The organism is Prosthecobacter sp. (assembly GCF_044222345.1).
Taxonomy (GTDB): Bacteria; Verrucomicrobiota; Verrucomicrobiia; order Verrucomicrobiales; family Verrucomicrobiaceae; genus Prosthecobacter.
The window spans coordinates 114,506-172,176 of sequence record NZ_JBGANL010000002.1 but is presented as its reverse complement, the minus strand read 5'-3'; the positions used below and the strand labels follow the sequence as shown (position 1 = coordinate 172,176).

Here is a 57,671-nt window from a genome sequence, read left to right as displayed (position 1 = left end):
TGATCATGATGTTCATCTTCTGGGAGCTCGTCGGTCTGAGTTCCTACTTGCTCATCGGCCACTGGTATCAAAAGGCCAGCGCCGCCGAAGCCTGCAAGAAAGCTTTCCTTACCAACCGCATCGGCGACTTCGGCTTCATGATCGGCATTTTGCTGCTTTTTGGGGCCAACCACGGCAGCGTGAACCTCGATGATCTCGCCACGGCCTTCAAATCAGGCCCGCTGGCCCCCGGGGCACCCGGTTACAGCGCAGGTTTCACCACGGCAGCCGCTCTGTGCATCTTCCTCGGCGCGGTAGGCAAATCCGCCCAGTTCCCGCTCCATGTCTGGCTGCCGGACGCCATGGAAGGCCCCACCCCCGTCTCCGCCCTCATCCACGCCGCCACCATGGTCGCCGCAGGTGTTTACATGCTCGTGCGTGTGAGCTTCCTCATTGAGGCTTCACCCCTGGCAGCAGAAATCATCGCCGGCATCGGCTGTTTCACCGCATTGCTGGCAGCCTTGATGGCCACGCAGCAAAACGACATCAAGCGTGTGCTGGCCTATTCGACTCTCTCCCAGCTTGGTTACATGGTCATGGCCGTCGGTGCCGTGGCGATGGCTGCCCAGCACGGCCACGAGGCTCATGGCCCGAATCCTGGCCATCCGGCCATGTTCCACCTTTACACGCATGCCTTCTTCAAGGCCATGCTCTTCCTCGGCTCCGGTGCCGTCATCTATGCCTGCCACCATGAGCAGGACATCTGGAAGATGGGCGGTCTTCGCAAGCACATGCCCGTCACCTTCTGGACCTTCCTCATCGGCACTCTGGCCTTGATGGGCCTTCCATGGGTCACCAGCGGATTCTACAGCAAGGAAGCCATCCTTGGCGCGGCCTATGATAGCGGCTGCAGCATCCTCTTCCACTCCGCCTCCCTCACGGCCCTTCTTACTTCGTTCTACATGATGCGTTTGGTCATCATTGCCTTCTTCGGCAAGCCTCGCACTGAATCCGCGCATCATGCCACCGAGGTTCCAGTGATCATGTGTCTGCCTTTGGTGGCTCTCGCGGTCTTCTCGATCTTCTCTGCTTGGGACCCCTTTGCCACGACCCTGCAATCCCTGAAACCAGCGCATGAACCACCTCATGCCACCGTGCTGTTTGCCTCCATCGCAGCATTCATCATCGGCACCGGCGGCGCCATCTACCTCTATCGCGGCAAGGACAAGGACCCGATCAGCATCAAGCTCTTCGCCAACAAGTTCTACTTCGACGAAATCTACGCCGTCATCGTTCGCATCTGCCAGGATCGTCTCGCCTGGATCGTCACCGCCTTGGAGCGTGTGTTTGTCGATGGCCTCATCGCCCGCCTGCCCACGGCGATCGTCGCCCGTCTCGGTGCCGCCACCCGCTTGCTGCAGAGTGGCCATTTGCAAGGCTACACCTTCCTGCTGGGTGGTGGCGTCATTGCCGTGATTTATCTTGTCGTGTTTGTGCTGCCCCGCCTGGGCCATTGATGGAGAAACTGAATGAGCGTTCTTGAACTAATCATCGCACTCCCGCTGCTCGCCGCTCTGGCGGTCTGGCTCGGTGCGCCTGCCCGCGCTGCATCCCTCGGTGCCACCTTCGTCAATCTGATCCTCGTGTTGTACACAGCGGTGCAATACTGGGGCAAAACGGGCCTCGCCTTCACCCATTCGCGTCCGATCCTCGAAAATCCATCGCTCAGCTTCGCCGTCGGTGCGGATGGGATTTCCATCATCCTCGCCCTGCTCAGCGCGCTGGTGATGCTCGCTGCCATCTGGCAGATTGAGGATCGTCCCCCGATCTTCTACGTTTCCTCCCTGCTCATCGGCGGTGGTGCGCTCGGGGCCTTCCTCACCACGGATGTTTTCTTCATCTACGCCTTCCACGAACTCGCGTTGATCCCCACCTTCCTCATGATCGCGCTGCATGGCCGCGCAGAGCCTGCCCAGCGCAAGGCCGTCGCATGGAAAGCCACCATTTATCTCGGTGTCGGCAGTCTCGTCCTCCTCGCTGGCTTGGTGTGGCTGGTGCTCGAATTCAGCGGCGGCTCCAAGCTCACCTTCGATCTCGAAGCCCTGCGCAGCCAGGCCCGGCTTACACCCTTGCCCGATGCGAAGCAGGCGCAGATCTTCTTTGTGCTCCTGCTTGGGTTTGGCTCCCTCGTCAGCCTCTTCCCCTTCCATAGCTGGGCCGCACCGGCTTACGCCACAGCACCCACACCCGTGGCCATGCTTCACTCCGGCGTGCTGAAAAAATTCGGTCTTTACGGTCTCATCCGCATCGCTCTGCCTCTGCTGCCGCACGGTGCACATGTGGAATGGGTGCAGAACGCGCTGCTCTTGATGTTGCTGGGCAACATCCTCGTCATGGGCCTCGTCACCATCCATGCGAGCCGCCTCGACAACACCCTGGCCAACTCCAGCGTCATGCACATGGGCTACATCTTCCTCGGCATTGCCGCAGGCACCGAGATCGCTCTCAAAGGCGCGGTCATCCTCATGTTCGCACACGGCATCTCCATCGCGCTGTTGTTCGGCCTGTGCGGCCGCATGCGCAATCAGCTGGGCACTCTGGAGTACAACAAACTCGGCGGCCTCGCCACCCATGCTCCAGCGTTCACCGTGTTGTTCGCCTTTGGCACCTTTGCCTCCATCGGCCTCCCGGGCCTCACCAACTTCGCCGGCGAAGTGCTGATCTTCCTCGGCAATTTCACCGAGTTCAAAGCAGGCGTCCTGACCAGTTTGCAATGGACCGTCATCCTGGCGCTCTGGGGCGTGGTGATGTCCGCAGTTTACATGCTGCGTGCCTACCGCAGCATCTTCCACGGCAGTCCTGCCACCGGCCTTTTCATGATCGATCCCGCGTTCTCTCAGCGTGTGCCCTTCATCATGCTCGCCACCACGCTGCTTGTCACCGGCTGCTGCCCTTGGCTGCTGCTCAACCTCATGAAATCCGCGCTGTAGTCCTGCCATGAGCGTTTTCACCATCGAAGCTGGCCTCGCCATTCTCGGACTCGTCCTCCTCTTGCTCGAGGCCTTCAAGCCCGACATCTCCCGCCGCACTCTCGGCCTCACCGCCATCGCTGGTGCCACACTCGCGCTCTTGCTGTTGACCATCGTGCCGCACGACACTGCCAGCCTGCCCGCATTCATCCGGCCTTGGCATCAGCTCGACAGCCTCGCCCTTTTCTACAAGGGCTTTGCGCTCGTCATCACCATCCTCGTGCTCTGGCTCACGCTCGAATGCGCCCCTTATCTCACCCGCTTCACCGTCGATGGCAAACTGGCCGAAATGTTCAGCCTGCCGCTCATCGTCTGCACCGGCATGATGTGGATGGCCTCCGCCCGTGACCTCGTCACCGTCTTCGTTGCGCTCGAACTCGTCACCGTCTCATTCTACGTCCTCGTCGCCTTTGCCCGCAAAAGCGCCTTCAGCCTCGAAGCCGGCGTCAAATACCTCATCCTCGGCGCTCTTTCTACCGGCGTTCTCGTCTACGGCATCGCCTGGATCTATGGTGCCACCGGCACGATGAGCTTCGACGGCATCGCCAAGGCGCTCGCCAATCCTGCCACCAGCAAAACCACCGCGCTCTTCGGCGCTGCTGTGCTGCTCTGCGGGCTGGGCTTCAAAGTCGCCGCCGCTCCCTTCCACATGTGGGTTCCGGATGTCTATCAGGGTGCTCCCACTCCCGTGACCGCCTTCCTGTCCGTCGGCTCCAAAGCCGCTGGCTTCGTCGTCCTCACCCGTGCGCTGGACGCCTTCATGGCCGAAGGCTCCATCATTGGCAGCGAGATCCAGGGCTTCCTGCTCGTCATCGGTTCGCTCACCGCCTTGCTCGGCAGCCTGCCTGCGATGTTCCAGACCAGCGTCAAGCGTCTGCTCGCCTACTCCAGCATCTCGCACGCAGGCTACCTTCTCCTCGCCCTCGCCTGCCGCGAAAGCGCCCGCTTCGATCTCTCCTCCGGTGGCGTCGTCGCCTTCTACCTCGCCACCTACCTGCCCATGACCGTCCTCGGCTTCCTCGGTCTCGGCCTCATGCGCGCCAACGGCCTTGGCGAAGACATCAAGGACTTCGCCGGACTCGCCAAACGCAACCCGCTGCTCGCGTTGCTGATGACCATCTCCTTCGCCTCGCTCGCCGGTCTGCCGCTTACCGCAGGCTTCCTCGGCAAGCTCTTCGTCTTCCTCGGCCTCGCCGACCACGGCTGCTGGGGTGCCATGAGCTGCGCCGTCATCGCCGCCGCCGCCGGTTTCTACTACTACTTCAAGACCATCCTCGCGATGTACACCACTGAAGGCACCGACGTCCCCGCCCTGACCTTCTCAGGTCCCGCCAAAGCCGTCGCCGGTGCCCTGGCCCTCGTCATCCTGATCCTCGGCGTTTATCCCAAGCCGCTTCAGAACCTTCTGACATCAGATCGTCCTGCTGTTGTGGCGAAGTGATTGACTTGGATGGGGCACAGCGGTTAAAACCGTTGCATGAATCGTGGCGTTTGTCTCGCAATCCTCGCGTGTCTTCTTTCCATGCCGGCACATGCGCAGGAGCGCAAGCTTCCCGAGCTCTCCGCCAATCTCGATGCATTGCTGAATTTCGCAGATCTCTGGAAATGGAGTGCGTCAGACATGGAAAAGAACTACGTGCTGAAACTCCAAGACCAGGAGCGGCAGTCGAAGCCCCCACAATTTGAATGGGTCAGCAGCACCAAGGACCGCGCGCGCTTCTCCCGCCACATGTTCAGCAACGCGGAGACCACCCTGACCATGTTTGGCGGTTCCATCAAAGTGGAGGAGGCCATTCTGGAGTTCGTGAACGGCAAGGCCGCACGCGCCACGATCTCCTTCTACAATCGCGGGGACTCGGGCGATATCACCACGACGGAATTCGACCGCATTTTCAAGCTGATCGGTCAAAACCTTGGCCAGGTGATGAAGGTTGCTCCCAAGCGTCAGATACTGTCCTCCAATGCCGCACTGCCCGTCACCGGCTGGAACTGGACTTCGCCCAGCGGCATCGCCCTGCTCGAGTACAACGAATACAACACCCCCGGCAAAGTGACGAAGCCCGAGTTCCTGCGCCTGAAACTCGCCGCACCCAATCAGGCCGACTGGAGCATGGGCAAGATGGCCACCGGCGTCCAGCGTATGGAGCTGCTCCAGCGCGTCAAAAAGACCGCTGCAGGTGATGTCTATATCTCGGGCGTACCCATGGTGGATCAGGGGCAGAAAGGCTACTGCGTCGCCGCCAGCTGCCAGCGCCTGTTTGAATACATGCGCATCCCCTGTGATCAGCATGAGATGGCCAAGCTCGTCAGCATCGATGCGGGAAGCGGCGCCGACATCACCACCATGCAGCGGAGCCTCGCCAAAATCGATGGCGCCTTCAATGTGACTTTCAAACCGCTGGTGAATCCCGAACAGTATTACTACCGGGGCAAGCGCCGTGTATCCGAGAAAGAATTCATCTCGATCGTCAAGGAATACACCGACAAAGGTGTGCCTCTGCTCTGGGGTTTGTTCCTGGGTCAGAAGCCCGAAGATCCACCCCTGCCAAACGGTGGGCAGGTCAGCGGCGGCCACATGCGCATGGTCATTGGCTACAATCTGGCCAAAAACCAACTGCTCTTCTCCGACTCCTGGGGTGCAGGCCATGAGCTGAAGCGCATGACCCTGCTGGACGCTTATGACGTCACCCTCGGCCTCTACTCCATGGCTCCACGCGGGTTCTGATCAGGGCGCACGGCCTTCTTCGACATCCATCACGTCAAAGAACGTTACCAGGTCTTCGCGATGAGCCAGACCGGCCTCGGCCCGTTGCTTGATAAGTCCTTCACTGGCGGCATCGCGCCAGCCGCGCTTGTGCATGAAGCCGTTCCAGATTTCGATCTGTTCCGCCGTCGGCCGGTTGCCGTTCTGGCAGCACCATTCCAGGATTTCTTCGTCCGTTCCACCCGCCAGCGTGCGCTCTGAAAGCTCACTGAAGTCCACTCCGAGAAACTTGCACACACGCTCATCGAAGGTGCGGCTCCCACTCAGGTAGCCCAGGTGATAGCCGTCGGGCAGTTTGCCTTCCTTGGCGTTGAGCCGGATTTTATCGAGGATGCGCCCAAAGACGGCAATGCCGCCGACCAGATCACGAGGAGAACGAATGGGAAATGCCATGCGCCATTTTTAACGAGGACGCATGGCAAAGTCAATTCACCGCCTCACTCCGCCTTCTTCTTCCCTTTGCCTTTGCCTGCCGGTTTGGCGGCAGCCGCCACCTTTTCTCCGGGCTTCGGCAGGGTGCCTTTCACCTCTTCCCACGCCGGATTCAGCGTGGCCTCTTTCAGTGAGAAGTTGCGGAAATCCACCGACTGGCCGCTCACCGTGAATCCGGGGCTGGCTTTCTCAGTCAGGAAAAGATCATTGGCACCCCAGGCCACGAGGTCATCCACCTTGCCCAGCATCTTGTCCCCCACCATTTCCAAGCGGACCTTGTGCCAGCCCTCACCGAGCTCCGTGGGGAATCGGGCGAAAACCACGGCCTTGTCCGGTCCTGCATGGTCGTTGTCATCGCGTTGCACCGTCACCGTCTTCGGCGTGATCATGATGCGTGCCATGTGATCCTTGACGGCATTGATCGAAAGGCTCGTGGCCTTCGCTCCCGCAAACTTGAACTCATACTCAATGACGAAGTCCTTCATCTTGTTCGGCAGGCGCGTCACCGCACCATGTTTGTCAGCCTCCAGTTCGGAGCCGCGCAGTACACCATCCACCGGTTCCCACTTGCCCTTGGCCGCCTTCCACGGAGCCCCAGCACCCGAGCTGAGATTGTTTTCATAGATGACCTTGCCAGGAATGGCCAGCAGTGGCTTGTCCTCGGCACGTGCAGCGAATGCGGCCAGTGCGAGAGTCAGAGTGAGAAGAGAGGTGTGTTTCATGGGGCGTTGTGAACGAAGGCACTGCATCCATGTTGCGCAAAAATTCCCGGCCTGATAGAACCGGCGCATGCGCACCACCGCTGTCTGTCTCACTTTCCTGCTCACCTCCATGCAAGCTGCCGAACCCAATGCCACTGCCGATGCCTGGCTCGCAAAGACAAAAATCGCCCCGCCTCTGCAGGTGTCAGCCTCCCTCGACGCATGGCAGCGCCAGCGCATCGAGATCCGCACCAAGCTGAACGAACTCCTCGGCGACCTCCCTCCACGCCCACCCATCTCCGCCTTCCAAATCATCACCCGCGAAGACAAAGGCACCTACACCCTGGAGACCCTCCAGTTCGACAATGGCGCAGGCGAAATCGTCAAAGGCTACGTCTTCCTGCCAAAGACCGCCACCCCCCAAAGCAAAGCCCCCGCCATCCTCTACTGCCACTGGCACGGCGGCCAGTATGACATTGGCAAACAGGAACTGCTGCAAACCAACGCCACCCCCGTCGCCGCAGGCCCAGCCTTGGCTGCCGCCGGTTACGTCGTCCTCGGCATCGACGCCCCATGCTTTGGCGAACGCAACGGCCAGAGCCCCGACGGCCCCCAGCAGAAAGGTTCCAGCGGCGAAATGACCGCCGCCAAATTCAACCTCTGGGTCGGCCGCACGCTCTGGGGCATGATGCTGCGCGATGACCTCACCGCGCTCGATTATCTCTGCTCGCGCCCCGAGGTGGATGCTCAGCGCATCGGCGTCACCGGCATCAGCATGGGGTCCACGCGCAGCTGGTGGATCATGGCGCTCGATGACCGCCCCCGCGCCGCCGTCTGTGTCGGTTGCATGACACGCTATGAAGAACTCATCCGCGCCGGCATGCTCAAAGCCCACGGCATTTACTACTTCGTCCCCGGCATGCTCAAACACTTCGACACCGAAGCCGTCATCGCCCTCTCCGCCCCTCGCCCCATGCTCTTCATGACCGGAGACCAGGACAGCGGCTCACCCACCGACGGCGTTCGCCACATCGGCTCCATCGTCAGCCGCGTGTATGCGCTGCATGGTCAGGATTCCGCCACCCATTTTGAAAACACGATCTACCCCGGCGTCGGTCACGTCTACCTCCCCGAGATGTGGGAGAAGACGGTGGCATGGATGGACCGCTGGGTGAAAAATGGAAATCCTGCCAAGTAGGTCCAAGCTACGCTCAGGCCCATCTTGACCTTCCTGCGGCTACCATGAACTCAGATCATCATGCAGCCGCTCCATCTCACGGGAGAAGGCCGCACGTTCCGGCATGTCAGGCTCGCCGTAAGGCACGATCTCGACGACGTTTTTGCGCAGTACGGTGATGCCGCTGCCCCCGCCAGCCTGCTGAATGCTGGTCCATGCGCAATCCGCAAAGCGTGCGGCAAGGATGCAATCCTGCGGCGTGGTGTGACCACCGCGCTGCAAGTGGCCGAGCACGGAAGGACGCACCTCCAGGTCGGGGAAGGGGGCTCCGGCACGCTGGAAATACTGCTGAAAGGCATCCATCAGCACATAGGCGCGGTTGCGCTTCTGCGGCGGATCAAACTCCACGCCTTCCGCCACCAGCACGATGGCGTGGCCGCGTCCGCGTGTCATGGCACCTTCGATCTTGGCCGCGAGTTTCTTCATCGCCTCCTCGTTCAGCGCTCCCGACTCCGGGGTGACGATCATCTCCGCACCGGAAGCCAGGCCGGCCATCCGCGCCAGATCGCCGCTCGCACGGCCCATTGTCTCCAGCACCATCACCCGGCGGTGGCTGCGTGCCGTGTCAATGAAGTGATCCACCGCCCAGACGAGCGTGTTGACCGCCGTATCAACTCCCAGCGCCATGTCAGTAAATTGAAGATCGTTGTCAATCGTCGCCGGAATGCCGATCACGCGCAGGTCGCTTTCCTGCGCCAGCAGACGGGCACCCGTGAGCGAGCCATCTCCGCCCACGACGACCAGCGCACGCACATTGAGGTCCTTGAGGAGCTTGATGACACTGTCACGCACCTTCTTCTCGTGGAATTCCAGGCAGCGTGCGGAGCCCAGAATCGTGCCGCCTTTGCCCATGATGCCGCTCACGCTCGCATGGTCCATCTGGATGACGTGCAATTGTTCGGAGATCAGGCCCGCCCGGCCCGTATGGGTGGCGATGTCTTTTTTCAGGCGTACCAAAGCTTCAGCATCGTCATTCACAGCACGTGCGGTGCGGACGAGGCCTCGGTAGCCGTCTCGGATGCCGAGCACCGCGATCTTTTCACGGTTCAGGCCCAGTCGCACTATGGCACGCAGAAATGCATTCATGCCGGGCGCGTCACCACCACTGAAAAGGACGGCGACGGATTGTTCAGGAAAAGTGGCGCTCATGGGGGAAAAGGAAAATGGGGGATTCTCTGCTTAGCGAGCACTCTGCGCGTGGCAAGTGGCTGCTTAAGAGGATGAAATTCCTCGCGCTTGCTACCCTGCCTGCGCGTGTTAATGGCGCGGGTGTCCCCAGACTTCGCCACCACGCTTTTCCCGCTCATCGCCGCCCTCCTGTATGCCTTTGGGGCGCTCGTGCTGAAACGCTCCAGCGACCTCGGCGTCGGCCTCTGGCGTACCACCTTTGTCGCAAATTTGATTGTCGCCGGCCTCTTTTCCTTTCTCTGGCTCCTCGGCGGTCCTCCGGTGGAAATAGTCGACCTGTGGCAGCCCGGCGTCATCGCCATGTGCCTCTTCATCGGCCAGCTCGCCCAGTTTCTGGCGCTGGAAAAGGGGGATGTGTCCGTCGCCGTGCCCGTTTTTGGGCTGAAAGTCATCCTCGTCGCCTTCTTCACCCCGCTGCTCATTGGCGAGGCCGTGGGGGTGAAGCTCTGGATCGCCGCCTTTCTCAGCGTCCTGGGCATCACCTTCCTCAACCGCAAGGATGCCGGCCAGCCGCCGCGTCATCTGCTCATCACCTTCGTCGCGGGGGGCATCGGTGCGGTGGCCTTCGCCATCTTTGATGTGCTTGTGCAAAAATGGGGCCCCTATTGGGGCGTCGGTCGCCTGCTGCCCTGCATTTTTTGGATCAATGCCCTGCTCTCCTTCGGCCTCATCTTCCGGTTTTCCGCTCCCCTGAGCGCCATTCGCATCCAGGCTTGGCCATGGCTCGTTGGCGGGGCGGCCCTGCTCGGCACCCAGAGCATCATTTTCGTCAGCACCCTCGCCGTCTTTGGCAAGGCCACCTCGGCCAACATCGTCTACGCCTCCCGCGGCCTCCTCAGCGTGGCCCTCGTCTGGATGATCGGTCACTGGTTCATGAACGCCGAACAGCACCTCGGCCCCACCGTCATGCGCTGGCGTCTGGCCGGCGCCCTCCTCATGATGAGCGCCATCGTGCTGGTCGTGGTGTAAAAAGTTGCGCCAGCGCCCCCGAAGTGAGGCGCTTCAGCGCCGCTTTCGAACGGCCCAAGAAAAACATTCCTCCATCCCCTCCGTGCAGCCCCCCGGGCTCGCCTTTGGAAGCCCGCATCGTTTGCGAACGTTTCATCTCCCATGAAAACATCGCTGTTATTTCTCGCGGCCTGTTGTTGCGCCTCCGCCGCCGAAGTCCCGCCCCAGCCCTTCTTTGCGGCTGCTCAGCGCCTCATCGACGCCACCACCTACCTCGGCTCCCCCTTCACCCCCGCGGAACTCGTCACCCTCCATGCCTGCATTCAGGCCCACGATCCCGCTTCCGTCACCAAAGCCCAAACCATCCTCGACACCCACACCCTCTTCCACGTCACCATCACTCCCGAGCAACGCGTCAAAGTCGAGCGTGGCTCCGTCAAACCCATCCTCGATGAATCCGGCTGGCGCCAGTACCTCGTCCGCGTCGACAACGAAGCCGGTGCCACCGCTCGCCTCGCCGCCTCCAGCCCGCAGGCCAAAGAAGTCTATGTCAAAGGCTCCCCTCCCGTGGCGCCCAATGCTCAGCCCCGCGATCCCGGACCGCCGCCACTCGCCGCACGCTGGCTCGATTTGCAGATGTATGAGGCCCCACCCTTGCAGCCCACGCTCAGCGGGCTCGGTGTCGAATACCGCATCATCCAGCTCTACGCCAGCGAGGCGGGCAAACGCGAAGCCACCTTCAGTTTCGACACCGGCCAGGGCACGCAGGACCTCGGCTTTCGCGCGGAAACCAGCGTCCTCTTTGACTGCCAGCCCGCACGCGAAGTGGCGCTGAACATTCTGGATGAAAACGGCAGGCCCTGCATCGCCGAACTCCTCATCAAGGACCACGCCGGACGCATCTATCCCAGCCAGATCAAGCGCATCGCCCCGGATTTCTTCTTCCACCCGCAGATCTATCGCGGCGATGGCGAAGTCCTGAAACTCCCCGATGGCGACTACGACATCACCTTCCGTCGCGGGCCCGAGTCCGTGCCGGAGCGGCGCAAGGCAAAGATCGCGGGCAAGAGCATGACTCTGAAGTTTCAGGTCAAACGCTGGATTGATCCCAGCAAGCTCGGCTGGTGGAGTGGCGATCACCACATCCACGCCGCCGGCTGCGCCCATTACTCCGTGCCGTCCATGGGCGTCCATGCGTCCGATATGGCGCGGCACTGCATGGGCGAGGATTTGAAAATCGGCGCGAACCTCACCTGGGGACCCTGCTTCGATTACCAAAAACAGTTCTTCACTGGCAAGGAGGACAAGGAATCCCGCTTCCCCTTTCTCCTGCGCTACGATGTCGAGGTCAGCGGCTTCGGTTCTCACAAAAGCGGCCACCTATGCCTGCTCAAGCTCAAGGAGCAGATGTACCCCGGCGGCGACAGCACCGCCCACTGGCCCACCCTTTGCCTCAATACTTTGAAGTGGGCCAAAAAGCAGGGCGCCCTCTGCGGCCCCGCCCACAGCGGCTGGGGCCTGCAACCCCTCGCCGAAAACGACCCCGCCAGAAAACAAAATTACAAGCTCGGCATCCCCAGCGCCACCGACGAACTCCCCAACTTCATCATCCCTCCCTTCAACGGCATCGGTGCCAACGAATACATCGTCGATGTCACGCATCTGGTGGATGGTCCCGACGGCAAACTCGTCCCTGCCGTCGATTTCCTCTCCACCGTGGACACCCCGCATACCTGGGAGCTCAACATCTGGTACCACACCCTCAACGCCGGCTTCCGCACCCGCATCAGCGGCGAGACCGATTTTCCCTGCATCTACGGCGAGCGCGTCGGCCTCGGCCGCGCTTACGTGAAGCTCGACGGCCGCCTCAGCTACGATGCTTGGTGCGAAGGCATCCGCGCCGGACGTGCCTACGTCAGCGATGGCAAGAGCCACCTCATGGACTTCAAGGCCAGCGATCAGGAGCTCGGCCTGAACGGCAGTGAATTGAAACTCGCCAGGCCCGCCACCATCAGGCTAAGCGCCAAAGTCGCCGCACGTCTGGATGACGATCTGCATCCCGAGATTCAATCCGCGCCCGTCGATCAAAAACCCTTCTGGGATCTCGAGCGTGCCCGCGAGGGTGCTTCACATGAAGTCCCCGTCGAAGTCATCGTCAATGGCGTCTCCGTTGCGCGCAAAAACATCCTCGCCGACGGCACCACCCGCGAGATGACCTTCGACGTGCCCGTTGCAAAAAGCTGCTGGGTCGCCCTCCGCATCCGCGCCAGCTCCCACACCAATCCCATCTTCGTCATCGTCGCCGACAAACCCATCCGCGAAAAACGCAGCCTCGAATGGTGCCTCAAATGCGTCGATCAATGCTGGTCCCAGAAAGAAGCACTCATTGATCCCAGGGAGCATGCCGATGCCGTCGCAGCCTACGACCACGCCCGAAAAGTATATCGCGAGCGGTTGGCAGAATAGCGCTCCCGGAGGGAGCAAAGAAATTAGCCGGTGGTGAAGCGAGGCTTGGCGAGCGAGAACCACCGGACCACGCGCACGTCGTATTCAAGACCAAGGTCGCATGCCGGAGGTATGCGAGAAGCGTTCATTCACCCATCGGCCCCTGGATCTCACATGCTCACATGCCTCTCTCTCGCATCTTCCCCGGTGCTGCCTCACTCCTCCCTCACAATCACAAACGTCCTCGCCCTCAGCCCACCCGCTTCCTCCCTCGCCTCGATCTCATGCCTCCCCGGCTTCAGAATCGCAAACGTATGCGCTCCCTCGCTGCGCAGTTCCAGCGTCTCACAGCTCCACTTCACCTTCTCACCACCTGCCGCCTGCAGCAGCAGCCGGTTTCCATGGTTCCGAATATCCGGGTCCAAAATCACCACTGTCCCCGGAATCGGATTTGTGATCCTCAGCACCGGCCTCGCCTCCGTCTCCGCCGTCGTCACCAGATCCCCCAGCCAGTTCCCGCTGCTGCCGATCCACTCCGCATACTCGCGCGGCAGAATCGCCCGTCCCTTCGCATCATAATCCCCCGCCTGCGCCGCTGCGGGAAGTTTGCCCCCGATGAAAAACTCTTCCCGGCTCACCCGCGCCGGCGGCGTCTGCGGCGACAGGCGTTTGCCCGTGCGCGGGTCGATTCGTGCACGCACAATGCCCTTCGGCGTCGCAAACCACGTCGCCGGATGTTTCTCATGCAGGTGCAGCATCACATCCTTGAAGATCGGCCCCGCACCCGTCACACCGCTCACATCCTGCATCGGCGTGTTGTCGAAATTCCCCACCCACACCCCCACCGTAAACTCTGGCGTATAACCGAGCGTCCAGTTGTCTCGAAAGGTCGAGCTCGTCCCCGTCTTCACAGCACACCTGAACGGCAGCCTCAGCACCGACCATCCGCCAAACGCCATCTCCCGTGCCTGATTGTCACTCAAAATATCAGCGATCAGCCAGCTCTCGTTCTTCCCCAATACCCTCCGCTCCTCCGCAGCACCCTCATCCTCCTGCCTCAGCGTCCATCGCTGATACCTCCCCAGCCGTGCCAGACATGCATACGCGTTGGCCAGCTCCACCAGCCGCACCGAGGCATTCCCAATCGTCAGCCCCAGCCCGTAGTGCGCCGCGTCTTCGTTCAGCGTGCTCATGCCAAGCTCCCGCAGCTTCGGCAGCAACGTCTCCGCACCGCCGATCGAATCCAGCACCCGCACCGCCGAAATGTTCAGCGAGTTCCCCAGCGCATACCTGTACGTCATCGGCCCATAGCTCCGCAGCGAAAAATTCTCCGGCCTGTACGTCCCCGAAGCCGTGGCAAACTCCACCGGTAGATCCTCCACAATGCTCGCCGGCGTCGCCCCACGTTCGAAAGCGAGCGCATAGGTAAACGGCTTCATCGCCGATCCCGGCGAATGCGCGGCCCAGGCCCCGTTGAGCTGCCCACCATCCTGCGCAAAAAAATCCCGCGATCCTGCCAGCGCCAGCACTTCACCCGTCGCATTCTCGATCACCACCACCGCCGCATGCGTCACATGTCGCCCCTTCAGCGACTCCAGCCTCTGCGCCATGATCGTCTCCACCTGCTGCTGCAGCGTCGCATCCAGCGTCGTGCGGACCGTCGCGTCCGCTACCTCACCCCGCAGCATCTCAATCGCATGCGGTGCCTCAAATCCACCGCTGAACCGCTGCAGCACAATCTTCTGGTCCAAGGCCACCCGATGCTCCTCATCGCTCAGCCAGTGCAGCTTATGCATCTTGTCCAGAATCCGCCGCTGCCTCGGCAGCACGCCTTCCAGATTCCGAAACGGATTCAGCCTTGCCGGAGACTGCGGCAGCGCCGCCAGCAGCGCGCACTCCGCTGGCGTCAGATCCCCCAGCGGCTTGTGAAAATAACCCGAGGCCGCCGTCGCAGCCCCCGTCATGAGATTGCCAAACGAAACCCGGTTCGCATACGCCGCCAGCACCTCCTCACGGCTCCAGCACATCGCCAGCCGCCGCGCACGCAGCGCCTCCACCACCTTCACCCACAGCGTCCGTTTCCCAGACTGCGGGGTCGTGTTCTTGATCAGCTGCTGATGAATCGTCGAAGCCCCCGAAACAATCCTCCCGCTGCTCACATTGTCCCACGCCGCCCGCATCACCGCCAGCAGATCGATGCCCCCATGCGAAAAGAAGCGCTTGTCCTCCGCCGCCAGCAGCGCATGTGCCAGCGCCTGCGGCATCTCCGCATACCTCACTGGCGGTGCCGACCTCGTTCCCTTCTCATCCAGCAAATGCCGCAGCGGCGTCCCGTCCCGCGCCAGATACAGGGTCGATGAAGCCGGCGCCTTCGTCAGCCCCTCCGGCAGCCCCACCAGCCACGGCACCCCCCACCACCCGCCTGCCACCGAGACAAGCAAAGAGATGACAAGGATTTTCCAGCGACGTCGCATGCCCCCAATCAACGCGCTCTGGCACTGAAATAAAGTAGCCATCTCGCTCCGCAAGCTGAGCCCAGCACCCACGCCTCACTGTTCACGCTCCCACAGTCCTCAAACTTCAGCGTCCCTTCAGTCCCTTCCGTCCTTTTTGTCCTTTTTGTCCTTTCAATCAGATGCCGCTCCATCTCCCCCCCTCTCCTCCAACGACTCAGCTTGACCATCGCTCCCCACCACCGCAGCATGCACCGTCCCGCATGACGCCTCCCCCGCCCACCATCGCCTGCCTCGGCCCCGAAGGCAGCTTCTCGCACCTCATCACCCAGATGCGCTTCCCCGGCGTCGCCGTCAGCCTGCGCGACAACGTGGGCGATGTGTTCGAGTTTCTCGCCACGAATCCGGACGCACTGGGCATCGTACCCATCGAAAACTCCTCCGGCGGTTTCATCATCGACACCGTGGACCGCCTGGTGGACACCCGCAGCACCTTGTCCATCCTCGAAGAACTCACGCTGGATGTGAAGCTCGCGTTGCTCGGCAGGGCAGGGGAGCCCATCACCTCCATCCACTCCCACGCCATGCCCTTTTATCATGGCGATGACTGGCTCAAGGCCAACTACCCCGAGGTGAAGCGCGTGGTGGAGCCCAGTACCGCGAAAGCCGCCGAAAAAGCCGTCACCACTCCGGGAGCCGCCGCCATCGGCCCACGCCAAAACGCAGAGCGCCATGGCCTGCAAATCCTGCACTTCCCCATCGCTGGCGAGGTGCCAAACATCACGCAGTTCTACCTCATCGGCCACACCGCCAACACTCCCTCGCTCGACCACAACCGCACCGCCCTCATCGTCGAGCTTCCCGACCGCCCCGGCAGCCTCTGCCGCTTCCTCACCCCGCTCAGCGAAAACAGCATCAACATGAAGCGCCTCGAATCCCGCCCCATCCGCGGCCAGCCAAATAAATACCGCTTCTACATCGAGATCGAAGGCTCCACCGCCGACCCCCGCGTCCAGAAAGCCCTCAATCAAACCCGCGCCGACGGCGCCACCCTCCGCAGCGTCGGCTCCTACTCCGCCGATCTCCGCTTTGAATCGTAACAGGGCCAGGGAATTTCAAAAACTCGCTCAAACCACTTTCATTTTTTGATGTCGCTTGCCACCGAGCTTTCAGGACCTCCCTGTCGTTTAGCTGACATCCGGTTGTTTGAGGAGTTTGCAAACCTCTCCCTGCCTCTGGATTACGCTGGTTTCTTGTTGGAGCACAACGGATGTGTCCCGGCAGCGACTTCTGACACATTCTCCAGCAGAGTCGAACTCCCAGGCGGGAATCAAATCACCATTCACCAGTTGTTTTCTTTGTCCAAAAACCTCCCGCAGCTACGCTGTTTGTTTGAGGAGCTTGAGGTAAGTGTTGGTTTTCTGCCGATCTCTTCTATAGCCATCGGAATTGACAGTTTTGGCAATGTGATTGCCCTAGACTGTGAAACCGGCTTGTTAAGCTGGATTGTTTGCGAGAGCCGTTTTCCCTTGGATTATCATCGCGATTTTGAGCTGGGAATTACCTTCTCAGAGTTGATCAGATCATTGAGGCCTGGGCCCTATGCAAAATGAACTGAAAATTTTGAGTATTGCCAAATAATGCTGCTTTCACCGTTTGTTGAAATTAACTCCATGAAGTACCTCCTCACCTACCTCCTCACCTGCCTCCTCGCCCTCTCCGCCAGCCTCACTTACGCCGCCGAAACCATCTCCAAACGCGCCAGCGAAATCGACCCCCGCGCCAAAGAACACCCCGAAATCGACTTCGTCTTCACCGACAAAAAAGGCAAGCCGCAGGACCTGCAAAACGCCAGCGTCGATACCAGCGTCAAGCTCCAGGGCAAGCTCGTCATCTGGCTCATGGGCCACAACGCCCAGCTCTTCGAGCGCCTCAACAGCTACGGCCTTCACGCCATCCAGCCGCATTACGCCAACAAGTGGTTCGGCATCATCCCTGCGGACAAACGCGACAGCGGCAAAGTCCTCGGAGACGTCCGCCTCGAAGCCACCACCGGCGAAGACAGCAGCGACCTCGTCAGCATCCCGCAGCCCGATGGCATGATGGAGCGCTCCTTCCAGTTCGTGAAATGGCTCGCCAAAGAAAAGCCCGCAGGAAAATGGGAGCAGTTCATCACCGAAGACGGCAAAGGTCTCCGCTGGGACAAAGTTATCGTCTCCGGCTCCTCCCACGGCGCCACCTCATCCGCACGTTTCGCCAAGCATCAAAAAGTCGATCGCGTCGTCTGCTTCTGCGGCCCGCGTGATAACTACGACTCCTGGCAGTCCCTCCCCTCCGCCACACCCGCCAACCGCATCTTCGGCTTCAGCCACGTCCTCGATGGCGGCTGGTCCGCTGATCACTACTGCCGCTCCTGGGAGCTGATGGGCCTCAATCAGTTCGGTCCCATCGTGGATGTGGACATCAGCGCCCCACCCTTCCAAAACACCCGCCGTCTCATCACGAATGCCGATGTGAAGGGCGATGATAAACGCGCCCACAGCTCCGTCGTCCCCGGAGGTGCGGCGGTGAAGGACAAGGACGGCAAGTTCATCCACGAAGCCGTCTGGCAGTATCTGTTCAATCACCCGGTCGATCAAACCGGCACCCCAACACCCGCCGATCCCGACTGTGTGAAGGATCAGCGCAAATAATCCCGTTAATTCACGCCCAACTCAATCCTCCAACCCGCTCTCTTATGCGTCTCTCGCTCCGTCCCCTCTCCATCGCCGCCGTGTTCAGTCTCGGCTCCCTCCTCAACGCCGCTGACAATCCTTTCATCGGCCGCTGGGCGCTCACCATTCCTGGAGGCGGCGCAGGCTGGCTCGGCGTGGAGTCCAAAGATGGTGCTCTTAGCTCCAGCGTGCTCTGGGGCGGCGGCAGCGTTCTGCCTACTGCCAGCACCAAGGTCGAGGGCGACACCCTCATCGTGACCCGCGAGCAGAAGAACAAGGAAGGCAAGCTCGCTGCCATCGAAACGATCACGGCAAAGGCTGAGGGCAAAGTTTTGAAACTGACTAGCTCCAAGAAAAATGCGGAGGGCAAGGAGATCGGCAAAGCCGCCGACTTCACCGGCAAACGCATCCCCGACGTGCCTGCAGCACCTGATCTCTCCAAGGTGAAATATGGCGCCCCCATCCAACTCCTGAACGGCAAAGACCTCACCGGCTGGCGCCTGCTCAAGGAAGGCGTCGACAACGGCTGGAGCGTCGTCGATGGCATCCTGCAAAACCGCGTCGTGAAGGCCAAGGACAAGCACTTCGGCAATCTGCGCACTGACGCAGAATTCGAAGACTTCAATCTGAAGACTGAAGTGCGCACGCAGGAAGGCAGCAACAGCGGCATCTACCTTCGCGGCATCTATGAAGTGCAGGTCATGGAAAGCTTTGGCCAGCCGCTCGACTCCCACCACATGGGCGCTCTCTACAGCCGCATCACCCCAAGCGTCGCCGCTGAAAAGCCCATCGGCGAATGGCAGACTCTCGACATCACCCTGGTTGACCGCCACCTCACCGTCATCCTCAACGGCAAAACCATCATCGACAACGCCCCCGTGCTCGGTTGCACCGGCGGTGCCATGACCAGCGATGAATTCAAGCCCGGCCCCATCTACCTCCAGGGCGATCACACCAACGTGGACTACCGCAACATGGTCCTGACTCCGGTGGTGAAGTAACTCGTTTGCCCGCTTCCGTGGGTGTGGGACGAATCACAAAAATTCGTTTCACACCCCCAGGCGTTCTTTCACGGTCTTGATGGCCTTGTGCCGGTTGTCCACGGCCAGCTTTCTGAAAATGTGCTCGTTGTGCCGGTTCACCGTGTGCAGTGTCACATCGAGAATCTGCGCGATTTCAGGGTTGTTCTTGCCCTCGCACACCCAGTGCATCACTTCCGCCTCACGCTCCGTCAGGCCCAGGCTCTGCAGCCGTTCGATGGAAACCTGCAGTGATTCCACCCGTCCCAGCAGATAGAAACGATTGTCCCTGCACCGCGCCAGCGAGAGCACGATGCGGTGCCCCTCCTGCTCCATTTCCAGCGGTGGAAAAATGTTCTCATTTTCGTCCGCAAGCTGCTGCAGCCATTGGCGCACCGTTGGAGGCAGAAAATAATGCGGGGCGCCGGGCGCGCGCTCCAAAGATTTGCCAAAGAACCAGTGGGCGGCCTTGTCTCCTTCAAGGATTTCTCCCTGTTCCGTGACAATCAGGAGTTCGCATGCAGCCGAAGAAAGCGGCGCATCGCTCATCGTCTGCGGCGCAAGCTCCGTGGTCTTGCCCATGATGGAGCTGTGGTGTGGTGCAGACTGCGCCGAGTTGCTGAAAAAGAGCCGTTGATTGGCGATGCGGATTTCATCTCCGTTCTTGAGCCGGCGTGCGCAGCTGATGCGCAGGCCATTGACAATGACTCCATTGCGGCTGCCCAGGTCATTGATCCACCAGTCGTCATTCAAATTCATCAGCACCGCGTGGCGTCGTGAAGCCTGCACATTGCTGATGGGAATGTCGTTGTCCGAACGACGGCCGATGAAGCAGGGGCCCTGGAGGGTGTACACGCCTCCGCTCCACTTCAACAAGGCTGGTTGTTCCTTCATCCCGGCATTCACTGGCATGCAGGATTTTGCGCAGGAGCATGCGATGTGCAATGCGGGTGAAAAAAAGTTACGTATTGGCAGGTCTGCCAATAGCGCGTTTTTCGGTTCCATTCGATCCGTGTGCCTGCTTCCCCCTGCACTCATGAAAACTGATGTTTTGGAACCCATCCGGACACGCTCGTCGAGAGCGTGTTCTGCATCTGACAGTGCTGCCAAAAGAATTCCCTGCGCTTCCAGCGTGACCAGCACGCAGCGTCCGTTTTGCATGCTCTGCGTCCATTGCCCCAAGTGCCTGGAGAATCCGCACACGGTCAGTTGCGACCTCTGCGCCGGATGCCGCGCATGCTCCATGCATGGCAGGGGCTGCTGAGTCCTGAAGAGTTTGTGTCAAGATTGTGGGCGGGTCATCCGTTATAGATCATAGGAAACCATCCCACCCATATGAACACGATCCCTGCACCTCAACGAGGACAGGCGGCCTCGTTTCAGCAAGCCGCCACCGCGCACAACGCCGAAGCGCGTTTCGTCACCCGCAATCTCCACCGCGTCTGGCAGTTCCGACGCATGAAGGCCACCTTCCTCCGGCCCTTCCGCCAGGCCCTGCGTCCTCTGCTCGTCTGGCTCCGTCAGGAGCACATTTTTGTGGGGAGCGGCCAGCATGGCACTCCTCCCGTCGGGCTTCACCTGAAGCAGTTCGGCTGGGAAACCATCTCACTGAGCCTCGTGCTCGGCCCGCTCGCCTTTATCATGCTGCTGCCAATGCTCATCGTCATCTTCCCCGTCGCTGTGCTCATCGGCTGCGGTGCTGTCGCGGCATCGGCGCTGCAGGCCGACGCTGAGGATGCTCAACATCACACCCTGACCTGGCACGCCATGCATTGAGCCTGCCTCAGCCGTTCGTCTTCTGCTTCTTCATCACTCGATACACCAGCCACGCGGCAATGTTGATCACCGCCATGGCTGCGAGGAGTTGTGTGAGCGTTGTCGCCAGGCTGCCTTTGCCCAGTCCGCTGCCCACCAGACTGAATGCCACATTCAGCGGCAGATAGCCCAGCAGCGTGCCCAGCAGAAAACGCGTGTGCTTCACCGGCGTCATGCCCAGCAGCACGTTCAAAACCAGGCCGGGCACCATGAGCTGCCGCACCCAGAACACCCGCAAGACAGACGGCTTTTTCAGCAAGTTCTTGAGCCACGGCCATTTTTCCGCCCGCGATTCCACTGCTCGTCGGAACCCATGACGTGATAGGACAAAGGCTCCATAAGACCCCAGGGTCGATCCGACCAGCGAGAGCACCAGCCCCTCACCAAAGCCAAACACCAGCCCGGCGGCGGCACACAGCGGCAGGCGCGGCACGCCCAGCATCACCGTCCCCGCGCAGGCCGCCAGGAAGATCGCATGCGCCCCCCAGCCAAATTGGCGCACCATTTCCTTCCAGGTCTGCACATTGGTGATCCATCCCTTCAGGCCGGTGAAATGCGCCAGTGCCATGAAGGCAGCCACCAGCAGCACCGCCATCAGCACCTGGCGCGTTTCCTTTCCCAGCGCACGCGTGGTCTCCTGCTCCACCTCGCTCGTGATGGCGGCATCCAGCTCTTCAGGCTCTGCTGCAGGCTCCTCCGTGGTCGCCATTATTGCAGCTTCCAAAGTTTCGCGTCACTGCGCACGTAGATCGCCCCACCAGAAACCGCAGGCGTCGTCAGCACGGTTTCCTTCAGTTCAATCTCCTTCAGCACCTTCCCTTCAGGCGCTTCCGGATCAATCACCTGGAAAATGCCCCGCTCATTCACGATGTAGATCCGTTTGCCCGCCGCCACCGGCGATCCGCTGAAAGGCCCCTTCATGCGCAGCTTCCACGCTTCATCGCCATTCTTGATGCTCGCCTTGATCAGCACGCCCGCCCCATTCACCACATAGATCGAGTCCCCCAGCACCAGCGGGCTCGCCGTTCCCGGATTCAGCTTCTCATTGCGCCACAGCTGTGTCACCGCGCCTTTCTCCGGCGCCAGCGCCGTGATCCCGTGCGAAACCGCATACAGCGTCTCACCCGCGCCCACGCTCGAAGGGATCGTGCTCGCCCCGTCGCTGTAATCCCACACCGTCTTTCCCGTCGCCGGTTCCACCGCCAGGATGCCCTTGCTCGACTGCAGCGCCACCGCGTTCTTCCACAGCGTCGCGCTCGTCCAGTTCGCCGCCTTCGGGCGTTCCAGCTTCCACTTGTTGCGCCCTGTGGCCACATCCAGCCCCGCCACAAAGGACTCGCTGTCATTCTCGCTCTGCACCACCAGCGTCCCGTCCATCACCACCGGACTCTGCGACATCCCCAGGCTGTTGCTCGCATTCGGGTAGTCAAACGTCAGCCCGCGCAGCCACAGCAGGTTTCCATCGAGATCAAAGGCAAACAGGTCGTTCGACGAAAACAGCGCAAACACCCGCTCCCCGTCGCTGCACGGCGTGTTCGCCGCCACGCAGGTCTTGTTGTGCGTCATCGTGCGCCCCGTCGTGCGCATCGCACGCTCCCAGCGCTTCGTGCCATCCGCCGCATTGAAGCAAAACACATGCAGCGTCTCCTGCCCCGGCCCGCTTGAGCACGTCACAAACACACGGTCTCCCACCACGATCGGTGCTGAAAGCCCACGTCCCGGCAGATCCGCCGACCATGAAATTTTCAAATCATCCCCCGGCACCTTCGCCTCCGTGGAAACCGCCGTCGCATTCGGCCCGCGAAACTGCAGCCAGTCCGCACGCACCACGCCCGTTGCCAGGCACATCATCAAACACATCGAAATCGTTTTCATGGTCGTCATCAGGTTAAAAATCACTTCGCCGCCAGGATCGCCGTCCCTGTCGCATCACACACACGCAGCTGGAATTCCCACTCCACCGTCCACTGCTCCGTCTGCTCATTCTGGCAGCACTTCACCAGGATCGTGTTCTTCCCTTTCTTGAGCTGGCACGGCAGCTTGTACTGGTCCAGCTTGGCACCGCGGTGGTACTCATCACGGGCAAAGAGCAGCTCACCGTTCAGCCACACCTTCCAGCCGTTCTTGCAGCCAATGCGGATCTCCGCCGGGCGGTCTTCCGTGCTGAAGAAATCCGTCGCCGCATACCCCACCACGCTCTTCTCCATCCCGAAAGGCTTGTTGAAGTCGATCTTGCCGTACTCATCGGCGCTGGTGAAGTCCACCCACTTCGCCTCCTTGGTTTTCCCTTCGTAGCCCGCATCAAATTTCAGCTCCTTCTCCGGCGGATACACCGTGTCGAACCCTGCGCGATCCGCATTGCTGAATGGCGCGATCATCTTCCAGCTCATCAAAAATCCAAAATGCTTCGGCAGGTCCACCTTCTGGTCCAGGGCGCGCAGCTTCTTGGCCAGCGCCTTGATCTGGTCCTCATCTCGTGCTCCGCCCAATCCCTTGCCATAGGCCACGATCGCCGCGTCCTTGTCCTTCTTTTCCAGCGCCGCGTCGCCCGCAGCGATCAGCTTTGCCACCGGATGCCGCCGCAGGTCCGAGCTCGGATCCTCCAGCAGCGTCGGCGTCAGCTCCTCCGCCAGTTTCTCATCCGCCCGGTGGATCAGATCAAACGCCACCACCCGCGCTCCGGGGCTGTTTTTCGTGTCCTTCAAAAAAGTCACCAGCGCTTCCACCGGCAGCTTCTTCGCCTTCAGCGCCTCATCCGCGATCACCCCCACCGCCGCACGCAGCCAGTTTTCTGCCAGCGGATTCGCCCCGTTCATCCCCTTCAGCACCTCCGGTAGAGTGGAAGCATCCGCCTTCACAATTTCCTGCCACGCCTTCCCCGCCGCCTCATTTCCCTGGCCCTCTTTCCCCACGGCGCGCAGCGCTTCGATGGGTTTCGACAAATCCTCCGCCGCCTGCAAAGACACAGCGGCAAGGGCCAACAAACAGACGAGACTCGATTTCATAGGGTGGAGCAGTCAAACTTTCACAAAGAACGCTCCACGCCAAGCTGGAGTTTCGTCACATATCAAAGTAGCCCGTGGAATGCACGACAACTGCCTGATTGCACACGTCGCCTCAACGACTAACCTGTCTTCTTGATGCCAGCAGGAGCCAGAGCCACGAAAAAATCGCAGAAGCAGGAGGGGGCGCATTATACCCCGTCCGGCCTTGCCGAATTTGTGGCCCGCCAGCTTGTGCCTTTATGCTCTGTCCAGCACCCCGAGGTGCTTGATCCGGCCGTTGGCGATGGTGAGTTGCTGCTGGCCATCGGCAAGGCGTTGGATCGTGCATGCTCTCTGCACGGCTTTGACTTGGATGCGACTGCTGTTGGCCATGCTCTAGCTCGAGTGGAGGCGGAGTTGCCTCGTATCGAAAGTGACATTCGACCGCAGGATTTTCTGGAAATTGCCTTGGAGCATCGTGCGGACTCGTTGTTTTCGAAACCAGGCATCTACGATGTCGTGATCGCCAATCCGCCTTACGTGCGTACCCAGGTGATGGGGGCGGAGCGTTCACAGCAACTCGCACAGCAATTTGATTTGAGCGGACGGGTGGACCTGAGTTTTGCTTTCATCGAAGGCATTGCAAATGTGCTCAAGGATGGCGGCATTGCGGGCATCATTGTCTCGAACCGCTTCATGACCACCCGTGCGGGTGCCAAGGTGCGCGAACGTATCCTCTCCCAGTTTGAAGTGCTGCACGTTTGGGACTTTGGCGACACCAAACTCTTTGAAGCAGCAGTGCTGCCAGTCGTTCTCCTGCTGCGCAAAAAGCACTCAGCGCAGACTGCGAACTCGCGGTTTACTTCGATCTATACGACCCCCGCCGCGCCTGTTCATCAGGCCAGGGATGTGTTTGAAGCGCTGGCAAATGGCAGCGGTACTGTCGCCGTTGGCGGCACCACTTTTCTCGTTCAGCATGGGCACTTGAATCATGGCAATGAAATCAACGGCACATGGCGCATCGCCACCTCAAGTGGCGACGCTTGGCTGGACACTGTTTTGAAGCACACCTTTTGCACTTTTGGCGATGTGGGAAAGATCCGTGTTGGGGTCAAGACCACGGCGGACAAAGTGTTTGTTAAAAGCGACTGGACCGTGCTTTCTGCTGAAATGCAGCCTGAGTCTGAAGTGCTGCGTCCGCTCATCACGCATCATGCTGCCCGGAGGTTCAGAGCACTGCCCGCCGACCGTCAGATTCTCTACACACACGAAGACCGTGACGGCAAAAAGGCCGCCATTGATCTCGCCAAACATCCCCGTGCCGCACGCTATCTGGAAGATCATCGCCCCACGCTCGAAGCCCGCACCTATGTTACCGAGTCGGGTCGGCAGTGGTTTGAAATCTGGGTGCCCCAGAATCCTGCGCTGTGGCCGGTGCCCAAGCTGGTGTTTCCCGACATCTCCGAGCGTCCGACGTTTTGGATGAGTCTTGATGGTGAAATTATCAATGGTGATTGCTACTGGCTGGCAGCACATGATCATAGCAGTAGCGATCTGCTCTGGCTGGCGCTCGCGGTGGCCAACTCCTGCTTCATCGAGAGTTACTACGATCACGCCTTCAACAACAAGCTGTACTCAGGCCGTCGTCGTTTCATGACGCAGTATGTTGAGAAATTCCCGCTGCCATCGCCCGACCTGCCGCTCTCGCGTGAGATCATCTCGCTGGCGCGACAAATCTACGATTTGACACCTGGTGACGAGGCCGATGCTCTCACTCAACGTATCGACGGCTTGGTGAATTCAGCGTTTGGCCTTCCAGAAAAAGTCTCGGGGTAGCGGTATCTGGAGCTTCTTGTTCAGCACCCGGCCCTCGCAGCGTGGGAAACGTTTGAAAAACGCCTCGCCGGTGGACAAAGCAAGGCGGGTGAGTGTTACCACGGTTCCGTCCGTCTGCGCTCCAAAAATGGCGTAGCGGACATCACAATGACGCACACTGCCCTCCGCCAAGACATCCAAATCGACTGGCTCGGTGCTTGATGGCGCGACCAGTCCAAGGTCAATTGTCGGTGAGGTTTGCAGCTTCACTTCCAGCAACTGATGCCGGATATCGGGAAACTGGCCGTTGTCTCCGTACCTTGCATAACCAAGCGCGTCACAAACCAAACGGTGCAGCGCGGCCCCACGATTCCGTTCCTGATCATGTCCCGCATCAGGAAAGTTTCTACCCACCAGCGGACAGAGCCGGTCAAACACTGATTGAATCGGCAGTACTTGCCCCGGCAGCGGATCATCTGTCGGGCTTGCAGTAACGAGAGTGAGTGCTGCGCTGAGCAGCGGAAAAACCTGCATCGTATCCACTGGAGCAACAAGCTCCAGTGCATTCACAGAAGCGACGAATCGCGCCTGATACTTCTGTGTCAGCGTTCCGGTTGTATCGAGCTTCGCCAGGGTTTCTCCTGTGACAATCCGCACCTTTTGAAGAGTTCCCTCATTGCCAACGGCGATGAGCACATAGCGTCGGCGCGGACTCAGCTCCTCATTCCAGATTTGTAGATTATCAGATGCCTGTACGTAGGTGTCGAAGTTCTGCGCGGCGAACCGTGCATATGGCTTGCACTTGCGGAAGGATTTAGGCACCGGATAGCCAAGCGCTTTGCACACCTCGCTTTTGACCGCTTTGGATCGTGTGCGCAGCGGCATGCCCGCCACGCTGAATCCTCGCAGCCCTTCATCCAGGATGGTTTCCAGCACACGAGTTGGCACAAACAAAGGTGAATCCTTCGGCAGCTGATCGTAGATCGTCAGTCCGCTTGCTCGAATGGCTTGAATGTAGCTCGCCGGTGTCCGTATGGCCCGTGTCTTCATTTGATGCCGTCTTTGGTGAGCAGTTGTGGCACAGATACCTCGATGGCTTGCGCGAACATCTCCAGGGTGCCCAGCGTGACATTGCGCTCACAACGTTCGACGGAACCCACATAGGTGCGATGCACTCCGCAGTGAATCGCAAACTCATCTTGAGATATGCCGGCTCTCGCCCTATGGCGGCGAAGGTTGTCGGCCAGTATTTGCCGCAAGGTGGATTTGGCCATGCATCAGAGCTAGGTCCATGATGACCATGAGGCGACACACTCTGAGTAGCATTTATAACACCTCAAAATAGACGCTCTTATACTGGACGCGTTCTGGGCCGACATCCCCCACTCGACACCGCCCAAATCACCGCCACTATACCCGCCCCCTTTCCCTCATGCTCTCTGTTTCCAATGTCAGCAAAACCTACGCCGGCCGCACTTTGTTCAGCCAGGTGTCGTTTCACATCAACCGTGGCGAAAAAATCGGCCTGATCGGCCCCAATGGCGCCGGCAAATCCACGCTCTTCTCTCTCCTGCTGCGCGACACCGTCCCGGACGACGGCCAGGTCGTCATGGAGCGCGGCATCACCTTCGGCTTCCTGCCGCAGGAAAGCGCCCCCATTGAAGATGTCACCGTACTGGAGCTCGCCACCGGTCACTTGGAAGAGCATCAACGCTGGGAGATCGAGCCCAAGGCCAAGCGCATCCTCAGCGGCCTTGCCTTCCGTGAGTCCGACTTCGAGCGCAATGCCCGCACCCTCAGCGGTGGCTGGGTCATGCGTGCCCACCTTGCCCGGCTCCTCGTCCAGGAGCCCGATCTCCTCCTGCTCGACGAACCGACGAACCATCTCGATCTCGAATCCCTCATCTGGTTCCAAAACTACCTTCAGAGCTACCCGGGCGCCATCCTCATGATTTCGCATGACCGCGAATTCCTCAATGCCCTGTGCGACAGCATCCTCGAAGTCGCCCACAGCAAGATCACCCGCTACACCGGCAACTACGACGACTACACCCGCGAAAAAGCCGCCCGCATGGAGCAGCTCCAGGGCGCCTACGACAACCAGCAGCGCGAGCTCGCCAAGATGCAGGCCTGGGTGGACAAGTTCAAAGCCAAGGCCAACTTCGCCTCCCGCGCGCAGGACAAAGCCAAGATGATCGACCGCATCGAAAAAGTTGATGCCCCCGTCGCCGATGCCAAGACCGTCAAGTTCCGCTTCCCGCAGCCACCCCGCAGCGGCCAGCGCGTCATCCGTGTGAAGGATGTCGATTTCGCTTACGGCGAGACCCCCGTTTACACCGGCCTCGATCTCGAGGTCGAGCGCGGCCAGCGCACCGTCCTCGTCGGGCCCAACGGCGCCGGCAAATCCACCCTGCTCAAACTCCTCGCCGGAGCACTCAAGCCCCAGTCCGGCACCTACGAGCTCGGTCACAACGTCAAGCTCGGCTACTTCGCCCAGTACCGTGGCGATGTGCTCAACATGAAGCACACCGTGCTGCAGTCCGCCATGGACCTCCCCAGCCGCCCCGGTGAAAACATGTGCCGCACGCTCCTCGGCTCCTTCCTTTTCCACGGCGACGACGTCTTCAAGCCCGTCGGCGTTCTCAGCGGTGGTGAAAAATCCCGCCTCGTCCTCGTCCGCCTCCTGCTCGATCCGCCGAACTTCCTCCTCATGGACGAGCCCACCACCCATCTCGACATGGGCAGCATCGACGCCCTCATCGGCGCGCTCGATCAATACGAAGGCACCCTCGTCTTCATCAGCCATGACGTGCACTTCATCCGTCAGATGGCCAAGCACGTCCTCCACGTCAGCGCTGGCGTCATCACCCCCTACGCCGGCGACTACCAGTACTACCTCGACAAGTCCAGGGCCGGCTCCGCCCGCGAGGCCCTCACCGCCACCCTGCACAACGCCCAGCCCACCAGCTACAACAGCGCACCCAAGGCGAAAGAGCCGCCGAAAAGCAAGCAGCAGCGCCGCGCCGAAGCCGACGCCCGCAATGCCTACAGCAAGGCCAAGAAAGAGCTCGACCTCCGCATCTTCAAAATCGAGCAGGAGCTCGCCACCCTTGACAAGCGCAAGCACGAGATCGTCCAGATGCTTCAAGAAGAAGCCACCTATGCCGATGCCGCCCAGTTCCGCGTCCTCAGCGCCGAACTCGAAGCCGTCGAAACCAAGATCCCCAAATTCACCACGGAATGGGAAAAAGCCACGGAGGAGCTGGAGAAACTGGTGCCAGTGGACGCAAAGTAGCCGGCAGCTCCGTGAAAACGGTTGCGCGTAGAGGGTGGCTGTGTTTACCCGGCAGGGTGAACTCACCATCTCATGAACATCGCTTGCGTCGTGGTGCCGTATGCTGCGTGCTGCTGCTGGTGTCTGTCAGCCTGATGTCTTGCTCAAATGAAATCGAAGTACGCCATCCGATTCCCGGCACGGGCGCCTTCTGGATTGAAAAAGTCCCGGTTTACAACAGACCACGTGCCTCCCGGGTAAACAAGACTTCGCAACTGCAAACCCCCAGGCATGACGAAGGCGAGTGGCACGGCGACACCATGTCCGGCTCTCCGAGCATGATCATCCGCCTGAGCGAGCAGAAGATCTACTTTTACAAAGGCGGCAAGCTGGCCGGTGTCTCACCCATTTCCTCCGGCCGCGAGGGCATGGCCACCAGGGCGGGCAGTTTCTCCGTCATTGAGAAGGACAGGGACCACGCCTCCTCCCTGTTTGGCGACTACGTCAGCCGCGACGGCACCGTCTTGAAACGCGAGATCGATGTGCGCAAAGACCCTCGTCCTCCGGGTGCCTTGTTTGACGCGGCGCGCATGCCCTGCTTCATGCGCATCACCGGCGCCATCGGCATGCATGAGGGCTACCTGCCCGGCTATCCCGCCTCCCACGGCTGCATCCGCCTGCCGCAGCGCATGGCCGAGATCTTCTTCCATCATTCCTCCGTGGGCACGCCGGTCAAGATCGTGCCCTGAGGTCCTGCGGCGAGGCTCAGCTGACCGTGCAGCTCAGCGCTGCCAGTCTCTCGAAGTCCACCTGATGAGACTGCTCCTCCACATTTCTCCGCATCACCTCCAGTCCTGCTTTGAACGACTCGCTTAAAGCAGGCACATCCAGGGTTCGATGGTAGTGGATGTAGATCACCGCTTCACGCAAAAGGAAGAAGTTCTTGAGCTGGAATGCGTCCACGGCTGCCAGCGGGCCGGCCTTTGCATAGCCTCTCCATAGCCCCGCCCACAGCGGCGTGATGCGGTCATTCATTCCCTCATCCGCAAACTCGTTGAGCACCCTGCAGTAGATCGAGTCATACAGGATGGTCGCAAAATCCTGCACAAAGTGCCCGTGCTCGCAGTTGTCGAAGTCAAAGACCCACAGTTGGTCATCATCCAAAAAGCAGTTTCCCAGGCAGGCGTCAGCATGCACGAGCCCGTAGGTCTGCGGAGTCACCGGCAGCTCTCGCAGCCTCCCCATCAGCTCCGCGAGGCTTTTCACAAAGGCCGGCGGTAGCCGCTCTCGCAGCTCCGCCACATCCTGTCGCAGCAGTCGTGACTCATGCCAATGAGGTCGCGCCTGCGCTGCATGATCTGCAGGCAGGTGCAGCGTGTGGCGGTGCAGCTCTGCCAGCACCCCGCCAAGCTTCTCATAGATCGGCGGCGCGATGTCAGACGGCATGATCTTGCGACCGGGCGCATGTTCAAAGCACGTCACTATATATGCTGTGCCCTCGGCGCTCAGAACCCCGCACGTTTCGCCATTCAGAGCCGGGATCGGCCTGCACACGCGGACGCCCTGCGTCGCGAGAAATTCGATCCAGGCCAGCTCGGCCTCCACTTGGGCGCAGCTCCGGTGCCTTCTTTTGGAGATGCGCAGGATACACCTCCTGTCCTCACGTCGGCATAGATACACATGGTTCTGGTTGCTTCTCACAAACTGCAGCTCGCCGGGTTGCAGCCCATAAGGCTGGCAGAGAAGAGCCAGATGATCGTCCTGAATCATAACGCAGCCCCCACGATCACCGCCTCGATCCGATACCCATCCGGATCCATCACAAACGCAGCAAAGTAATCCAGCCCATATTCCGGGTGCAGTCCCACACCGCCGTTGTCCGTGCCACCCTGCGCCAGCGCAGCCTCGTAAAACGCATTCACCGCCTCCCGCGTTGGCGCGGCAAAGGCCACATGAAACCCATCCCCCGGAACGCATGCATTTTGCGGACGAAGCTTCAGCGCAAACACATCCTTCCCCGCCTCCGCACCATACCCCACAAACGTCTCATCCTCCCACACCCGCCCATACCCCAGCGGTGCCAGCACGGCATCATAGAAGGCACCGGAGCGCGCAATGTCCGTGACGGCGAAGGACAGATGATGAAGCATGTCTTTTCCTGATGCAGTTCGCTGACCATAGGGCTGCGCAGCATGCGCACACTACGCCACCGTGCAGATCTTCACCCCCTGCTTCAGCGAGGCCAGCTTGTCCGCACGTTTCGGAATAAACTCCTGCCCCAGATAGCCCGTGTATCCCGTCGCCTGGATCGCCTTGATGATCGCCGGATAGTTCAGCTCCTGCGTCTCATCAATCTCCGCCCGTCCCGGCACACCGCCGGTGTGATAGTGCGCAAAGTACTCATGATCCCGCTGGATCGTGGCGATCACATCGCCCTCCATGATCTGCATGTGGTAGATGTCGTAGAGCAGCTTGAAGTGCGGCGAGCCGATCTTCTTGCAGAGGGCCACGCCCCACGCGCTGTGGTCGCACATGTAGTCCGGGTGGTTCACCTTGCTGTTGAGGAGCTCCATCACCAGCGTGACGCCGAGCTTCTCACACAGCGGCATCAGCCGTGACAGGCCCTTCGCGCAGTTCTCCAGGCCCTGCGCCTCATCCATCCCGTCGCGGTTTCCGCTGAAACAGATCACCTGCTTGAATCCCGCCTCCGCGCTCGTCTTCAGCAGCGGCTCGTAGGCCTGCACCAGCAGGTCATGATGCTCCACGCGGTTCCATCCCTTCGGGATCGGCCCCAGCTTCACGCCGCCGGGTGCTTCGATCGTCGGATAGCTCACCATCGCGCAGTGCAGCCCGTGTTTTTTCACCGTCGCAAAATCCTCCGGATTCAGCAGCTCCACCGACTCCAGCCCGATCTCCTTCGCCGCCACACAGAAATCCTCCAGCGGGATCTGCTTGTAGCACCACTTGCACACCGAGTGTTTCACTTTCCCCATGCCACCCGCAGCCTTGTCAGCCGCTTCAATCTGCGTCCGCAGCATCGCCGCGATGGCACTGACACTGGCAAGAGTTCCGAACTGGCGGCGGGAAAGTGTGGATGGAGTCATGCCCGCAGCCTACACGGACGCATGGCAGAATTCCAAGCACAGAATCACGGCTTCCTTCCTTTGAGAAGGTCTTGAATTGATTGAGGCTCACGCCTCATGTCAAGCACAGCAACGACGGTGGTTACTTGCGGCTCAATCACGTAGTAGATGGCAAAGTAAGATCTTCGGATGATGGCGCGGCGAAAGACTCGGTACTGCCGCGGGAACATGACTGGGTTCCACTCGATCCAAGAGACACACTCACGGAAGCGTTCTTGAAAATCCTCCGCTCCTTCGTTTTTCCACGAATCATAAAAATCGCGGGCATAGCGGAGATCATGCTCCACCGAATCCAGAAACTCAACGGGCTGACTCTTCACCGCTTGGCGAGACGACGTTCGAGCTCTTTGAGAGAGATGCGTTTTACTTTGCCGCTGCGATAGTCACTCCAGCGTTGATCCAGCGTTTCCTGGTGCCAGACGGGAACTTTAGTGCTGTCATCCACGCTGGACTGCCAAAGTTCGTCGGCAAGTTTCATGCGCTGGCCTTTCGGCAGGCGTGCGAGATCAGGAAAATCCTTGAGACTCATGAGCGCGAATGTAGTCCACCTTTGTCAGCGCGCAAGAGCCGCCAACTACACCCTCACCGGCACCCCACGCGCGCCCAGATACTTCTTCACATCGCCCACCGTGTACTCCCCAAAGTGGAAAATGCTCGCCGCCAGCACCGCATCCGCTTTCCCATCTCTCAAGACATCCACCATGTGGTCCAGATTCCCCGCGCCACCGCTGGCGATCACCGGGATCGTCACCGCCTCGCTCACCGCCTTCGTCAGCGCGATGTCATAGCCCGCCTTCGTCCCATCCGAGTCCATGCTCGTCAGCAAAATCTCACCCGCACCGCGTCGACACACTTCCGCAGCCCATTCCACGGCGTCCAGCTCCGTCGCATTGCGGCCACCGTGCGTGTAAACCGTCCACGATCCACGCGCATTGCGCTTCGCATCAATCGCCACCACCAGGCACTGGCAGCCAAACGCATTGGCCGCCTCATCAATCACCTGCGGCGTCTTCACCGCCGCCGTGTTGATCCCCACCTTGTCCGCACCCGCCAGCAGCATCTCGCGCATGTCCGCCACGGTGCGGATGCCACCACCCACGGTCAGCGGCATGAAGCAGCTCGCCGCCGTGCGTGCCACCACATCCACCATCGTCTTGCGCTCCTCATGGCTCGCGGTGATGTCCAGAAACACCAGCTCGTCCGCCCCCTGCGCATTGTACACCTGCGCGCACTCCACCGGATCGCCGGCATCACGCAGTTGCAGGAACTTCGTGCCTTTCACGACACGTCCTTCCTTCACGTCCAGACAGGGGATGATGCGCTTGGTCAGCATAATGAAATGGGATACGCCGAAGAAATCAAAAAGGGAAAAAATCAGAGAACTTCCTCTCCGATTTTTTCTCCTCTTTCCCTTCTTTCGGCTCAGTCTCAGCCCAAAGCCGAAGCCACCATCGTTTCCAGTTTCACGATGTCCTTCGCGAAGTTGCGAATGCCTTCAGCGGTCTTTTCAGTCGCCATGGCGTCTTCGTTGAACAACCAGCGGAAGGTCTTCTCGTCGCTGCCGATCTTCTCGATCTTCAGGGACTTCGCGTTCGCGGCGTTCAGCTTCGGCGTGATGGCGTCTTCGCTCGCAGCCAGTTCGCCCAGCAGACCCGGGCTGATGGTCAGCAGGTCGCAGCCGGTCAGCTCGGTGATCTCACCCTTGTTGCGGAAGCTCGCCCCCATCACCTCGGTCTTGTAGCCGAAATGCTTGTAGTAGTTGTAGATCTGCGTCACAGACTGCACGCCCGGATCTTCCGTCGGTGCGAAGTCCTTGCCCGTGCTCTTCTTGTGCCAGTCAAGGATGCGGCCCACGAAAGGGGAGATCAGCTTGATGCCGCCTTCGGCGCAAACCACGGCCTGCGCGAGGCTGAAAAGCAGCGTCAGGTTGCAGTTGATGCCTTCCTTCTGCAGCACTTCGGCGGCTTTGATGCCTTCCCACGTGGAGGCGATCTTGATCAGGATGCGCTCGCGGCCGATGCCGGCCTTTTCATACATGCTGATCAAATGACGCGCCTTGTCGATGTTGCCCTGCGTGTCGAACGACAGGCGTGCGTCCACTTCCGTCGAAACACGACCGGGGACAATTTTGAGAATCTCAAGACCAAAGGCCACCACCAGGTTGTCCATCACAGCGTCCACGCCGCCGGATTTGCCATCAGCCACAGCCTTGTCGAACAGCGACTTGTACTCAGCCTTCTGCGAAGCCTGGAGGATGAGGGAAGGGTTGGTCGTGGCGTCCTGAGGCTTGTAGGCCTTCATGGCTTCGAAGTCGCCGGTGTCGGCCACTACCACGGTGTGCTGCTTGAGCTGATCGAGCTGGGTCATAGTCTGGTTTTTGGGGGGGTATGAGAGTAAAGGCTGCGGCGGGTTAATCAAGCGCAAGGAACCGCACGCAGATGCTGCCCGGGACGTTCACCTTCGTGCCGGTGAAAGTCAGTTTGCCGCTGTCCTGATCCACTTTGAAAAGCGCCGCCGTGGCGCTGTCCTGATGTGCGGCGATCAGCCACTTCCCCGTCGGGTCCAGGCAGATGTTCCGGGGGATCTTGCCTTCCACGGGCACATTCTGCAGCAGCGTCAGCTTCCCGTTGGCAGGATCACAGGCAAACACGGCGATCGTGTCATGCGTCCGGTTGGAAACATACACCACGCGCCCGTTCGGATGCGCCACCGACTCCGCCGTGCTGAGGCCCTTCTTGCCCCGGTCTGCTTCCGGCAGCGTGGAAACGGTTTCCACCTCGGTCAGCGCACCCTTTTCGGCATCATAGGCAAACACCGTCTCAGACATCCCCATCTCGTTGTTCACAAACACAAACTTTCCGCTCGGGTGAAACGCCAGGTGGCGCGGCCCGCCGCCAGCCGGTGTTTTTGCAAAGGGCGGGTCATTCGGTGTCAGCTTCCCGCTGGCCGGGTCCACCTTGTAGATCAGCACCTTGTCCAGGCCCAGGTCGCAGGCGAAGGCATAGCGGTTGTCCGGGCTGAAATTCACCGAGTGTGCATGCGGTCCCGCCTGACGCTTCGGATCAGCCCCTGAGCCCTCATGCTGGAAAAAACTCACTTCCGGAGAGACCGAGCCGTCCTCCTTGATCGCAAAGGAGCCGATGCTCCCGCTGCCGTAGTTCGCGATCGTCGCCATCTTTCCCGTCTTGTCCACGCTCACATGGCATGGGCCCGCTCCCGCCGTCGCAGCCTGGTTGATCAGCGTCAGCTTGCCGCTTTTTGAGTCGATCCCAAACGCACTGATCCCCCCCGCCTTCTTGCCATCGGCTTTCATCACATCCCCGCAGGCATAGAGAAATTTTTTCGAAGGATGGATCGCCAGAAAGCCCGGGTTGCCAGCCTCCGCTGCCAGTTGCGGCTCCGTCAGTTCTCCGGTCGCCGTGTTAAACCGGGACACATACACCCCCTTGCTCCCGTTCTTCGCATTGGTGCTGGTGCCAAAGTACACGAGGAAGTTCTCCCCGGCGATGGCGGTGGTGGTGAGTGCGGCAAAGGCAAAGGCGATGGAGGCTCGAGTCATGGTGCCCCGATGCTGACGGCGTGTGGCTGCCCGGTCAAGCCCTCACTGCGCCCCCTGCATGAAGCCTTTTCATCCCCCCGATTTGTTAGCTTGCTCCTTCAGGTGGGCCGCGCATCTTCCGTGTCATGAAACCGTCCCTGTTTCTTCTCGCCGCCCTTTTGTTGATGCTCCCTGGCTGCAGTGGCTTCCAGCCCGTCAAGCTCGAGCACGATATGGACAAGGAGAAGCCTCTCGACTACCGCGAAGGCGACTGGATTCCGAAGAACACCTAAAGCAGCCATCTCGCTCCGCGAGATGAACCTAGGGCTGCTTCAAGAGCCCGGGTATTCGCTTTGAAACGTCGGTCTCGGAGCTCGGAATTTATTCCGCAGCTCTCCGCCACGTGCCGAACCCCGCATTTCATGCCCCCTGCACATCCAGGATCAGCATGGCTACGCGAAGCTTTCCCTGCTCTTGCCCTCCGCTCACAGGATCCTAAACCGCTCAGTGCTCATGGGTGACCACACTTCCGGCCAGTTTAAAATTCTCAGTTTTCAGTTCCCAGTTTGCAATCTCCTCCCCACGCGCCGGCCACGCTCTCCGCCGCCTTGAACCAAGCACGATTCCCTTTACGCCCGCATTTGACCGCGCCCTACGTCCTCGCCACGGTGTGCCCACCTATGCAACCCGCCTGGTTCCACGTCGAAAACGAAGCTGACATCCCATCGCCCTCGCTCTTGTTCTATCGCAAGCGCATCGAGCACAATCTGGCCCTCATGCTCAAGATCGCCGGCGATCCCAAACGCCTGCGGCCTCATGTGAAGACTCACAAGACCGCCGAGATCATCGCCATGCAGATCCGGCTGGGCATCACCCGCTTCAAGGCCTCCACCATCGCCGAGGCCGAGATGTGCGCCGCCGTCGGCGCCACCGACGTCCTCGTGGCCATGCCCTGCGTCGGCATCAATGCCCATCGCCTCGCCGATCTTGCGGTCAAGTTCCCGGACACCCAGTTCTCCAGCATCGCCGATGCCGAGGAAACCATCGCCTTCCTCGCCTCCGCCGCCCAGCAGCACAACGTCACCCTGGGCGTCTATCTCGAAATCGACTGCGGCATGGGCCGCACCGGCATCGTCCCTGGCGATGAGGCCGCCATGCTCGCTCATGTCCTGAAGGACACCCCCCGCCTCCAGTTCTGCGGCATCCACGCCTACGACGGCCACATTCACGACGACAGCCTCGACGTCCGCCGCGAGCGCTGTGACGCCGCCTTCGAGTCCGTCCTCCAGTTCCGCTGCCGCCTCCAGGGCGAAGGCATCATTGTGAAGGACCTCGTCGCCGGCGGCTCCCCCACCTTCGGCATTCACGCCACCTATCCAGACCGCACTCTCAGCCCCGGCACCACCGTACTCTGGGACTTTGGCTATGGCGATAAATACCCCGCCGATCTCCCCTTCCAGCCCGCCGCCGTGCTCCTCACCCGCGTCATCAGCAAGCCCGGAAAAAACCGCATCACCCTCGACCTCGGCCACAAATCCGTCGCTCCGGAGAACCCTCATCCCCGCGTCCGCTTCGAGGAACTGCCAGACGCCGTCGCCATCATGCAGAGTGAGGAGCACCTCGTCCTCGAAACCGAGCGCGCCCACGAATTCACCATTGGTCAGGCCCTCCACGGCATCCCCCGCCACGTCTGCCCCACCGTCTCCATGCACGGCGAAGCCTACGTCATCGACGGCTTCAAAACCACCGAACGCTGGCCCATCACCGCCCGCAACCGCCTCATCACCGTGTAACTCAGCGGGGACGCGTCCTGCGTCCTTTCCGTCGTTTCAGTCCTTTTTGTCCTTCCGAAGGCCGGTGTCAGTTCCGGCCTCCCTTTCCGCGTATTCCGTAGGCCCACCCCCATGCACCACTGGCTCCTCAAATCCGAACCCGACGTCTTCTCCTTCGACCACCTGAAGCAGCGCCCGAAGAAAACGGAACCTTGGAACGGCGTGCGCAACTACCAGGTCCGCAACATGATGCGGGACGACATGTCCCTCGGCGACCTCGGCTTCTTCTACCACTCCAGCTGCGACGTCCCCGGCATCGCCGGCGTGGTGAAAATCGTCAAGGAAGCCTACCCCGACCACACCCAGTTCGATCCCTCCTCCGAGTACTTCGACAAAGGCAGCAAGCCCGAAGAACCCCGCTGGCTCATGGTCGATGTGAAGTGGGAGGCCGACTTCAAAACCTTCGTCACCCTCGACATGCTCCGCGCCGACCCCAAGCTCGCCGACATGCTCATCCTCCGCCGCGGCAACCGCCTCTCCATCACCCCCGTCGAAGCCAAACACTGGGATCGCATCTGCAAGCTCGGCGGCCTGTAGTCTCACAGGTAGGGCTCACAGGTAGGGCGGGCTGTCCCAGCCCGCCATTCGAGCCCACGACTCTCTCGTCACCTGCGGACGGCAAACGCAGATGAGTTTGGCAATTTGCTAGAAACAGTATCGCCAAACCCAGCGATGCCGAAATCCAACGGGGCATCACGAGAGGGAGCCAGCATAGTGGTCCGCACAGTCCTCTGTGCGGTCCCCCAAGCGTCTCGTGACTGCGTTTTCCAAAGAGTGAACTCTGCAGGCCACCTCGGTCCCTGTCTCCTGCTTGAAAAAATGTACTCGCCCGCACCGCACAAATTCTGTGCGTCTCACTTCCAGCGCCAGCCCCCAGCTACTTGTCCACCACCATCTCCGTCACATTCACCGTGCCGTAGCTGAATCCCACGCTCAGATTCGCCTTCGCGCGCGCGATGGACGCATGCTCATACGTCTTCGTAAGATCGCCCACCGTCACCGTGGCCTTGCTGCCCCGCAGCTCCACCCGGATCTTCGTCCACGCATCCGCCTTCAGCTTCACCGCCGCCTCATTCCCCAGCGAGATCGACTTGTGGTCCTTCTCCTCTGGCGGAAACGCTCGCACACCCATCCCCGTCTGCCCAAACACCAGCCGGAACACATGCCCCTTCTCACCATTCGCCGTGAAGACAACCGTCTTGTTCGCCGCATCCGGCTTCACCGCGAAATGGATCGCCGCGTCCGTGTAAGCCAGATCATAAAACAGGATCGGTCCATGGTCCTTGTTCTTCTTGTACAGCGCATCATCCTGCGTGCAGGTGGCGCTTCCCTCCGCAAACTTCCAGTCACCACGCATGGCACGGCGGCCTTCAAATTTCGGCAGCAGAAACTCATCCTTCAGCAGCGGCGCGTCAGCAGCCAGCGCTGAGGTGGCGATCAGGGCAAACAGGGCGGCTTTGAACTTCATGGCAGTGTCTTGGCAATCTTGTTAAAACCTTCGCGCACCGTTCCATCGGCGCTGATCAGCGGCTGCGGATGCTCCACCCGGCCCAGTTCACGCACACCCGGCGCGTCCTTCGTTTTGTCACCCAGATCCGCCTTCATCGTCTCCGCCTGCTTTTGCAGCCGTGCCACGATGTCCGCATGCTCCGCCGCCACATTCTTCGCCTCGCCGATGTCCTCATCCAGATTGTACAGCTCACCTTTGCCCAGGTGCAGCTTCCACGCTCCACTGCGCACCGCCTGCAGGTTGAAGCCTGCATAGTAATAAAACACATCATGCCCGCTCGCACCCTTCTGGCCCAGCAGCACCGGCGAGATGTCCTTCCCGTCCAGCTTCAGCTCTCCCACGCTCTTGCAGCGCGCCAGCGTGCCAAAAGTCGGCAGCCAGTCCATGTGCGCCGTAATCTCATTCGTCTTCGAACCCGCGGCGATCTTCCCCGGCCACCACGCAATCGTGCAGACGCGGATGCCCCCCTCCAGCGTGCTGCCCTTGCTTCCCCGCAGCGGCGTGTTGTCCGCGCCTTGATTCAGCGGCCCGCCGTTGTCGCTTGTGAAGATGACCAGCGTCTTCGAGTCCAGCTTCAGCTCGCGCAGCGTGTCCAGCACCTGCCCCACCGACCAGTCCACCTCCATCGCCCAGTCCTTCTGCAGGCTGATCCCCGATTTGCCGGTCCAATCCTGATGCGGATAATGCGGGAAGTGCACCGCGTTGTGCGGCAGATACAGGAAGAACGGCTGCTTCTGATTCGCTTGGATGAACTTCACCGCACGCTCCGTGTAGCGCCGCGTAAACGTATGGTGCTGCTCCGCTTTCACACGTTCCACCACGTTGTGGTCCTCCACCAGCGGCAGCGGCGGTTGCGCATTCCCTTTCAGTCCGGTCTCAGGCTCCGCATCCCCCTTGCCAGCCCCGGGTTTGCCTTTCCCTTTGCCGGGCCCCTTGGGCAGCGGCTGGTCCGGATTGCTCTTCGAGCCCTCGGCCGCAGGCCCCATGTCATTCGAATAAGGGATGCCAAAGTAGTGCTCAAATCCCTGGCTTGTCGGCAGAAACTCCGGCTGGTCACCCAGATGCCATTTGCCAATGCAGGCCGTCGCATAGCCACCCGCTCTCAGCACCTCCGCCACCGTGATCGCATTCGGGTTCAATCCCACCGCCGCCGCCGGAAACAGCACTCCCGGAATCGGCAGCACCCGCTTCGGATAGCACCCCGTCATCATCGCCGCACGCGAAGGCGAGCACACTGGTGCCGCATAATGACTCATCAGCTTCATCCCCTCCTTCGCCATGCGGTCCAAGTTCGGCGTCGACATTTTGGCCCCAAACGGACCGATGTCCGCATACCCCAGATCATCAATGTTGATGAGCACGATGTTCGGCGTTGCCGCAAAGGAGGAATGCAGAACGATCAGGGACGAAAGGAGAAAGAGAAGAGGTTTCATGAAGGAAAGGGAAAATGAATGGGGTCACGAATCAAAAAGGCGTGTCACTTCTTGGCCGCTTTGCCGACCTTAGGGTCCACCAGCTCGGGCGCATACATCACATTACCCAGGGGAATCTCCGGCGTCTTCCCACTCGCAGGATACGTCGTCTTCACGCTGCCATGCAGCTGCTCAGCCAGCTTCGCCTGCACTTCAGCCAGCTCGGCTTTGTCAGCCAGGTTGGTCAGCTCCTTGGGGTCCGTCTCATGATCGTAGAGCTCCTTGCCAGCCTTGCCTTCGTTCCATTCGATGTAGCGGAAGCGCTCCGTGCGCAGCGCATAGCCAAAGATCCGCTTCCCATCATCCCCCTTCGCAGCACTGGCACCCATGCGCTTGAAGCCCCCTCCGCGCACCACCTGGCTCAGCACCCAGCCACGTCCCTTGACCGTCGGGTCCTTCAGCATCGGCACCAGGCTCTGTCCCTGCAGATTCGCTGGAGCTTTGACATCACACAACTCCGCGAGCGTTGGGTAGAGATCGATCAAGCCCACCGGCGAATGGGCCACCACACCCTTTTTGGCCCCGGGACCAGCAACGATCAGCGGCACCCGCGCGCTCTCCTCAAAGAGGCTCTGCTTCTGCCACAGCCCATGCTCACCCAGATGATACCCATGGTCACTGGTGAAAACGACGATCGTGTTTTCCGCCAGTCCCAGCCGGTCCAGCGCATCCAGCACCTTGCCCGCCTGCGCATCCATGAAGCTGATGGCGGAAAAATACGCCTGCACCGCCTGCCTGCGCAGATCATCCGTCAGCTTGTCCTGTTCCTTTTTGTAGCTCCCGAGCGCAGGCACCGGCAGGTCTGCCTGATCCTCCTTCACCCCTTGCACCACCGGCATTTCAGCCTCCGGGTACCCCTTAAACCACTTCTCCGGCGACACATACGGCGTGTGCGGACGGAAGAACCCCAGCGCGAGAAAGAACGGCCGATCCTTCTCCTTCGCGCAGCGCTCCAGCACCCACTCCGCATCCTTCGCTTGCAGCCCATCCGTGTGCTTCTCATCTGGCCGTGGCGAGGCATACCAGCTCAGCGTCCCACCAAAGTTCCCGGGCAGCAGCGAGAAAATATCCGGATGCTCGATCAGGCGGTCACAGCCAGCAGGGTTAAGCTCAAGCTCCCATGAGGCAGGATCGTCATGCCCATTCGTGCCAATCGAGTTCGGCACTCCATAGTGATAAAGTTTCCCGATGCGCGCGGCAAAGTATCCCTCCCGCCGGAAAGCCTGCGGCAGACTCACCGCATTCGGGATCGTCTGGCGGAAAAGCTGGGAGTTGGTCAAAATTCCGTTACTGTTCGGGTAAAGCCCCGTCAGCATCGAGTTCCGGCTCGGGCCACAGAGGGGAAACTGGCAGTTCGCATTCTGAAAGCGCACCCCCCGCGCCGCCAGCTTGTCCAGATTCGGCGTTTTGACCAGCGGGTGCCCATAGCACCCCAGGCTGTTGTTCAGGTCATCCGACACCATGAACAGCACATTCGGTCGCTGGGCGGCGTGAAGCTGTGAAAAAACGACAAGTACGGCGGTGGCGAGAAAGGTTCGGAGTCTCATGTGGCCGGGGAAACGCCCGGGAACGACACATCTTGCCAAACACCAGCAATGTTGTGGCGCGATTACCGTGGGATTCGCCGGCCATCAATGGCCGGCTGGTCTTCAACGACGGCATCGCCCATTCCTGCAACTCTCGGCCTGCAATATCGCCTTGGCAAAGCTGGCAGTAGGTTCTTTGCCCAAGATGCAATGACTGTGGGCACTGTGTCGCCATAATTGTTGGAATGTAGCAGTTAAAGGCTGGATCGAATTCGCAGTAAAGAAACAGGTCTCAAATAGATAAAGATTAAGCTTGCTGTTCGGCGGCTGACCACTTTGGGCTTGTTCCAAAGAATGTAGTTTATTCAAAATGATTATTTTAACACAACCTGTCGGATTGCATGTGCGGTGCAATTTGCCGTGCAAAAACCTCCCTCCCCGAACTGTTTCCTCTCCTGCATGAAGGCCCTTCATCAGCTGCTTAGCATCCCCGCGTGGTGCCGACTCACTGCATTCACTCTTGTGATGTGTCAGTTGGACTCCGCACACTCAGCCTCTTTTTACTGGGATTCAGACGCCAGCACCGTTGGCAATAACGTGGATGGCACCGGCCTCGGTGGCACGGGTGCTTGGGATCTGACCACTTCAAACTGGTGGAATGGTGCAGCTCTCGGCTTGTGGCTGAATAACAGCGCGGACACGGCCGTCTTCAGCGCACCCATGACAGTGCTGCCCACTCTCCGTACGGTGACCCTCAGCTCGGGCATCACCGCCGGTCAGCTCTCGTTCCTGCGCAGCGGTTACACGCTCACCGGTGGCAGCCTCACCCTGGCGGGTAGCTCGCCCACCTTGAGAGCCGCCTTGGGAGAAAGCATCACCATCAACACCCAGATTCTCGGCTCTGGAGGACTCACCATGCTGGGAGGCGGCACCATTCGCCTCGGCAACAATGCCAGCTCCTACACAGGCACCACCACCATCAGCAACGGTTCGCTGACCATCACCGATGAAGGCGCACTCGGCGATGATCTCTCAGCCATCGTCGTCACGGGTTTCAATCCCGTGCTCACCTCCACCAATTTGCGTGGCTTTGGCGGCGGTTCGTTGGTCTTGGACGGCACCGCCGCTGGCATCACCCTCACGCGCGATCTGCTTCTCCAAGGGCAGGGGCCCATCTCCGACCGTGGCGCAGCGCTGATGAGCACCGGTCTGAACACGCTCTCCGGCATCGTCACGATGGGCGCTCCCTATGCCACCACCAACCTCAGCACCCGCATCATCGCCGCAGATGGCACCCTCAATTTCACCGGCACTTTAAACGTTCTCGGCACAGCCGCCACGACCATCAGTTCCCTGGGCGGCACCAATCAGGCTGGCGCCAGTTTTTACAACCTCACAGGCGTTCTCGCAGGCTCCGGCACTCTGGAAGGCAGCGGCGGTGGCACGCTCTTCCTCAATCCCACCGATTCCTCCGGCTTCTCCGGCACCATCCGCGTCAGCGGCAGCGCCGCCAGCGGCCAGAGCGTCGTACGCATCGACTCCGCCGGCGTTCTCGGCACCCGCACTGCGGGCACCACCAGCGCCGTGCTGGACATGAACGGCGGCATCCTCGCCGTTCTCATGGATGCTCCGGATGTCAAAGTCTCGAACGGTTCCAACGCCAATGTCTATTTCCGTGCCACCTCCAGCATCATTTTTGCAGATCACACGCCGAACAGTCTGGCCAAGGATCAGACCGTGGCTTTTGGCAGCCTGACCTATGAAGACGGCATCACGCTGACCTTCAACAGCCGCAACGGCTACGGCATGAGTTTCACCACCGCACCGGTCAATGGGGGCAATGGGGACACCACCATGGCAAACAACCTCCAGGGCGGGGCTCTGCTCAGCTTCACCGGAAATTTCTGGAGCAATACGGAAAACACCGGCGCCAGAACCATGACCATCAGCGGCAATGGCAACACCCTCATCAATGGCAACATCATTGGCGCCTCCGCCAGCTTTGCCCACAACCTCGTCAAGTCCGGCAGCGGGACTCTGACCATCACCGGCACCGGCTCGACACTCGACGGCACCGTGAGCGTGAGTGGCGGCACCCTGGCCGTCAACGACTGGCGCGCCATCAACAACAACTCCGGCATCATCAATATCGGCACCAGCACCACCTCGGCGACTCTGAGCGTCATCGGCAACAATGTCCTGCAGTCCAGCTTGACCACCAGCAAGGTCATCAATCTCGCAGGCAGCACCGGTGGTGCCACCATCCTCGCAAGTCAGACCGGCACCAGCCCCGGCCTCATTCTCAATGCAGACTTCTCAGCCACGGGCGGCACCTCGGCCAATGCCAAGACCTTGACCCTCGGCGGCACCAATATCGCCCAAAACACCATCAATGGCATCATCTCCAACAACGATGCTGGCGGTCTTGTGAATCTCACCAAGGTCGACGCCGGCACCTGGGTTCTTGCAGGTGCCAATGCGTTCACCGGCACCACCACCATCACCAACGGGATCTTGAAAATCAAGGCCAACGCCGCCGTTTCCACGATCATCGCAGACTCCTCCGCGATCACCTTCAATCAGGTCAACCAGTACGCGGGCGGCACCTTGGAGTTTGTCGGGCAGGCCAGCGCCAGCAACGTGGAGACCCTCGGTGTGCTGACCCCTACGCTCGGCTCAGGCACCATCAAGCTCTCCCCCGGCAGCGGTGGCACCGCATCGCTGGTCTTTGCTTCACTTGGTGCCGTGGGCGGGGGCAGCACCGTGAACATCGTGGCTCCCTCCAGCAGCAGCACCGTCTCGTTTGCATCCTCCAGCATCACCAGCAACATCGCCAATGCAGGGCTGTTCTACAACGGTTCAGACTTCGCCTTCGTCCCCGGTTCCGGGCTTGCCGTGCGTGCGCCCGATTACACGACCGATGCGGATTTCGCCACCAGCGCCACCGCACTGACCTCGGGCAAAAGCAACGAAATCACCGGCAGCTTCAGCAATGCCGCAGTCACCATTGATTCACTGAAAATCAATGGGGCTCAGGTGCTCAACTTGACCGGCCTGCTCACCATTCGCACGGCAGGCACCGCCAACGCTTCCGGCGGCATCATCCAGACCGGTGGCTCCGGCTCCATCTCCGGCACCGGTGTCACCACCGGCGGCAGCGGCGTGCTGGTCATCAATGTGGATGGCGGCGCAAACACCCTCACTCTCAATGCACCCATCACCAGCACCGCGACTGGGGGCTTCACCAAGGTCGGCGCGGGCACGCTGGTCATCGCCGGTCTCAACGCGCAGACCGGCGTCAACTCGATCAACGAAGGCACCGTCCAGCTTGCCACCGGCGGGCGCTTGAGCGCAGGCGGCACCACAGCCACTCTGTCCATCCGTCAGGGCGCTGTCTTCGATTTGAACGGCGTGAATGTCTCCCTCGGCATCGACGACTTCAACAACAACGGCACCGTCACCAATACCAATGCCGCAGAGGTGACCCTCACCATCGGCAACAGCAACGGCGGTGGCACCTCCTTCGGCATCATTGATCAGACCAACGGTGTCATCAATCTCATCAAGCTCGGCACCGGCGCGATGTCATGGAGCGGCCTCAGCACCTACACCGGCGTCACCACCATCGGTTCCACCGGCATCGTGACGGTAAACAATGTGGCGGACGGCGGTTTCGCCAGCGGCTTCGGCGCTGCCAGCAATGCGGCGGGCAATCTCGTCTTCACCGGCACCAGCACCACTCAAGCCTACGGCGGCCTCAGTTTCGCTGGCGCCACCAATGATTCCACCGACCACCTCTTCACCTTCAATGGCGGCGCCAGCGGCGGCGCACGCATCCAGGCCAATGGTCTCAACGGAGCGACTCTCAGCTTTACCAATACCGGGGCATTGGCTTTCGGCGCTGCCGCCACCGGCAATGCACAAGGCCTTGTTCTTGGCGGGACATCGACTGGTGACAACCGCTTCTTCCCCATCATCAATGACAACGGCGCGGCCGTCACCTCCGTTTACAAGGCGGATACCGGGGTCTGGTATTTGAATGCCGTCAACGGCTATTCCGGCGTCACCGAACTTCGCGGTGGCGTTCTCTACGCTCAGAGCGGCACCTCTCTCCCCACCGCTTCCAACCTGGTTTTCAATGGCGGCATCTTTGCCTCCACCGGAACGCTTTCACGCACCCTCGGCACCGGTGTGGGCCAGATGAACTTCGCGGCCCCTGCCGCCAATACCGCCATGTTCCGGGGCGGCTTCGCCGCCGGCGGCTCTCAGCTCATCATTGATTGGGGCAGCACCCCCACCTGGGGCGTCACCCCTGGCTTCCTCGACAACCGGGATGGTCTTATTTTCGGGGCTGCCGTCGGCCAGACCTCCGTTGCCAAATCGGATGTGGAGATCGTCAGCGGGTTTTCTCTTGGCACCGCTTCGGGCGCTGGCTCGGGGCCCGGCTTGAGTTACACCCTCGCGCAGAACAGTTCGACGGTCACCGTCGCTTCAACAGCCGGGCTGGTCGTTGGCCAGTCCATCACGGGCACCAATATCCCTTCAGGAGTTTACATCGTCAGCATTAACAGCGCGACCTCGTTCACCATCAGCGCCAACACCGCCAACACCAGTGGTATCGCCGGCTCCTACACAGACGGCCAGATTTATGCCAGCTCCCTCCGCCCCATTCGCGTGGACGACAACACCGTCATCGGATCAGATTTTGCATCACTCAGCGGCGTCATTTCCGGTGCCTCCGGCACCGGCATCCGCAAACTCGGCGCCGGCATTCTCATCTTGAGCGGTGATAACACCTACAGTGGTGAAACCAATGTGAACCAGGGCACCCTGGTCGTCCATTCACTGGGACTCAGCACAGGAACGGGTGCCACCAGCGTCGGCACCGAGGTCAATGCCAGTCTGAATTCCAACGCCATCACCCTCGGCAACGGCGGCACGGGCGGCGCGATACTCGAATATGTCGGCCTTGGAGAAACCAGCGATCGCAAGATCCGGCTCAACAGCACCACCGGCAGCACTCAAATCCATGCCGACGGCGTGGGCGCGTTGATTCTCACCAACGTGGCCAATGACATGATGGGCGGAAACAAGACTCTCCTCCTGCGTGGCGTCAATGCCTCCGGCAACATGATCACCAGCGTGTTGTCAGACTTTGGCGGCACCCTCGGCATCCAGGTGGACAGCTCCGCCATGTGGATCCTCACCAACAGCTCAAACAACTACACCGGCACCACCACCTTCGCCGCTGGCTCCCTCGGCATCGGTGATGACCACGCCCTCGGCACCAGCACTCTGGACTGGAGCAACGGCACCTTGTTCTCCCACGGTGCAGACCGCACCATCAACAACGCCGTCCGTCTCATCAATAACACCACCACCGCCTTCGCAGGTGATTACAGCCTCACCACCACCAGCGTCTTCCAGTTGCTCCAGTCCGCCAACAACTCCGGCCTCAACAACAACGTCGTCAGCGGCAAGGCCCTGACCTTTGCCGGAGTCACCTCCGACCTCATGACCGCCAACCGCGCGTGGACCGTTGACGGCTCGGGCACGACGATCATCAACGGCGCTTTCACCACCTCCACCGCCTTCGGCGTCGTGCTCACCAAGACCGGTGACGGCGTCCTGCAGCTCAACGGCAGCGGCTCAAACTACAACAACAACAGTGCCGCCACGGATATCGATCGCGGCACCCTCCGCATGGGGGTGAACAATGCCATTCCCTCCGGCGCTGGATTTGGCGGCGTGGTGCTCAGTCCCGAACTCGCCAATGGCGACACCGCCACTTTTGATCTCAATGGCACCTTCCAGACCATCAATGGTCTCACCGCCAGCACAGACGGCGCCGCAGTCATCGACAACACTTCTTCCACCGCCGCCTCCCTCACCTTCGGTGCCGCCGACTCAGCGGTCAGTTACGGCGGCGGTGTCGGCACCTATTCCATCCAAAACAGTGGCGGCGGTGCGCTCTCCGTCACCAAGACCGGCACTGCTGCCGCGGTCATATCCACCGGAGTCTCGCTGACCTACACCGGCACGACCAGCGTGAACGGGGGAACATTCACCATCGGCTCCTCACTCAATGGCACCACCGGTTTGAGTGTCACAAACGGCTCCACACTCACCCTTTCCGGCGGCATTGCCGCGCCTGCTGCCATCACCAGTGTCGTCGTTGCCAGCGCCTCCACGCTCAATCTTCTCAATGGGGCAGGGGACAGGCTCAACCAGCTCACCATCCTCTCCCTCGGTTCAAGCGGCGGAACCATGACCACCCTGAATTTAAATGTCGGTGACGTCAGCACCCTGGGAGACAACGCCAGCACCGACCTTCTCGGATTGCTCGCAGGCGGCACCCTCCAGCTCTTTACCGGAAATCAGATCAAGTTGAACCTCAGCGACACCGGCCTCAACGCATCCCAAACCTACAACCTCATCTCCTCCGCAGACGGTGGTCTGATCACCGGCCCCCTTGGCGCAGGCGATTGGCTCCTCGGCTCCACCCCGGGTGGTTTCAGCTCCATCACCATCCATCAAACGGACAACCTCATATCCATCACCACCGGCACCCTCATCACCGGAACCTCCTACTGGCGCGGATTGACCGACGCCACCTGGAACGGCAGCGTCAACAACTGGTCGCAGGATAAAGCAGGCGCCATCGCAGCGCTCTCCACTCCGGGCCAGGGCACCGATGTCATCTTTCAGTGGGATGCTCCCACCAGCGCGGCGGTCTCCACCACCTTGGAGCAAAGCTTCAAGATCAACTCCCTCACCTTTGAGGCTGCCACCATTGGCGCCAACACACCGGCATCGGTCACAATCGCTTCCGGCACCGACCCTTCCTACCGCCTCAGCATCGCCCCGCAGTTCGCCACCGATGGCATCAAGATCACCGCTGGCGGTCCGGCCACGGTGAATATCACCGCCCCCATTCGCATCGTTTCGGATCAGACCTGGAGTGTGGCGGACGCCGGTTCCGTCCTCTCCATGGGCCCGCTGTTCGGCGAGGCCGATGTCAGCAAGAACGGCGCTGGCAGAGTCACGCTCACCACCGCGGCCGATCTCACCTTCAACAGCACCGTCACCTCGGACTTCACCATCAGTGCAGGCACTTTGGAAATCCTCAATGCCACTGCCTTGGGCAGCACCAGCAACAGCAATCTCGCCACCATCACCGTCAACACCGGCGGCGCCTTCTACTACAACGGCGCTGCCAATTCCGCCGCCACCGGCGTCGCCAATAAACTCACGCTGGCCGGCGGCACTCTTTCCGCCGGCGGCAATGCCGGAAACAATTACTACACCGGTGCCGTGAATGTCAGCGCGGGTTCCTTCATCAACATGCGCGGTTCCAATTCCGCCGTGCTCACCGCCACTCAGGGAAATGTGGTTCTCAGCGGCGTCGTCAGCGGCGCTGGCAGTCTCACCGTGGACAGCATCAGCACGCTCTCCGGTGGAAACCAGCTGACCGGCACCCTCTACTTCCAGTCGGAGAACAGCGCCTGGTCCGGCGGCATCAATCTCATTCGCGGCACCCTTCAGACCCAGACCGTCACCGGCCTTGGCACCGGCAGCATCACCGCCAGCTCAGGCCGCATTCAATTCGTGACCGCTGGCGGCACCACCTACAACCTCGCCCAGAACATCACCTTGGATGGCCCCGGCGGTATTCTGGAATTGAGTGCAGACGCCTCCGGCACACCCGTGAGTGACATGACCGTAAACCTCAGCGGCATCATCACCATCGGCAGCGCCACCAATGCGAACAACGCCCTCCGCATCACCCAGGCCTCGGACAACTTCAGCATCTTCAACATCACCAACTCCATCATCCTCGGCAACAACGCCAGCCTCAGTTATCAAGGCTCCTCCGTCAGGCCGTTGATCATTTCCGCAGTCATCTCCGATGGAGGCTTGAGCCGCAGCCTTGCCATCAATGACGAGCTTGGTGCCTGGGCTGTCACCAGCCAGACCATGCGCCTCCTCGGTGCCAACACCTTTGGCGGTGACATCTCGCTCAAGGAGGGAACTCTCGAATACAACACCGTCACCAACATCGGCGGCGCCGCCAGCAGCCTTGGTCAGGGGGCGGCCATCAACATCACCGGCACTTCCAGCCTGCGGTTCATGGGAGACACCAGTCAGTCCACCAACAGAACACTCTCCTCAACAGCCAGCTTCACCTTGGACGCCAGCGGTACCTCCGGGGCCATCATCACCTACGCCGGTGCCATCTCTCAGGCCGCCGACAACAGCCTCACTCTCACAGGCACTGGAGAAGGCGTCATCAGCGGCGGAATCTCCCAGCCCACCGGGACATCCGTGGCCGATCTCAACGTGAATTCCGGCATCTGGACCCTCCGCGACAACACGGTTACCATCGCTGATGATGTGATCGTCACCGGTGCCTCCACCGTGCTGAACCTCAACTCCACCGGTGTCCTTCTGGCCTCCAACCCTGCGGGAACCAGCAGCGGCCTCTATGCCCGCACAGGTGCCGTCATCAATCTCAACGCGGCTGATGTGAACGGTGTCGGCAACAGCGGCGGTCTCGACTTCATCCTTCTCGGGGATTTGGGCGGCCCTCAGACTGCCATCCTCAACACCAACACGTTCAACATCACCACCCTGCGCCTCGACGTCGGTCAGCGTGATGTCGGCCAGGTCGGACAGATCGACGGCACCGGCTCGGTCACCGTAACCGGTGGTGACATCAATCTCTACACCGGCACCATCAACGCCAGCCTCGCCAGTAACGGCACGACCGGCTTGGAAAAATTCGGCCTCGGCACCGTCACGCTCAAAGGGGACAACAGCGGCCTCGCCTCCTCCGGCAACACCATCCTTTACGAAGGCACTCTGGTCTTGGATTACACCGCCAGCAACACCACCAAGCTCCGCGCCGCCTCCGTCCTCGAAATGCTCGGCGGCAGTCTCGTCCTCACCGGCAGCGCCACCTCCGCCACCAGCCAGACCGTGGCCAGCACCAATCTGGACGGCAGTTCTTCCAGCGACAACAGCGGTGCCAGCACCATCACGCTCAATCCGGGTGCAGGTCAGGAAATTGTCCTGAATCTGGGGACGGTCGCCCGTGGCAACACCAATCGGGACGGCACCATCCGCTTCATCCTCCCCACCGGCACACAGACCGCCACCAATGGCTTCATCACCTCCACGCTCAACGGCACGCTGGGTCTGCTCGGCACCAGTGCTTTCGCCACCGTGGATGATGGCACTGGCGTCTGGTTCGCCACCAACGCCACCAACCTCGCGGGTGGCAACGTCGTCGCCCTCATCTCCACCGTTAAAAACGATCTCTCCACCTGGGCCGTCGGCGATCACGTCACCGATGACACCACCGGCTTCACCGGCACGCTTCAGGGCCTCAACATCAACAGCCTCCGCTTCAATGCCGCCGCAGGTTCGGATTTGATCATCGCTCCCGCTGGCGTCCTCAGCATCGCCAGCGGCGGCATCCTCGTCACCTCCAATGTCGGCGGCACCCCCAGCATTCAGGGCGGCACTCTCGCTTCGGGCGTCACAGAACTCATCATCACTCAGGACAGCGCCCAGACCTTCACCATCAGCTCGGACATCCGCAGCAGTCATGCAGTGACCAAGTCCGGCACGGGCACCCTCCTCCTCACCGGCAACAACTTTTACACCGATGAAACCGAAATCCTGCAGGGCACCCTTCAGGTCTCCGGAGGCAATGCCATCGGTGACAACTCCATCGTCTCTCTCGGTGCCTATCAGGACACCACCTTGCAGCTGCTCGCTGACGAGACCATCGGCCGGCTCTCCGGTGGCCAGCGCGCCGCCAATTCTGACAACGGCACCGTCGCCGTCGGCACCCACACCCTGACCATCAACGAAGTCTCCAGCACCACGTATGCAGGCTTCTTCACCGGCACCGGTGGCATCATCAAGCAGAGCACGGGCAATCTCAATCTGACCAACCTCAGCACGGGATTCACCGGCATCTTCACGGTGGCTGGCGGCACCCTCCAGCTCAGCGGCAGCGGTCAGCTCAATGCCTCCATCATCCGCGTCAGCAAAGACGGCGCCCTGCTCCTCGACAACAACGGCACCACCCGCTCCGGCACCCGCATTCTCGACACCACCACCGTCACCCTTGACTCTGCGGACGGCACCTTCAGCGGCCAGACCATTGTGCGTGGCCTCGCCATCCGCACCGATCAGGGCGCGACCACCAGCGAAACCATCGGCAGCCTGAATTTTGCCTCGGGCGCAAACTATCTCAGCGGTGAAACGACCAACGGCACCGGCACGGGCCTTTCCGCCATCACTGCGGATGATTTCATTCGTCTGAACAATTCCACGGTCAATGTCCGTGGCCGTTCTCTGGGACTCACCACCGGCAGTCGCAATCAGTTCCTCATCGGCACCTCTGCGAACCAAACCGCTTTCATCGCCACCATGGTCGGCGGCGGTGGCCTCGCGGGCAGCACTAATATCAGCATTGTGCCCTGGGCTGTGGGTGAGACCACCAACGGCGCCCTCGCCGCCACCAATATGGGCAATTCCCTCCTGACCTACGTCAGCGGAGCCGGTTTCCGCCCCCTCGATTTCGCCACCGAATACAAAACCCTGGCTCTCGCTGGCCCGACCGACAATGCCCGCGAATCGCTTTCCGCTGACCTCACCGGACTTGGCGGTAAGACCATCAACTCCCTGGTCCTGAACAACGCCGCGACACCCGCTCTCAACGTCACCGGTTCCGGCTCGGGCCAGACGCTGGGCGTCACCAGCGGCGCGCTGCTCTTCACCGTCACAGGTGCGGTCACAAACACCGCTTACACCACCACCCTCGGCGGTTTCGACAATGGCATCACCGTGGGAAGCACCAACGAATACGTGATCAGCGTGATCAATCCCAACTCCTCCAACAGCCTCACCACCGGCTCCACCAACTTTGGGAGTTCGATCGTCACCGTGGCCAGCACCACAGGCCTGCAGGCGGGAATGCCGGTTTTCGGAGCGGGCATCCCTTTGGGTGCCACCGTCCTGAGCGTGACGGATGCCACCCGCTTCGTCATGAGTCTGCCCTCCATTTTAACCGCCAGCAGCCAGACCTATCAGTACGCCACCCTTGAGAGCCTCACGGCATCCATCACCTCCCCGCTCACCTCCACCGCTGACATCACCAAATCCGGTCGCGGCACCTTGATCCTCAGTGGTCTCAATACCGCCGGTGGTGGCACCATGAAGACCACCCTCAATGAGGGCATTCTCGAAATCGCCTCTCTCACCAACATCGGCGGCACCACCGGTTCGCTGGTCTTCGCCGGTGGCACGCTGCGCCTCGGCACCGGTTTCACCGATGACATTTCATTGCGCACCATCCTCTTCCTTCAAGGCGGTGCCACCATTGACACCCGCGGCAATGATCTCGCGCTCGCCCACTCGGTCGGCTCCGGCGTCGGTGGGCTGACAAAGACCGGTCTTGGCAATCTGACCCTCAACGCCGCCGCCACCTACACCGGTGCCACCACGATTGCCGGCGGCACGCTCACTCTCGGTGCGGACAATGCCACCGGTGTCGGCGGGGATCTCAATATCGGAGCCGGCACCACCCTGGACATCGCCATCCACCACATCACAGCTGGTCTCGTGTCCCTCTATGGCGACAGCCCGGTCATTCTGGGTTCAGGATCCATCACGGCCAGCGTCGGCTTCTATTTCGGCAACACCGGTGATATCAGTGTAAATGCCGTGCTGGCAGGCGCAGGCGGGCTGCTGAAAACACAGACCACCACGCTTACCCTTTCTGGCTTGAGCACCTTCACCGGTCCCGTTGAAGTTCAGGTCGGCACCCTCAGCTTTAACACCATCACCAGCGTGGGCGGCGGTGCTAGCTCACTGGGCAATGCCGCCACGGCCCAGGACGGCGTCATTCACATGGGGCTTGGCTCGGCTGCCACCACGCTGATCTACACTGGCAGCGGCAGCGTCAGTGATCGCACCATCGGCATGCAGGGCACCACCGGCGCGGTCACTCTGGATTCTTCGGGTTCCGGTGCGCTGTTTCTCGGCGGCGTTCATTTGGAAACCGCTGGCAACAAAACGCTCACCCTGAAGGGACTCTCCGACCCGCTTCTGGCCAACACCCTCGGTGCCATCAACGAATACGGTCTCGGCGTGCTGACCTTGGTCAAGTCAGACACCAACACCTGGGTGCTCAACACCGCCAATTCCTACTCCGGTGCCACCAGCATCAATGACGGCATCCTGCGCTTCACCGTAGCCCAGAACCTCGCGGGTGCGCTGAACTTCGGCAGCGCCAACACCATCACCACCGCAGGCACGCTGGATCTCTCCACCGCCAGCGCCACCTTCGCCGGAAACCTCCTCGTGCAGACGAACACGGCCTTGGAAACCAATCAGATCCTCATCAGTGCCGGGAAGACCCTCACCATTGGCGGTACGGTCACACTGGGCGGTACCGCCGCCAGCTCCACGACCCTCTTCTCCGCCTCAGGTGCGGGCACCCTCAATGTCATCAACACCACAGGTACAGGCCTGACCTTCCTCGTGGGCAACAACGGCTCCACCAACATCACCACCGCCGACTTCAGTGCGCTGACCACCCTGAATGCCTCCCTCAACACCACCAGCGGCATACTTCAGGTCAGCAGTTCCACAGGCACAAACAGCACGGGATTCGCCACCTTGATTCTGGCGCAGAACACCACCATCACCGCCAGCGCTCTCACCGTTGGCGGCGGCGGCGCCTACAATGGCAACGCCGGACAAATCAACTCGCTCAAACTCGGCACCGGCACCAGCGTCATCAACGCCAGTGCCATCAACATCGGCACCGGCTCGCGCGATTTGGGTTCCATCACATTCCTGAATTCAGCTGGCACAGTCACCATTCGCGCTGCCGACGGCGTAACCGCCGCCGCCTTCAACATGGGCAGTGGCACCAGCGCCACCGCAGCGCTTCTGCCTCTGGGCAATCGAAACACCTTTGATGTCTCCGGTCACACGGCGGATCTGCTCTTCAGCACAGTGGCCATCGGCACGCAAAACGCCAGAACCGGACCCATGGAAAACCTCTTTGCCTTCGACACGGGAACTCTGATCACCGGCAATCTCACCATGGGCTCCAAGACCGCCGCCGGCAACAGCACCAATGTCATGAACCTCGGCGGTGGCGTCGTGACCATCGGTTCCGGGACTGGCACGGCCGCCACCCTGGGCACCAACAGCAATACCGGAGCGGTGGCCTCCACCATCAACGTCACCGGCGGCACAGTCACCATCGGCTCTGGCGCAGGTCAGGCCCTCATCCTGGGCAACAGCAACACCAGCACCGGTACGACCACCTCCGCCCTCAATGTCTCCGGCGGCACGGTCACTCTCGCCACCACCGGCACCACCGCCGTCACCATGGCCAATGCCAATGCCGGCACCGCAACCGCCACCATCTCCATCACCAGCGGCGCTCTCATCGTTCAAGGAGACATCCTGCTCGGCACGGGCGCAGGCACTCGCAACGCCACCATCACCCTCAACGGCGGCACGCTCGACATGACCGGCAGATCCATCGGCGCTTCCACCAATGCCATCACCCTCAGTGCTCAGTCCGGCACCTTGAAAAATCTCGCCCAGCTCAATGGCGGCGGCACCTTCACCAAGACCACCACCGGCACCCTTTACATGGATGGCGTGAATTCCTACACCGGCCCCACCACGATCACCGACGGCACGCTGCAGTTCCTCCGTGAGACAGCTCTTTACAACAACACCCCCGCAAGCTGGACGGACGCCAGCATCGTCGTCAGCAGCGCTGCCACCGCCGCCTTCAACGTCGGCGGCACCGGCGAGTTCACCGCTTCAGACGTGGACATCCTCAAGACCCTCGGCACCTCCACCGGCGGCTTCACCAATGGCTCCTTCATTGGCCTCGACACCACCAACGCCACTGGCGGCAGCTTCACCTATGGCGGCAGCATCTCCGACACCAACAGCGGCGCAAACAGCGTGGGCCTTAAAAAATTGGGTGCCAACACCCTCGTTCTCACCCAGACCAGCACCTACTCCGGCACCACCTCCGTCGCCGCAGGCACCTTGCAGGTGGGCGATGGCTCAACTGGCGCTCTCACCGGCTCAGGCATTGTCACCGTCAGCACCACCGCCACACTCTCCGGCTCCGGCAGCATCGCTGGCACCACCGTCATCACCAGCGGTGCCGTCCTCGCCCCTGGCGTGGGTGCCACAGGCACCAGCAATCAAACCATCACCTTCTCTGCGGCTGGCACGGCGGTGAACATCAATGATGGCGGCCAGATCCAGCTCAGCCTGACTTCCAGTTCCCAGGTCGATTCCGCCTTCGATCTTTCGGGCAGCGCCCTCACTTACTTGAACACCCACGGAGGTGCCACCGGCACCGCCTACACCACCATCTGGAACCAGTCAGGCAATTACGACAGCATCAAATTGACCAACGGCACCTTCACTCTGGGCACCACCGCAGGCGGCACCGTCAAGCTGCTCAACAACAGCGCCATCCTTGGTGCTGGCAGCATCTTCAAACTCCTCGACTGGACCACCGTGGGCACGGCAGATTCACTCGCCGGCTCCGGCTCCTTCACCTTGACAGATTTGGACCTCACAGGCGTGGCTCTCGACTCCGGCCTCTCCTGGGACACCAGCGCCCTCACCACCTACGGCGTCCTCGTCGTCGTCCCCGAACCCTCCCGCATACTCCTCCTCATGCTCGGCCTTTCCAGTTTCGCACTCCGTCGCCGCCGCACAGTCCCTTGATCAGAGGAGTGAACACGTGTTTGGCACGCCCAAGCAGTGGGAACATGGAGACTTTTTAATGCGTGGACTGGATCGGGTGAGCGGAGAGTCCCAGCTCAGCCTGCAGCCTCAGGCACCTGTTCAGCCGGAATCCGGAAGCTTCCCCCAAGGCAGCACCACCCATCACCCCTCTCTGAGCACAAAGCCTCCGTCCGCTCCCTCGCCTTTGGTCCCAAAGGAGAACTCCTCAGCGCCGGGCGCGACAATCAGGCACGCCTGTGGGACGCCAGCGGCGCTTCAGTGAAATCCTTTTCCTCTGGAAGCATCCTGCCGCTCCAGATCACCATCACCTTTGACGGGAAGGGCTTATTTGCCGGAGGTGCGAACGGTGTCGTTCGTTTCCTGCTGGGCAATGACGGTCGTTCTCGTTGACGGCAGCGCATAGCCGCCGTGGTCCCAGCTGTTGCCCACATTGTTCGGATCGTCTTCATTCGCGAAGTTCTCACCGTAATTGATCGTCGGCTGTGGCCACACGCTGTAGCCATTGCCGTAGCCACCGCCATGTCCGCCGAAGCTAGGAGCTCCGTTGAAGTTGCTGCCGTAGTAGGTGCCCCCTGGGGAGACGCGCCTGTAGCCACCACTGCCCCAGCTCCAGTCATGACCACAGGAAGTGAGGGACAGAGCAGCAAGAACCGAGAGGATGACCAAGGAGTGAGCGGATTTCATGGAACGGATAATGTGAGTGCTGGCGGGTTATTTTATGGAGAATTGGCCAAGCCGCAGAAAAAAGCAATCCTATAAATCCATCACCCCGAACAGTTTCGCGCCGAATCCACCTGATCAAAGCCTCAGCCGGTCAGCCCAAAGCCAAACTTTCCACCCACCACTTGGAATCTTCCTCATACCCTCCACGTTACCACTCACCTCCCATGAAACTCATCCTCCTCGCCCTCTTCGCCACCGCCTCCCTCTCCCTGGCCGTCGATCCCCCCGACACCACCGGCTGGAAGGACCTCTTCGCCCCCGATCTCTCCAACACCGTCGCCCCCGGCAAATGGGAGCTCAAAGACGGCGTCCT

At 60.7% G+C, this 57,671-nt stretch carries 43 protein-coding genes (2 of these 43 running past the window's edge); 21 read left to right on the top strand and 22 right to left on the bottom strand.

Translation table 11 applies throughout. From position 1 onward, the window contains the following. From nuoL to ACILSL_RS02300, 4 genes are all read left to right on the top strand, one after another. Positions 1–1,496, top strand: partial view of an NADH-quinone oxidoreductase subunit L gene (gene nuoL / locus ACILSL_RS02315; RefSeq protein ID WP_395730383.1) — the 3' portion only. It extends 385 nt beyond the left edge of the window; 1,496 of the gene's 1,881 nt are visible here — the last part of the coding sequence; the start codon falls outside the window, past its left edge; its stop codon occupies positions 1,494–1,496. 12 nt (positions 1,497–1,508) lie between these two features. After that, positions 1,509–2,969 carry a NuoM family protein gene (locus tag ACILSL_RS02310; RefSeq protein ID WP_395730382.1) on the top strand — a complete coding sequence of 487 codons (1,461 nt, stop codon included), beginning with the start codon at positions 1,509–1,511 and terminating at the stop codon, positions 2,967–2,969. Positions 2,970–2,976: 7 nt separating this feature from the next. Next, positions 2,977–4,449 (top strand): NADH-quinone oxidoreductase subunit N, encoded by a 1,473-nt coding sequence (locus ACILSL_RS02305; protein ID WP_395730381.1) that lies wholly within the window; start codon positions 2,977–2,979, stop codon positions 4,447–4,449. An 81-nt stretch (positions 4,450–4,530) separates the two neighbouring features. After that, positions 4,531–5,733: a C39 family peptidase gene (locus tag ACILSL_RS02300; RefSeq protein WP_395730380.1), complete on the top strand. Its 1,203-nt coding sequence runs from the start codon at positions 4,531–4,533 to the stop codon at positions 5,731–5,733. Here the strand turns inward: ACILSL_RS02300 and ACILSL_RS02295 are convergent, their stop codons facing one another. Further along, on the bottom strand, positions 5,734–6,165 hold the full coding sequence (locus ACILSL_RS02295) for a DUF5069 domain-containing protein (protein WP_395730379.1): 432 nt from the start codon (positions 6,163–6,165) through the stop codon (positions 5,734–5,736). Between the two features lie 44 nt (positions 6,166–6,209). After that, on the bottom strand, positions 6,210–6,926 hold the full coding sequence (locus ACILSL_RS02290; RefSeq protein WP_395730378.1) for a hypothetical protein: 717 nt from the start codon (positions 6,924–6,926) through the stop codon (positions 6,210–6,212). Between the two features lie 67 nt (positions 6,927–6,993). Between ACILSL_RS02290 and ACILSL_RS02285 the strand changes: the two genes are divergently transcribed. After that, complete coding sequence (locus tag ACILSL_RS02285) at positions 6,994–8,103, top strand: alpha/beta hydrolase (RefSeq protein WP_395730377.1); 1,110 nt, start codon at positions 6,994–6,996, stop codon at positions 8,101–8,103. 39 nt (positions 8,104–8,142) lie between these two features. On the opposite strand, the gene ACILSL_RS02280 is transcribed toward ACILSL_RS02285, so the two are convergent. Next, the gene (locus ACILSL_RS02280; protein ID WP_395730376.1) at positions 8,143–9,291 is read right to left on the bottom strand and encodes a 6-phosphofructokinase; all 1,149 of its coding nucleotides are present in this window, start codon (positions 9,289–9,291) and stop codon (positions 8,143–8,145) included. Between the two features lie 120 nt (positions 9,292–9,411). On the opposite strand from ACILSL_RS02280, the gene ACILSL_RS02275 reads away from it, so the two are divergent. Together ACILSL_RS02275 and ACILSL_RS02270 are read left to right on the top strand one after the other, a co-directional pair. Next, positions 9,412–10,299 carry an EamA family transporter gene (locus ACILSL_RS02275; RefSeq protein WP_395730375.1) on the top strand — a complete coding sequence of 296 codons (888 nt, stop codon included), beginning with the start codon at positions 9,412–9,414 and terminating at the stop codon, positions 10,297–10,299. Between the two features lie 141 nt (positions 10,300–10,440). Beyond that, a complete protein-coding gene (locus tag ACILSL_RS02270) occupies positions 10,441–12,744 on the top strand; it encodes a CehA/McbA family metallohydrolase (protein ID WP_395730374.1) in 2,304 nt (767 codons plus the stop codon). A gap of 194 nt (positions 12,745–12,938) precedes the next feature. Here ACILSL_RS02270 and pbpC read toward each other — a convergent pair whose 3' ends face one another. Then, on the bottom strand, positions 12,939–15,197 hold the full coding sequence (gene pbpC, locus ACILSL_RS02265) for a penicillin-binding protein 1C (RefSeq protein WP_395730373.1): 2,259 nt from the start codon (positions 15,195–15,197) through the stop codon (positions 12,939–12,941). A gap of 242 nt (positions 15,198–15,439) precedes the next feature. Here pbpC and ACILSL_RS02260 point away from each other — a divergent pair, with 242 nt between their 5' ends. From ACILSL_RS02260 to ACILSL_RS02245, 4 genes are read left to right on the top strand one after another with little or no spacing between them, the layout of a single operon-like run. Next, positions 15,440–16,276 carry a prephenate dehydratase gene (locus tag ACILSL_RS02260; RefSeq protein WP_395730372.1) on the top strand — a complete coding sequence of 279 codons (837 nt, stop codon included), beginning with the start codon at positions 15,440–15,442 and terminating at the stop codon, positions 16,274–16,276. 48 nt (positions 16,277–16,324) lie between these two features. Then, positions 16,325–16,789, top strand: a complete 465-nt coding sequence (locus ACILSL_RS02255) for an SMI1/KNR4 family protein (protein ID WP_395730371.1) — start codon at positions 16,325–16,327, stop codon at positions 16,787–16,789. 60 nt (positions 16,790–16,849) lie between these two features. Next, positions 16,850–17,869, top strand: a complete 1,020-nt coding sequence (locus ACILSL_RS02250; RefSeq protein ID WP_395730370.1) for a BPSS1187 family protein — start codon at positions 16,850–16,852, stop codon at positions 17,867–17,869. A gap of 44 nt (positions 17,870–17,913) precedes the next feature. Beyond that, positions 17,914–18,891, top strand: a complete 978-nt coding sequence (locus tag ACILSL_RS02245; RefSeq protein WP_395730369.1) for a DUF1080 domain-containing protein — start codon at positions 17,914–17,916, stop codon at positions 18,889–18,891. Positions 18,892–18,939: 48 nt separating this feature from the next. Here ACILSL_RS02245 and ACILSL_RS02240 read toward each other — a convergent pair whose 3' ends face one another. Continuing rightward, on the bottom strand, positions 18,940–19,821 hold the full coding sequence (locus tag ACILSL_RS02240) for an FHA domain-containing protein (protein ID WP_395730368.1): 882 nt from the start codon (positions 19,819–19,821) through the stop codon (positions 18,940–18,942). Between the two features lie 423 nt (positions 19,822–20,244). Here ACILSL_RS02240 and ACILSL_RS02235 point away from each other — a divergent pair, with 423 nt between their 5' ends. Next, positions 20,245–20,685, top strand: coding sequence for a hypothetical protein (locus ACILSL_RS02235; protein ID WP_395730367.1), 441 nt, complete (start codon positions 20,245–20,247; stop codon positions 20,683–20,685). Between the two features lie 7 nt (positions 20,686–20,692). On the opposite strand, the gene ACILSL_RS02230 is transcribed toward ACILSL_RS02235, so the two are convergent. Genes ACILSL_RS02230 through ACILSL_RS02220 form a run of 3 tightly spaced genes read right to left on the bottom strand, consistent with a single transcriptional unit; the run spans position 20,693 to position 23,729 of the window. Continuing rightward, positions 20,693–21,433, bottom strand: coding sequence for a TVP38/TMEM64 family protein (locus ACILSL_RS02230; protein WP_395730366.1), 741 nt, complete (start codon positions 21,431–21,433; stop codon positions 20,693–20,695). Beyond that, positions 21,433–22,599, bottom strand: coding sequence for a PQQ-binding-like beta-propeller repeat protein (locus ACILSL_RS02225; RefSeq protein ID WP_395730365.1), 1,167 nt, complete (start codon positions 22,597–22,599; stop codon positions 21,433–21,435). Before ACILSL_RS02225 ends, ACILSL_RS02230 begins: the two co-directional genes overlap by 1 nt. A 20-nt stretch (positions 22,600–22,619) precedes the next feature. Beyond that, the gene (locus ACILSL_RS02220; RefSeq protein ID WP_395730364.1) at positions 22,620–23,729 is read right to left on the bottom strand and encodes a hypothetical protein; all 1,110 of its coding nucleotides are present in this window, start codon (positions 23,727–23,729) and stop codon (positions 22,620–22,622) included. Positions 23,730–23,864: 135 nt separating this feature from the next. Here ACILSL_RS02220 and ACILSL_RS02215 point away from each other — a divergent pair, with 135 nt between their 5' ends. Then, positions 23,865–25,544 (top strand): Eco57I restriction-modification methylase domain-containing protein, encoded by a 1,680-nt coding sequence (locus tag ACILSL_RS02215; RefSeq protein WP_395730363.1) that lies wholly within the window; start codon positions 23,865–23,867, stop codon positions 25,542–25,544. Here the strand turns inward: ACILSL_RS02215 and ACILSL_RS02210 are convergent. After that, the gene (locus ACILSL_RS02210; RefSeq protein ID WP_395730362.1) at positions 25,509–26,573 is read right to left on the bottom strand and encodes a restriction endonuclease; all 1,065 of its coding nucleotides are present in this window, start codon (positions 26,571–26,573) and stop codon (positions 25,509–25,511) included. The genes ACILSL_RS02215 and ACILSL_RS02210 overlap by 36 nt on opposite strands. Then, a complete protein-coding gene (locus ACILSL_RS02205; protein ID WP_395730361.1) occupies positions 26,570–26,797 on the bottom strand; it encodes a helix-turn-helix domain-containing protein in 228 nt (75 codons plus the stop codon). The genes ACILSL_RS02210 and ACILSL_RS02205 overlap by 4 nt, the downstream gene beginning before the upstream one ends. Before the next feature lie 158 nt (positions 26,798–26,955). Here ACILSL_RS02205 and ACILSL_RS02200 point away from each other — a divergent pair, with 158 nt between their 5' ends. Together ACILSL_RS02200 and ACILSL_RS02195 are read left to right on the top strand one after the other, a co-directional pair. Continuing rightward, entirely contained in the window at positions 26,956–28,818 is a 1,863-nt protein-coding gene (locus tag ACILSL_RS02200) for an ABC-F family ATP-binding cassette domain-containing protein (protein WP_395730360.1), read from the top strand. A 134-nt stretch (positions 28,819–28,952) separates the two neighbouring features. After that, positions 28,953–29,546 carry a L,D-transpeptidase family protein gene (locus ACILSL_RS02195; protein WP_395730359.1) on the top strand — a complete coding sequence of 198 codons (594 nt, stop codon included), beginning with the start codon at positions 28,953–28,955 and terminating at the stop codon, positions 29,544–29,546. Between the two features lie 16 nt (positions 29,547–29,562). Here the strand turns inward: ACILSL_RS02195 and ACILSL_RS02190 are convergent, their stop codons facing one another. The 8 genes from ACILSL_RS02190 to ACILSL_RS02155 all read right to left on the bottom strand — a co-directional run bounded on the left by ACILSL_RS02190 (position 29,563) and on the right by ACILSL_RS02155 (position 35,499). Beyond that, positions 29,563–30,567, bottom strand: a complete 1,005-nt coding sequence (locus tag ACILSL_RS02190) for a phosphotransferase enzyme family protein (protein WP_395730358.1) — start codon at positions 30,565–30,567, stop codon at positions 29,563–29,565. Beyond that, entirely contained in the window at positions 30,564–30,947 is a 384-nt protein-coding gene (locus tag ACILSL_RS02185; RefSeq protein ID WP_395730357.1) for a VOC family protein, read from the bottom strand. The genes ACILSL_RS02190 and ACILSL_RS02185 overlap by 4 nt, the downstream gene beginning before the upstream one ends. A gap of 51 nt (positions 30,948–30,998) precedes the next feature. Continuing rightward, on the bottom strand, positions 30,999–31,901 hold the full coding sequence (locus ACILSL_RS02180; RefSeq protein WP_395730356.1) for a hydroxypyruvate isomerase family protein: 903 nt from the start codon (positions 31,899–31,901) through the stop codon (positions 30,999–31,001). A 44-nt stretch (positions 31,902–31,945) separates the two neighbouring features. Next, complete coding sequence (locus ACILSL_RS02175; RefSeq protein WP_395730355.1) at positions 31,946–32,260, bottom strand: type II toxin-antitoxin system RelE/ParE family toxin; 315 nt, start codon at positions 32,258–32,260, stop codon at positions 31,946–31,948. After that, complete coding sequence (locus ACILSL_RS02170; protein WP_395730354.1) at positions 32,257–32,469, bottom strand: addiction module protein; 213 nt, start codon at positions 32,467–32,469, stop codon at positions 32,257–32,259. The genes ACILSL_RS02175 and ACILSL_RS02170 overlap by 4 nt, the downstream gene beginning before the upstream one ends. Positions 32,470–32,514: 45 nt before the next feature. Continuing rightward, entirely contained in the window at positions 32,515–33,273 is a 759-nt protein-coding gene (gene hisF / locus ACILSL_RS02165) for an imidazole glycerol phosphate synthase subunit HisF (protein ID WP_395730353.1), read from the bottom strand. A 95-nt stretch (positions 33,274–33,368) separates the two neighbouring features. Next, positions 33,369–34,307 (bottom strand): transaldolase, encoded by a 939-nt coding sequence (tal, locus tag ACILSL_RS02160; RefSeq protein ID WP_395730352.1) that lies wholly within the window; start codon positions 34,305–34,307, stop codon positions 33,369–33,371. 43 nt (positions 34,308–34,350) lie between these two features. Continuing rightward, positions 34,351–35,499, bottom strand: a complete 1,149-nt coding sequence (locus ACILSL_RS02155; protein WP_395730351.1) for a lactonase family protein — start codon at positions 35,497–35,499, stop codon at positions 34,351–34,353. A 125-nt stretch (positions 35,500–35,624) separates the two neighbouring features. On the opposite strand from ACILSL_RS02155, the gene ACILSL_RS02150 reads away from it, so the two are divergent. The 3 genes from ACILSL_RS02150 (at position 35,625) to ACILSL_RS02140 (ending at position 37,847) form a co-directional block, all read left to right on the top strand. Beyond that, on the top strand, positions 35,625–35,771 hold the full coding sequence (locus tag ACILSL_RS02150; protein WP_395730350.1) for a hypothetical protein: 147 nt from the start codon (positions 35,625–35,627) through the stop codon (positions 35,769–35,771). 387 nt (positions 35,772–36,158) lie between these two features. Continuing rightward, positions 36,159–37,271, top strand: a complete 1,113-nt coding sequence (locus ACILSL_RS02145; RefSeq protein ID WP_395730349.1) for a D-TA family PLP-dependent enzyme — start codon at positions 36,159–36,161, stop codon at positions 37,269–37,271. Positions 37,272–37,382: 111 nt separating this feature from the next. Further along, the gene (locus ACILSL_RS02140; RefSeq protein WP_395730348.1) at positions 37,383–37,847 is read left to right on the top strand and encodes an EVE domain-containing protein; all 465 of its coding nucleotides are present in this window, start codon (positions 37,383–37,385) and stop codon (positions 37,845–37,847) included. A gap of 340 nt (positions 37,848–38,187) precedes the next feature. On the opposite strand, the gene ACILSL_RS02135 is transcribed toward ACILSL_RS02140, so the two are convergent. Genes ACILSL_RS02135 through ACILSL_RS02125 form a run of 3 tightly spaced genes read right to left on the bottom strand, consistent with a single transcriptional unit; the run spans position 38,188 to position 41,839 of the window. Beyond that, positions 38,188–38,778 carry a hypothetical protein gene (locus ACILSL_RS02135; RefSeq protein WP_395730347.1) on the bottom strand — a complete coding sequence of 197 codons (591 nt, stop codon included), beginning with the start codon at positions 38,776–38,778 and terminating at the stop codon, positions 38,188–38,190. Next, positions 38,775–40,253 carry a sulfatase gene (locus ACILSL_RS02130; protein ID WP_395730346.1) on the bottom strand — a complete coding sequence of 493 codons (1,479 nt, stop codon included), beginning with the start codon at positions 40,251–40,253 and terminating at the stop codon, positions 38,775–38,777. The genes ACILSL_RS02135 and ACILSL_RS02130 overlap by 4 nt, the downstream gene beginning before the upstream one ends. A 44-nt stretch (positions 40,254–40,297) precedes the next feature. Further along, entirely contained in the window at positions 40,298–41,839 is a 1,542-nt protein-coding gene (locus ACILSL_RS02125; protein WP_395730345.1) for a sulfatase, read from the bottom strand. 513 nt (positions 41,840–42,352) lie between these two features. On the opposite strand from ACILSL_RS02125, the gene ACILSL_RS02120 reads away from it, so the two are divergent. Next, positions 42,353–56,614, top strand: coding sequence for an autotransporter-associated beta strand repeat-containing protein (locus ACILSL_RS02120; protein ID WP_395730344.1), 14,262 nt, complete (start codon positions 42,353–42,355; stop codon positions 56,612–56,614). Positions 56,615–56,650: 36 nt separating this feature from the next. Then, complete coding sequence (locus ACILSL_RS02115) at positions 56,651–57,025, top strand: hypothetical protein (protein WP_395730343.1); 375 nt, start codon at positions 56,651–56,653, stop codon at positions 57,023–57,025. Here ACILSL_RS02115 and ACILSL_RS02110 read toward each other — a convergent pair. Continuing rightward, positions 56,960–57,319, bottom strand: coding sequence for a hypothetical protein (locus tag ACILSL_RS02110; RefSeq protein ID WP_395730342.1), 360 nt, complete (start codon positions 57,317–57,319; stop codon positions 56,960–56,962). The genes ACILSL_RS02115 and ACILSL_RS02110 overlap by 66 nt on opposite strands. A 203-nt stretch (positions 57,320–57,522) precedes the next feature. On the opposite strand from ACILSL_RS02110, the gene ACILSL_RS02105 reads away from it, so the two are divergent. After that, a protein-coding gene (locus ACILSL_RS02105; protein WP_395730341.1) for a DUF1080 domain-containing protein crosses the window boundary here: on the top strand, positions 57,523–57,671 show its 5' portion. 493 nt of this gene lie beyond the right edge of the window; the window shows 149 of its 642 coding nt (coding positions 1–149); the start codon lies at positions 57,523–57,525; its stop codon lies off the right edge, out of view.

Bases quoted from the DNA above. Each gene is read 5' to 3' on its own strand.
- ACILSL_RS02135 (WP_395730347.1), bottom strand. From the start codon at position 38,778: ATGAAGTTCAAAGCCGCCCTGTTTGCCCTGATCGCCACCTCAGCGCTG.
- ACILSL_RS02220 (WP_395730364.1), bottom strand. From the start codon at position 23,729: ATGAAATCGAGTCTCGTCTGTTTGTTGGCCCTTGCCGCTGTGTCTTTG.
- ACILSL_RS02195 (WP_395730359.1), top strand. From the start codon at position 28,953: ATGTCTTGCTCAAATGAAATCGAAGTACGCCATCCGATTCCCGGCACG.
- ACILSL_RS02170 (WP_395730354.1), bottom strand. From the start codon at position 32,469: ATGAGTCTCAAGGATTTTCCTGATCTCGCACGCCTGCCGAAAGGCCAG.
- ACILSL_RS02200 (WP_395730360.1), top strand. From the start codon at position 26,956: ATGCTCTCTGTTTCCAATGTCAGCAAAACCTACGCCGGCCGCACTTTG.
- ACILSL_RS02225 (WP_395730365.1), bottom strand. From the start codon at position 22,599: ATGAAAACGATTTCGATGTGTTTGATGATGTGCCTGGCAACGGGCGTG.
- ACILSL_RS02250 (WP_395730370.1), top strand. From the start codon at position 16,850: ATGAAGTACCTCCTCACCTACCTCCTCACCTGCCTCCTCGCCCTCTCC.
- pbpC (WP_395730373.1), bottom strand. From the start codon at position 15,197: ATGCGACGTCGCTGGAAAATCCTTGTCATCTCTTTGCTTGTCTCGGTG.
- ACILSL_RS02240 (WP_395730368.1), bottom strand. From the start codon at position 19,821: ATGCCAGTGAATGCCGGGATGAAGGAACAACCAGCCTTGTTGAAGTGG.
- ACILSL_RS02210 (WP_395730362.1), bottom strand. From the start codon at position 26,573: ATGAAGACACGGGCCATACGGACACCGGCGAGCTACATTCAAGCCATT.
- ACILSL_RS02260 (WP_395730372.1), top strand. From the start codon at position 15,440: ATGACGCCTCCCCCGCCCACCATCGCCTGCCTCGGCCCCGAAGGCAGC.
- tal (WP_395730352.1), bottom strand. From the start codon at position 34,307: ATGACCCAGCTCGATCAGCTCAAGCAGCACACCGTGGTAGTGGCCGAC.
- ACILSL_RS02205 (WP_395730361.1), bottom strand. From the start codon at position 26,797: ATGGCCAAATCCACCTTGCGGCAAATACTGGCCGACAACCTTCGCCGC.
- ACILSL_RS02280 (WP_395730376.1), bottom strand. From the start codon at position 9,291: ATGAGCGCCACTTTTCCTGAACAATCCGTCGCCGTCCTTTTCAGTGGT.
- ACILSL_RS02110 (WP_395730342.1), bottom strand. From the start codon at position 57,319: ATGAAATCCGCTCACTCCTTGGTCATCCTCTCGGTTCTTGCTGCTCTG.
- ACILSL_RS02180 (WP_395730356.1), bottom strand. From the start codon at position 31,901: ATGACTCCATCCACACTTTCCCGCCGCCAGTTCGGAACTCTTGCCAGT.
- ACILSL_RS02300 (WP_395730380.1), top strand. From the start codon at position 4,531: ATGCCGGCACATGCGCAGGAGCGCAAGCTTCCCGAGCTCTCCGCCAAT.
- ACILSL_RS02255 (WP_395730371.1), top strand. From the start codon at position 16,325: ATGTCGCTTGCCACCGAGCTTTCAGGACCTCCCTGTCGTTTAGCTGAC.
- ACILSL_RS02130 (WP_395730346.1), bottom strand. From the start codon at position 40,253: ATGAAACCTCTTCTCTTTCTCCTTTCGTCCCTGATCGTTCTGCATTCC.
- ACILSL_RS02235 (WP_395730367.1), top strand. From the start codon at position 20,245: ATGAACACGATCCCTGCACCTCAACGAGGACAGGCGGCCTCGTTTCAG.
- ACILSL_RS02310 (WP_395730382.1), top strand. From the start codon at position 1,509: ATGAGCGTTCTTGAACTAATCATCGCACTCCCGCTGCTCGCCGCTCTG.
- ACILSL_RS02185 (WP_395730357.1), bottom strand. From the start codon at position 30,947: ATGCTTCATCATCTGTCCTTCGCCGTCACGGACATTGCGCGCTCCGGT.
- hisF (WP_395730353.1), bottom strand. From the start codon at position 33,273: ATGCTGACCAAGCGCATCATCCCCTGTCTGGACGTGAAGGAAGGACGT.
- ACILSL_RS02155 (WP_395730351.1), bottom strand. From the start codon at position 35,499: ATGACTCGAGCCTCCATCGCCTTTGCCTTTGCCGCACTCACCACCACC.
- ACILSL_RS02215 (WP_395730363.1), top strand. From the start codon at position 23,865: ATGCCAGCAGGAGCCAGAGCCACGAAAAAATCGCAGAAGCAGGAGGGG.
- ACILSL_RS02270 (WP_395730374.1), top strand. From the start codon at position 10,441: ATGAAAACATCGCTGTTATTTCTCGCGGCCTGTTGTTGCGCCTCCGCC.
- ACILSL_RS02285 (WP_395730377.1), top strand. From the start codon at position 6,994: ATGCGCACCACCGCTGTCTGTCTCACTTTCCTGCTCACCTCCATGCAA.
- ACILSL_RS02190 (WP_395730358.1), bottom strand. From the start codon at position 30,567: ATGATTCAGGACGATCATCTGGCTCTTCTCTGCCAGCCTTATGGGCTG.
- ACILSL_RS02150 (WP_395730350.1), top strand. From the start codon at position 35,625: ATGAAACCGTCCCTGTTTCTTCTCGCCGCCCTTTTGTTGATGCTCCCT.
- ACILSL_RS02145 (WP_395730349.1), top strand. From the start codon at position 36,159: ATGCAACCCGCCTGGTTCCACGTCGAAAACGAAGCTGACATCCCATCG.
- ACILSL_RS02140 (WP_395730348.1), top strand. From the start codon at position 37,383: ATGCACCACTGGCTCCTCAAATCCGAACCCGACGTCTTCTCCTTCGAC.
- ACILSL_RS02290 (WP_395730378.1), bottom strand. From the start codon at position 6,926: ATGAAACACACCTCTCTTCTCACTCTGACTCTCGCACTGGCCGCATTC.
- ACILSL_RS02295 (WP_395730379.1), bottom strand. From the start codon at position 6,165: ATGGCATTTCCCATTCGTTCTCCTCGTGATCTGGTCGGCGGCATTGCC.
- ACILSL_RS02245 (WP_395730369.1), top strand. From the start codon at position 17,914: ATGCGTCTCTCGCTCCGTCCCCTCTCCATCGCCGCCGTGTTCAGTCTC.
- ACILSL_RS02230 (WP_395730366.1), bottom strand. From the start codon at position 21,433: ATGGCGACCACGGAGGAGCCTGCAGCAGAGCCTGAAGAGCTGGATGCC.
- ACILSL_RS02305 (WP_395730381.1), top strand. From the start codon at position 2,977: ATGAGCGTTTTCACCATCGAAGCTGGCCTCGCCATTCTCGGACTCGTC.
- ACILSL_RS02125 (WP_395730345.1), bottom strand. From the start codon at position 41,839: ATGAGACTCCGAACCTTTCTCGCCACCGCCGTACTTGTCGTTTTTTCA.